Origin of the sequence: Bifidobacterium tibiigranuli (assembly GCF_009371885.1) — a bacterium.
Lineage (GTDB): Bacteria > Actinomycetota > Actinomycetes > Actinomycetales > Bifidobacteriaceae > Bifidobacterium > Bifidobacterium tibiigranuli.
In genome coordinates this window covers 228,338-279,282 of record NZ_QLZA01000003.1, presented here as the reverse complement: position 1 = coordinate 279,282, position 50,945 = coordinate 228,338, and the positions used below count along the sequence as shown (strand labels likewise).

Annotated in this window: 41 protein-coding genes, 2 tRNA genes and 6 pseudogenes (1 of these 49 cut by a window edge); 28 read left to right on the top strand and 21 right to left on the bottom strand. The window is 62.0% G+C overall.

From position 1 onward, the window contains the following. Window positions 1–181: pseudogene (locus DDF78_RS04050) on the top strand (inositol-3-phosphate synthase); the annotation flags it as partial. A gap of 137 nt (window positions 182–318) precedes the next feature. Here the strand turns inward: DDF78_RS04050 and DDF78_RS04045 are convergent. Genes DDF78_RS04045 through DDF78_RS04035 form a run of 3 tightly spaced genes read right to left on the bottom strand, consistent with a single transcriptional unit; the run spans window position 319 to window position 3,394 of the window. After that, complete coding sequence (locus tag DDF78_RS04045) at window positions 319–1,284, bottom strand: DMT family transporter (RefSeq protein ID WP_152580485.1); 966 nt, start codon at window positions 1,282–1,284, stop codon at window positions 319–321. A gap of 59 nt (window positions 1,285–1,343) precedes the next feature. Then, window positions 1,344–2,600: an MFS transporter gene (locus DDF78_RS04040; RefSeq protein WP_162000687.1), complete on the bottom strand. Its 1,257-nt coding sequence runs from the start codon at window positions 2,598–2,600 to the stop codon at window positions 1,344–1,346. A gap of 20 nt (window positions 2,601–2,620) precedes the next feature. Further along, window positions 2,621–3,394 (bottom strand): TetR-like C-terminal domain-containing protein, encoded by a 774-nt coding sequence (locus DDF78_RS04035; protein ID WP_152580483.1) that lies wholly within the window; start codon window positions 3,392–3,394, stop codon window positions 2,621–2,623. Between the two features lie 87 nt (window positions 3,395–3,481). Here DDF78_RS04035 and DDF78_RS04030 point away from each other — a divergent pair, with 87 nt between their 5' ends. Next, a complete protein-coding gene (locus DDF78_RS04030) occupies window positions 3,482–4,333 on the top strand; it encodes an aldo/keto reductase (RefSeq protein ID WP_152580482.1) in 852 nt (283 codons plus the stop codon). 170 nt (window positions 4,334–4,503) lie between these two features. On the opposite strand, the gene DDF78_RS04025 is transcribed toward DDF78_RS04030, so the two are convergent. Beyond that, entirely contained in the window at window positions 4,504–5,763 is a 1,260-nt protein-coding gene (locus tag DDF78_RS04025) for a glycoside hydrolase family 26 protein (protein ID WP_152580481.1), read from the bottom strand. A 113-nt stretch (window positions 5,764–5,876) separates the two neighbouring features. On the opposite strand from DDF78_RS04025, the gene DDF78_RS04020 reads away from it, so the two are divergent. Beyond that, window positions 5,877–6,956: a glycoside hydrolase family 26 protein gene (locus tag DDF78_RS04020; protein WP_162000686.1), complete on the top strand. Its 1,080-nt coding sequence runs from the start codon at window positions 5,877–5,879 to the stop codon at window positions 6,954–6,956. Here the strand turns inward: DDF78_RS04020 and DDF78_RS04015 are convergent. Beyond that, window positions 6,866–9,307, bottom strand: a complete 2,442-nt coding sequence (locus tag DDF78_RS04015; RefSeq protein WP_152580479.1) for a glycosyltransferase — start codon at window positions 9,305–9,307, stop codon at window positions 6,866–6,868. The two genes, DDF78_RS04020 and DDF78_RS04015, sit on opposite strands and share 91 nt — an antisense overlap. Window positions 9,308–10,089: 782 nt before the next feature. Between DDF78_RS04015 and DDF78_RS04010 the strand changes: the two genes are divergently transcribed. Continuing rightward, complete coding sequence (locus DDF78_RS04010; RefSeq protein WP_152580512.1) at window positions 10,090–10,818, top strand: NADPH-dependent F420 reductase; 729 nt, start codon at window positions 10,090–10,092, stop codon at window positions 10,816–10,818. Window positions 10,819–11,009: 191 nt separating this feature from the next. Here DDF78_RS04010 and DDF78_RS04005 read toward each other — a convergent pair whose 3' ends face one another. After that, entirely contained in the window at window positions 11,010–11,603 is a 594-nt protein-coding gene (locus tag DDF78_RS04005) for an MFS transporter (RefSeq protein ID WP_152580478.1), read from the bottom strand. A gap of 557 nt (window positions 11,604–12,160) precedes the next feature. Here DDF78_RS04005 and DDF78_RS04000 point away from each other — a divergent pair. Beyond that, the gene (locus DDF78_RS04000) at window positions 12,161–12,481 is read left to right on the top strand and encodes a helix-turn-helix domain-containing protein (RefSeq protein ID WP_162000685.1); all 321 of its coding nucleotides are present in this window, start codon (window positions 12,161–12,163) and stop codon (window positions 12,479–12,481) included. A 280-nt stretch (window positions 12,482–12,761) separates the two neighbouring features. Here the strand turns inward: DDF78_RS04000 and DDF78_RS03995 are convergent, their stop codons facing one another. Beyond that, the gene (locus tag DDF78_RS03995; protein WP_202613198.1) at window positions 12,762–13,730 is read right to left on the bottom strand and encodes a hypothetical protein; all 969 of its coding nucleotides are present in this window, start codon (window positions 13,728–13,730) and stop codon (window positions 12,762–12,764) included. Between the two features lie 142 nt (window positions 13,731–13,872). On the opposite strand from DDF78_RS03995, the gene DDF78_RS03990 reads away from it, so the two are divergent. After that, window positions 13,873–14,418 carry a TetR/AcrR family transcriptional regulator gene (locus DDF78_RS03990; RefSeq protein ID WP_152580476.1) on the top strand — a complete coding sequence of 182 codons (546 nt, stop codon included), beginning with the start codon at window positions 13,873–13,875 and terminating at the stop codon, window positions 14,416–14,418. Between the two features lie 131 nt (window positions 14,419–14,549). After that, entirely contained in the window at window positions 14,550–15,374 is an 825-nt protein-coding gene (locus DDF78_RS12410) for a hypothetical protein (protein WP_237564535.1), read from the top strand. A 2-nt stretch (window positions 15,375–15,376) separates the two neighbouring features. Here the strand turns inward: DDF78_RS12410 and DDF78_RS03980 are convergent, their stop codons facing one another. From DDF78_RS03980 to DDF78_RS03975, 3 genes and pseudogenes are all read right to left on the bottom strand, one after another. Then, entirely contained in the window at window positions 15,377–15,781 is a 405-nt protein-coding gene (locus tag DDF78_RS03980) for a nucleotide-binding domain-containing protein (RefSeq protein WP_152580475.1), read from the bottom strand. Continuing rightward, a pseudogene (locus DDF78_RS12265) lies at window positions 15,768–16,130 on the bottom strand (hypothetical protein); the annotation flags it as partial. The pseudogene DDF78_RS12265 and the gene DDF78_RS03980, both read right to left, overlap by 14 nt. Window positions 16,131–16,388: 258 nt before the next feature. Further along, a complete protein-coding gene (locus DDF78_RS03975; RefSeq protein WP_202613197.1) occupies window positions 16,389–17,201 on the bottom strand; it encodes a ThiF family adenylyltransferase in 813 nt (270 codons plus the stop codon). A gap of 431 nt (window positions 17,202–17,632) precedes the next feature. Here DDF78_RS03975 and DDF78_RS03970 point away from each other — a divergent pair, with 431 nt between their 5' ends. The 3 genes from DDF78_RS03970 (at window position 17,633) to DDF78_RS03960 (ending at window position 19,745) form a co-directional block, all read left to right on the top strand. Next, a complete protein-coding gene (locus DDF78_RS03970; RefSeq protein ID WP_202613196.1) occupies window positions 17,633–18,274 on the top strand; it encodes a TetR/AcrR family transcriptional regulator in 642 nt (213 codons plus the stop codon). A 3-nt stretch (window positions 18,275–18,277) separates the two neighbouring features. Then, window positions 18,278–19,114: an SDR family NAD(P)-dependent oxidoreductase gene (locus DDF78_RS03965; RefSeq protein WP_152580474.1), complete on the top strand. Its 837-nt coding sequence runs from the start codon at window positions 18,278–18,280 to the stop codon at window positions 19,112–19,114. 67 nt (window positions 19,115–19,181) lie between these two features. Next, on the top strand, window positions 19,182–19,745 hold the full coding sequence (locus DDF78_RS03960) for an SRPBCC family protein (protein ID WP_152580473.1): 564 nt from the start codon (window positions 19,182–19,184) through the stop codon (window positions 19,743–19,745). 251 nt (window positions 19,746–19,996) lie between these two features. Here DDF78_RS03960 and DDF78_RS03955 read toward each other — a convergent pair whose 3' ends face one another. After that, entirely contained in the window at window positions 19,997–20,203 is a 207-nt protein-coding gene (locus tag DDF78_RS03955) for a hypothetical protein (RefSeq protein ID WP_152580472.1), read from the bottom strand. A 321-nt stretch (window positions 20,204–20,524) separates the two neighbouring features. Between DDF78_RS03955 and DDF78_RS11685 the strand changes: the two genes are divergently transcribed. The 8 genes and pseudogenes from DDF78_RS11685 to DDF78_RS12255 all read left to right on the top strand — a co-directional run. Then, window positions 20,525–20,665 (top strand): DUF6112 family protein, encoded by a 141-nt coding sequence (locus tag DDF78_RS11685; RefSeq protein WP_154677505.1) that lies wholly within the window; start codon window positions 20,525–20,527, stop codon window positions 20,663–20,665. A gap of 63 nt (window positions 20,666–20,728) precedes the next feature. Beyond that, window positions 20,729–21,304, top strand: coding sequence for a TetR/AcrR family transcriptional regulator (locus DDF78_RS03950; protein ID WP_152580471.1), 576 nt, complete (start codon window positions 20,729–20,731; stop codon window positions 21,302–21,304). Beyond that, a complete protein-coding gene (locus tag DDF78_RS03945; RefSeq protein ID WP_202613195.1) occupies window positions 21,301–22,524 on the top strand; it encodes an ATP-grasp domain-containing protein in 1,224 nt (407 codons plus the stop codon). Before DDF78_RS03950 ends, DDF78_RS03945 begins: the two co-directional genes overlap by 4 nt. Before the next feature lie 224 nt (window positions 22,525–22,748). Then, a complete protein-coding gene (locus tag DDF78_RS12405) occupies window positions 22,749–23,372 on the top strand; it encodes a DUF6112 family protein (protein ID WP_152580470.1) in 624 nt (207 codons plus the stop codon). 80 nt (window positions 23,373–23,452) lie between these two features. Beyond that, window positions 23,453–23,713: pseudogene (locus DDF78_RS12260) on the top strand (single-stranded DNA-binding protein); the annotation flags it as partial. A gap of 55 nt (window positions 23,714–23,768) precedes the next feature. Further along, window positions 23,769–24,179, top strand: coding sequence for a DUF4913 domain-containing protein (locus tag DDF78_RS11940; RefSeq protein ID WP_237564534.1), 411 nt, complete (start codon window positions 23,769–23,771; stop codon window positions 24,177–24,179). Beyond that, window positions 24,176–24,379 (top strand): hypothetical protein, encoded by a 204-nt coding sequence (locus DDF78_RS11935; RefSeq protein WP_202613200.1) that lies wholly within the window; start codon window positions 24,176–24,178, stop codon window positions 24,377–24,379. The genes DDF78_RS11940 and DDF78_RS11935 overlap by 4 nt, the downstream gene beginning before the upstream one ends. Before the next feature lie 136 nt (window positions 24,380–24,515). Next, window positions 24,516–25,661 (top strand): annotated as a pseudogene (locus DDF78_RS12255) (recombinase family protein); the annotation flags it as partial. Window positions 25,662–25,751: 90 nt separating this feature from the next. Here DDF78_RS12255 and DDF78_RS03920 read toward each other — a convergent pair. The 4 genes from DDF78_RS03920 to DDF78_RS03910 all read right to left on the bottom strand — a co-directional run bounded on the left by DDF78_RS03920 (window position 25,752) and on the right by DDF78_RS03910 (window position 26,408). Next, complete coding sequence (locus DDF78_RS03920; protein WP_152580468.1) at window positions 25,752–25,952, bottom strand: hypothetical protein; 201 nt, start codon at window positions 25,950–25,952, stop codon at window positions 25,752–25,754. Between the two features lie 63 nt (window positions 25,953–26,015). Continuing rightward, window positions 26,016–26,174 (bottom strand): hypothetical protein, encoded by a 159-nt coding sequence (locus DDF78_RS11680; protein ID WP_154677504.1) that lies wholly within the window; start codon window positions 26,172–26,174, stop codon window positions 26,016–26,018. Between the two features lie 34 nt (window positions 26,175–26,208). Further along, window positions 26,209–26,284: transfer RNA gene (locus tag DDF78_RS03915), tRNA-Ala, on the bottom strand. Between the two features lie 50 nt (window positions 26,285–26,334). Further along, window positions 26,335–26,408: transfer RNA gene (locus tag DDF78_RS03910), tRNA-Ile, on the bottom strand. A gap of 222 nt (window positions 26,409–26,630) precedes the next feature. Here DDF78_RS03910 and DDF78_RS03905 point away from each other — a divergent pair. Further along, on the top strand, window positions 26,631–27,257 hold the full coding sequence (locus tag DDF78_RS03905; protein WP_162000681.1) for a YgjP family zinc-dependent metalloprotease: 627 nt from the start codon (window positions 26,631–26,633) through the stop codon (window positions 27,255–27,257). Window positions 27,258–27,323: 66 nt separating this feature from the next. After that, complete coding sequence (locus tag DDF78_RS03900) at window positions 27,324–28,529, top strand: DmpA family aminopeptidase (RefSeq protein WP_152580466.1); 1,206 nt, start codon at window positions 27,324–27,326, stop codon at window positions 28,527–28,529. A gap of 221 nt (window positions 28,530–28,750) precedes the next feature. Here the strand turns inward: DDF78_RS03900 and DDF78_RS03895 are convergent, their stop codons facing one another. Next, complete coding sequence (locus DDF78_RS03895; RefSeq protein ID WP_152580465.1) at window positions 28,751–30,454, bottom strand: aminotransferase class I/II-fold pyridoxal phosphate-dependent enzyme; 1,704 nt, start codon at window positions 30,452–30,454, stop codon at window positions 28,751–28,753. 436 nt (window positions 30,455–30,890) lie between these two features. Between DDF78_RS03895 and DDF78_RS03890 the strand changes: the two genes are divergently transcribed. Together DDF78_RS03890 and DDF78_RS03885 are read left to right on the top strand one after the other, a co-directional pair. Further along, the gene (locus DDF78_RS03890; protein ID WP_237564533.1) at window positions 30,891–32,258 is read left to right on the top strand and encodes an aminotransferase class III-fold pyridoxal phosphate-dependent enzyme; all 1,368 of its coding nucleotides are present in this window, start codon (window positions 30,891–30,893) and stop codon (window positions 32,256–32,258) included. A gap of 103 nt (window positions 32,259–32,361) precedes the next feature. Further along, on the top strand, window positions 32,362–33,126 hold the full coding sequence (locus tag DDF78_RS03885) for an SDR family oxidoreductase (RefSeq protein WP_152580464.1): 765 nt from the start codon (window positions 32,362–32,364) through the stop codon (window positions 33,124–33,126). 494 nt (window positions 33,127–33,620) lie between these two features. Here the strand turns inward: DDF78_RS03885 and DDF78_RS03880 are convergent, their stop codons facing one another. The 3 genes from DDF78_RS03880 to DDF78_RS03870 form a co-directional block, all read right to left on the bottom strand. Then, the gene (locus DDF78_RS03880) at window positions 33,621–34,100 is read right to left on the bottom strand and encodes a Dps family protein (RefSeq protein WP_024463828.1); all 480 of its coding nucleotides are present in this window, start codon (window positions 34,098–34,100) and stop codon (window positions 33,621–33,623) included. Window positions 34,101–34,413: 313 nt separating this feature from the next. Beyond that, window positions 34,414–35,760: a hemolysin family protein gene (locus DDF78_RS03875; RefSeq protein WP_152580463.1), complete on the bottom strand. Its 1,347-nt coding sequence runs from the start codon at window positions 35,758–35,760 to the stop codon at window positions 34,414–34,416. Between the two features lie 121 nt (window positions 35,761–35,881). Further along, window positions 35,882–36,658: a COG4705 family protein gene (locus tag DDF78_RS03870; RefSeq protein ID WP_152580462.1), complete on the bottom strand. Its 777-nt coding sequence runs from the start codon at window positions 36,656–36,658 to the stop codon at window positions 35,882–35,884. A gap of 376 nt (window positions 36,659–37,034) precedes the next feature. Here DDF78_RS03870 and DDF78_RS03865 point away from each other — a divergent pair. Continuing rightward, window positions 37,035–38,176 (top strand): annotated as a pseudogene (locus DDF78_RS03865) (ATP-binding protein). Between the two features lie 847 nt (window positions 38,177–39,023). Here the strand turns inward: DDF78_RS03865 and DDF78_RS03860 are convergent. Both DDF78_RS03860 and DDF78_RS03855 read right to left on the bottom strand, forming a co-directional pair. Then, window positions 39,024–39,710, bottom strand: a complete 687-nt coding sequence (locus DDF78_RS03860; RefSeq protein WP_152580461.1) for a carbonic anhydrase — start codon at window positions 39,708–39,710, stop codon at window positions 39,024–39,026. A 317-nt stretch (window positions 39,711–40,027) separates the two neighbouring features. Further along, a pseudogene (locus DDF78_RS03855) lies at window positions 40,028–42,715 on the bottom strand (phosphoenolpyruvate carboxylase); the annotation flags it as partial. Between the two features lie 535 nt (window positions 42,716–43,250). Between DDF78_RS03855 and DDF78_RS03850 the strand changes: the two are divergent. The 5 genes from DDF78_RS03850 to DDF78_RS03830 all read left to right on the top strand — a co-directional run. Further along, window positions 43,251–44,894, top strand: a complete 1,644-nt coding sequence (locus tag DDF78_RS03850; protein WP_152580507.1) for a threonine/serine exporter family protein — start codon at window positions 43,251–43,253, stop codon at window positions 44,892–44,894. 322 nt (window positions 44,895–45,216) lie between these two features. Further along, window positions 45,217–46,023: a type I methionyl aminopeptidase gene (gene map, locus DDF78_RS03845; protein WP_152580459.1), complete on the top strand. Its 807-nt coding sequence runs from the start codon at window positions 45,217–45,219 to the stop codon at window positions 46,021–46,023. A gap of 690 nt (window positions 46,024–46,713) precedes the next feature. After that, window positions 46,714–47,877 carry a class II fructose-bisphosphate aldolase gene (fbaA, locus tag DDF78_RS03840; RefSeq protein WP_152580458.1) on the top strand — a complete coding sequence of 388 codons (1,164 nt, stop codon included), beginning with the start codon at window positions 46,714–46,716 and terminating at the stop codon, window positions 47,875–47,877. 745 nt (window positions 47,878–48,622) lie between these two features. Then, window positions 48,623–50,167, top strand: coding sequence for an ABC transporter substrate-binding protein (locus DDF78_RS03835; protein WP_152580457.1), 1,545 nt, complete (start codon window positions 48,623–48,625; stop codon window positions 50,165–50,167). Continuing rightward, window positions 50,167–50,945, top strand: the 5' portion of a protein-coding gene (locus DDF78_RS03830; protein WP_152580456.1) for an ABC transporter permease. It continues 166 nt past the right edge of the window; the window shows 779 of its 945 coding nt (coding positions 1–779); its start codon is at window positions 50,167–50,169; its stop codon lies off the right edge, out of view. The genes DDF78_RS03835 and DDF78_RS03830 overlap by 1 nt, the downstream gene beginning before the upstream one ends.

Sequence of the window (50,945 nt, the reverse complement as noted above, 5' to 3'; positions counted from 1 at the left end):
CGGCCCGGTGCTGGCGCCGAGCTCCTACTTCATGAAGTCCCCGGCCGTGCAGCATGAGGACAACGAGGCGCGTCAGCTCGTCGAGAAGTTCATCGCCGGCGAGGTCGAGTCGACCGAAGCCCAGCTCGACGCCGACGTGGCCGAGGCGAAAGCCAATGGCAAGGACGTCTGGCACGCCTGAGCAGGCGCGTCTGGCGGCATGCAAGGTTGGCGGCTTGCGCTGATTGAACGGAAGAGAATCGCTTCGGAGGGAGATGCGGCATATCCGTGCGCGGAGCCAGATTCTCAAGGCCCCCATCTGGCTGGCTAAATTTAGGCTCACAAGGCAAAACGCGTCAGCCCGATGCCGATGAGCACTAGGGCGGCACCTATGACCCGCTGGGTGGTGACGGGCCTGCGGGCGAGGCCGAGCAGGCCGAAATGGTCGATGGTCAGTCCGCCGACGATTTGACCGAACAGTACGACGCTGACGGTCAGGGAAGTTCCAAGCAGCGGCGCATCGATGGCGTTGGCGAGCACGTAGAGCGCCCCGAGCACGCCGCCTCCGGCCCATGCCCACCACGGGAGCGCAGCAGCGGTTGCGAGAATATGCGTATGCGACCGGATGGTCACGAGGATGAACAGCGCGATGCATGTGACGCCCACGGAAAAAGAGGCGAACGAAGCTGCCTCCGGCGAACCGAGCACCGTGCCGAGCCGGCCGTTGACGGTGGTCTGCGCGGCGCTCAGGCACCCGCCGAGCACTCCGGCCACAGGCAGCAGGATGCGTCGCACGATCCTCGGGCGGGCGGTGTCGTTGGCATCGGAGTGCGCATCGGTGTGCAGATGGGTCGTCATATTGACCAGGATCGCGCCGATCACCACTAGCACCGTGCTTGCGAGCCGGCCGAATGAGAGAGACTGTCGGGTGACATCGAATATGCCGAAGACGTCGATGATCAGCCCGCCGATCACCTGGCCGCAAATGGCGAGCACCACGGTGATGGAGGCGCCGAAATACCGCATGAGCACGATGTTCACGGTGAAGAACGAGACGCCGAACAGCCCGCCGAGCCAGATCCAAGCAGGCTGCCGGGCGAAGGTCTCGTCCCACGGCAGATGCTGCCTGAGCGCAAGCAGCACGAGCCCCAAGAACATCGTGCCGACGGCGAATGAGACGCCGGTCGCCAGCACGATCGAGCGCAAGCCCTTGGCCAATCGGGTGTTGACCGTGTTCTGCAGCGGCAGGAGCGTGCCTGCGGCGACGCCCATGAGCATCCACAGTATCGTCAGAGCATTATTCATGTGGGGTGCCTTCTCCTGGGCATGTCGGTGCGGTATCGTGTGCGGGACTCATCGTATAGCTACCGGCATCCCCGTCGCTTCGTTCCGGTGAAGGATCGTCGTCCGGTTTTCACGGTTCCGATGGCCAGAAGGACAGCCAAAGCCAGCACGAAAAGCGCGAACACAGCCACCGAGATACGCAGTGTCACTCCGGCAAGGGAAGCGAACCCGATGCCGAGCACGGGCACGGACATGCCGAGGTATGCGCCGACGAATACGCCGGCTGCGGCCTCGCCTTGCGCGTCTGCCGGCGCGAGCTGCTGGGCGCGGGCAAGCGCGCCGCGGAATGCGCCTCCTCCGCCTGCTCCGCCGATGATGCCGCCGAGCGCAAAGAGCACGTCGTTGACCGAGATCACACCGCACAGCATCAGCACGACTCCCAGCCCGATGGCGGGCAGACCGGTCAGAATGAGCCGCGAGGCGGACAGCGAGCGCATCATGATCTGGGTCGCGGCAGAGGCGAACAGTACACAGGCCACCAGAAGACCTTGCCAGAAGCGCGAATGGATGCCGAGCTGGCCGAGCAGCTGCGGGAACAGCGAAGTGGACAGGCCCTGCACGCAGAACGTGGCGGCTCCCACGCCTATGGCAACCAGATAGCCTGACCGGCCGGCCCGCTGCACCCGGATGCGCTGCGGATGATACCGCCGCGAGCGGATGGTCACGGTTTCCGGCCCGAGCCACAGCACGCCGAGGCAGACGATCAGCAGCGCAAGGTAGATGCCGTACGGCACAACCAAGGGGCCTGGAACCCATTGCGCCAGTGCGCCTCCGACGAGCGGTCCGGCACCGAGGCCGCCAAGGTTGGCGGCGGTGGCGATCACCAGCGCGATGGAAGGGGAGACGCGGCCGCCTGCGATGGCGAGTTCGGCGAGATATGCAGTGGCGGTGGCGGTGAGCATGCCGACGCCGACGCCGCTCACGAAACGCGCGATGACCACCGGCATGAAGGCATGCGTGGCTATGAGCGCTACGGCGGCAGCGATCTGGCATAGCAGACTGATGGCGATAAGCGGGCGGCGGCCTCTCCAGTCGGAGAGGTGGCCCAGAAAGACGAGGCTGAGCAGCACGCCGAACGAGTAGGAGGTGAAGGCCACGGTGACCATTATGGTGCTGTAGTGCGCGGCGCTTTCATAGAGCGACCAGAGCGTTGTGGGCACGGTCGTGAACGACATGGCGGTGCCGAAGATAATGGCGATAAGCCACAGGAATGTCGTATTGCGTTGCGGGTCGAGCTGTGCTGCGGATCGTGCTGTGGACTGTTGCGTATCTTGCATATTGGTCGGCTTGGAACCTGTCATGGGCGTCGGCTTCCGTTGCTGTCATTGCTGTGTTCGGCACGCGCGGCTGCGCCGGCAAGGAACTGTTTGACGGCTTTGGCGGCATAACGGGCCATTGCGCTGCTGCTGCCGCCGTCATTGCCGCTGAGGCTCTCTTCGCAGTCTTCGCTGCGGTCCTCGCCAGAATAATAGAGTGCGCGATGATACAACGGTGCGAAGAGCTGGTCGATGGCGATTTCGAGATCGATGTCGGCGCGGATTTCGCCGCGCGCAATCCCTCGTTGCAGGACACGGGCGGCGGAATCGCGGCGCGGGGCGAGCCAGAGCCGGCGCAGGGCGCGTGCGGTATCGGGGTTCTCCTGAGCTTCGATGGTCAGCGCGATGATCAGTCGGCCGAGATAGGGCTCGGCGAACAGTTGCTGCAAGGCCTCAAGCTGAGTGGCGAGAGCTGTGGCCGTGTCGGCATCGTCCGGGAATTCGAGCGTGGGCACGGTGATTCTGGCGAGCGCCTCGAAGAGCAGCTCGGCACGCGATGTCCACCAGCGATAGATAGTGGATTTGCTGGTGCCGGCGCGTGCGGCAATCGCGGCGATGGTGATTTGCGCAGGGGTGACGGTGGTCACGAGGTCGGCGACGGCGTCGAGGATGGCGCGGCGAGAAGCTTCGCTGCGGGGGCGTCCACCGTGGCCGTGATGCCTTTTAGCTATCAGTGGAACTGCCGGTGAAGCCGTTGGCAGTGCTGGCGATGGCGTTGTCAAAGGCTCCGAAGAGAGCGGGGAAAGTAGTCTCATAGTTTCGATACTACCAGTATCGTAGTAGAGTGAAAGAACGTAATAACGTAATACAGTGCAACTCTAGACACGAGGAGGGCAGTCTTTATGACTACTGAAACCACCAACATTCCTACGCTGTCGCTGAACGACGGCCATGCGCTGCCCGCTGTCGGATTCGGCACCTATAAGCTCAACGGCATAGCGGGTGCGAATGCCATTGAAAGCGCGCTCGGCAATGGCTATCGCCTGCTCGATACCGCCTTCAATTATGAGAACGAGGGGACGGTCGGCGCGGCTATACGTCGGTCGGATGTGCCCCGCGAGCAGATCATCGTCAGCTCGAAGCTGCCTGGCCGTCATCACGCGTACGACGAGGCGCTGGCCACCATCGAGGAGTCGGTGTACCGCACCGGTCTCGACCATTTGGATTTGTATCTCATCCATTGGCCGAATCCGAAGCAGGGCAAGTACGTCGAGGCGTGGAAAGCGCTGATCGAGGCGAGGGAACGCGGACTGGTCACTTCGATCGGCGTGAGCAACTTCCTGCCCGAGCATCTGCAGCGGCTTATCGACGAGACCGGTGTGACGCCGGCCGTGAACCAGATCGAAATGCATCCCTACTTCCCACAGGCCGAGCAGCGCGCGTGGGATGCGGCGCACGGCATCATCGACGAGGCGTGGTCTCCACTCGGCCGTGCCAACTCGCTGCTGCAGGACCCGGCCATCCAGCGCATCGCCGACGCTCATCAGCGCAGCCTGGTGCAGGTGGTGTTGCGCTGGCATGTGCAGCAGGGCGTCATCCCGCTGCCGAAAGCCACCCACGCTGAGCGCCAAGTGCAGAACCTGTCGGTGTTCGACTTCGAGCTGAGTTCTGCCGAAATGGCCGAGATCACTGCCCTGGGCCGCCCCGACGGCCGCACCGCGAATCAGGACCCGAACGAGTACGAGGAGTTCTGAGGCCGGTATAGTTCCTCGTGCCCGTGTGCCGGGCGGTCGCGGCCAATTATGTTGACTGGCTTTTCTTGCGGCCGCAGGGGTCCGACCGCAACAATGCATAACTAATGTAATTTCAGCAATAAACTAATGTAATTATGTCGTAACTAATGTAATTGCTGAGGGGCTCCTGCCTACCCCGCCTTGCAGGCGCGCACGTCCTGGGCGTAGTGCAGCCATGCGGGCAGATCGGCAACGAAGGCATCGCGCACATGCGGGCTGCCTGCCGCCCGCCAGTCGACGGTATCGTCGATTTCGATCTCATATTTCTGCCATTCGAACCAGTTGATCATCTTGACTTTGGGGAATGTGCTGGCGAACGAGTCGGCGAACACCTGCCGCCACCAGGCCTGTTTGATGTCCAGTTCGTCAGTGCCGCCGCGCGACGGCGTGTAGATCGCGGCGGTCTCGGGAATGGCGATCGGCTTGTTATGCAGATCCCCATAGACATGGTAGAAATCAGGAACCTGAATGTCATCACCGGCAGTGCCAGAGTAGTTGCCGGTGAGCATGTCGACGAACTTATGGCTTTCGACAAGCGGGTCGTTGCTGCCCCAGGGGCGCTGATTGCCCCAGTGATACAGCGATACGCCGGCCCAATCCACCACGTCGTCGCCGGGAAAGTAGGGCGCGTACGAGTCGTCCGCCATTGTCAGCGCGCCATCGTTGTTCGTATCGAGCAGCTTGAAATTGTCGCTTTCAGATGCTGCGGCGAACTTGCCGCCGACGAACGGGTACCCGCCGCCGTAGTTGGGTGCCCACATCATCGAGGAGCCGGGCGCCTTGGCGTGCACCGCGTCCGCGACGCGCCTGAACGAGGCGATGTATTCCGCAGGCTGCTGGCCCCACGCATACCACGATCCGTTCATTTCATGGGCGTATCTGAGCACGACCGGAACGCCATCGTCGTTAAGCTTGCGAAGATCCTCGGCCAGCTGCGCGATGACCTCGGTGCTAACGGCGGAAAGCCCAGCGTGCGGCTCGAGCGTGAGCAGCAGCGCGCCGCCGTTCTGCTTCACTTGGTCGACCGCATCCAGCGTATGCTGCCAGGTCTCGCGGTCGTAGGGAATGTCTGTGAATTGCACGGCCATCGCCGGGGCATGGCCGAGATTCGTCTTGTACTGCGCGATGGACTCATTGTCCCAATCGAGATTGACTCCGAACAGCACTCCCTTTTCGGGAATGATCAGGCTAGCATCGTCCGCCACGCAGAATTCGCTCTCGGCTGTCGCCGATGGCGCGGGCACGACCCGGTTCATCGTCCATGCGACGCCGATCGTGGCCACGGCCATAAGCAGCACCGGAATGAGCGCGCTGGCTCGGCGCAGGCGTTTGGACTTGGATTTGTGAGGGAACTGGTCAGGGCCTTGGTATTGATTATTGGACGATGTCATAATGGATTCTCCCAAACGTATCGGTGCTGAGGCGCAATGAATTGAACTAGCGCAATGAATTGAACTAGCACGGTGAATTGAACTAGCACAGAGAGCTGGTGTGGCTTATGCGAATGCTCCCGACTATCATGCGCACGTTGCGCGCCGCCTTTGCCATGGGTCTGGCGGCTGCGCTGATGGCTGCGTGCGTCGGGTGCGCCGCGAAAACCAACGATGCCGTCGACAAAGACGTCATCGCCACGCCAACCGCCCATGCGTTGCAATGGGGCGTCTATCTGCCTCCGACGGATTCTCTTTCGAACAGCTACGCCCAAGTGGCCGGCATCGCTGGCGCGCGCCCGAATTACGTGCTGAGCTTCTCCGCGCTCATGCAGCCGGTGCCCGTTGCCCAATTGCAGGAAATCGCGAGTCTCGGCGCGATGCCGATACTGTCCTTGGAACCATGGGATCCCAGTGCAGGCGCTGCTGAAAATAGCATTGGCGATGCGAGAACCAGGCAACCGGAATTCGCCTTGGCTCGGATTGCAGCCGGCGACCACGACGCGGATTTCACCCGTTGGGCAACGGGGCTGAGAGATCTGGGTTCCACCGTGATGCTGCGCTTCGCCCATGAGATGAACGGCGACTGGTATCCGTGGGCGGTCGGGGTGAACGGCAACACGAGTGATGACTATGTTGCCGCCTGGCGGCACGTTCATGACCTCTTCCGCAGCGTCGGCGCTTCGAACGTGCGGTTCCTGTGGTCGCCGAACGTCCCCGTCTCCGGGCAGACGAGCGACCTTGCCGCCGCGTATCCAGGCGCGAACATGGTCGATATCCTCGGGCTGGACGGCTACAACTGGGGAGCAGGCGATGGGCACGAGTGGACTGAACCCGACATGCTGTTCGATGAGGGTCTGAACCAGCTGCGGGCGCTTGACGGCAGGCAGCCGATTCTCATATCCGAGACCTCGTCCGCCGAGGGCTCCGGTCTGGGACAATCGAAGGCGCAGTGGATCGCCAAGCTGATGAGTCATGGTTCCTCCCAGAAGCGGGTGACGGGTTTCATCTGGTTCGATGTGAACAAGGAGAGGGACTGGCGGATCAACTCGAGCCAAGCGGCTCAGGAAGCGTTCAAGGCCTCTCTTGCCAAAGTCATATCAATCGCATCGGCTCCGCCTGACTTGTCTGGTGTAGCTGGCGCGGCTGGTTGACCGAGCTGCAGCCGGCCGGTCTGCGGCTGGCTGGGCTGTGCTTGATGCAGAGCGGGCTTACGGGACGAGCCGCTGGGATGAGCAGCCTGAGCCTCGGCCAGGCCCTTGTATACATGGGTCAGGCCATCGATGCGATAAGCGAGGTTGGCGGTCTCGAGCGCTTGCGAGACTCCGAAGATGCGCATATCCGCGCTCTCGGCCCGCACCAGATGCAGAGTCTGCATCAGGCAGGCGATGCCGGCCGGGCTTACGCTGGTCACCTCCGAAACATCGACGAGAATGATCTTTTCACGGCCATCCAGGCGTCTGTCGAGTTCGGCGGCCACCATATTGCGCAACTCCAGAGCCGCATGCGCATCAAGAACAGGGCCGATCGCATGCACATTCGGACCGATTGCGACATCATCTTTCATCGGCACGCTGGGAGAGACGCGCAGATCCGCAAGCTGCTCGCCCAGCGTATTGGGTTCTGACGAGATCGAGCCTGTCAGCAATGCCGCCAGCAGCTCGTGTTGAGGCAACGATGGCGCGGTGATCTCGCTGTCTTTCGGCCCTTGGTAGCGCGCCGCGGAAATTGCGGCCCACAGCAACGCCATATCGATCGCCACCCAGCCGAGCGAGACCAAGGTGGATGACAGCCCGGCTGCGCCGAACGCCGCACGCGCCATGCCGATGCCGGAAGCCGCAATCAGCAAGCCCATCGCGATAAGCTGCGGGACGATCCACTTGAAGCCCGAATTCGATTCGGATTTCGTTTTGGACGTCACCGAAAATGCCATATGACGTCCGGTAACGGCCGCCACCAGCCCTTTGGTGGTCGCTATGATCCATGTGGGGAAAAGCGCGATCGACATCTGCTGACCCTTCCAGATGCCACGGCAGCCATGGCCGGTGACTTGGAAAAACGCTTGGCACAGCAGGAAGAACGGCAGGAAATGCGCGAAGAACACCACCGGGTCGGCGTCCAGCGGGAATATCCCCGTGGTGAGGAACACGATAGGGGCGGCGAGGAATGTGACTGCCGCGAAACCGTTGAGATAGCTGGTCATGGTGGAGAGATACATAAGCCGTTGTCCCAAGGAAAGGCCGGGCATGAGCAGCGGGTTCTGCGTGAAGAACACCTGCATGGTACCCAAAGCCCAGCGATTGCGCTGGGAAAGCATGGTTTTGAGATCCTCCGGCGCCAAACCTTGCACCAGCACCTCGTGATGGTAGATGCTCGACCAGCCCATGGCGTGCAGATGCAGGGCCGTCACCATGTCTTCCGTAATGGAATTCGTCCGCATGGGATTGATGACTAGGGCCTGCTCGCCGGCGATATGCGTAATTTCGGATTCGATCTGCGCAAGCGTGGCAAGCATATCGTCAGGCAAAGTGACCTCGATTCGCTGGGATTCGAGGATGTCGTCGGCGAGCTGATCGAGGATGTCGGCAAGCGGTTTTCCCCGGCGCAGCCCTGATTCGCAACGGGATATCGAGGCGAGGATATCGACGGCGACATGCTCTGCGGCCGGATTGACGCGATGCCACCGAGCACGCAGTTCCTGCACCTGCGTTTTGGCGCGACGCAGCGCACGGCGCACTGCGGCAAGCGAGCTCCTCGTATACGCCGACAGCCCGAGTGCCATCAGCGCCTCACGCCTCAGCACCGCGTTGGACCCGCAGAAGAATGCGGCATCCCAGCCATCCTTGCCCCGCTGGATTGGCCCGTAGAACAGCTCGGCCCTGCTACCGAGCGGATCGGCCTTCCCCACATTCCAGAACTCCTGCGGCGTCTGGACGAACGCCACCGTCTCATCCTCGAAATAGCCGAGCACATGATCGAGGAACCCGGGGCTGGGTATCTGATCGGCGTCGAGTATGGCAATGAATTCGCCATCGGTCTGGAACAATGCGTTATTGATGTTTCCGGCTTTGGCGAATCGCGGCTTGCCCTCCCACTCGGTGCCTCGGGTGATGTAGCCGACGCCGATGCGCTGCGCGGCCAACGCGAACTCCGGGCGCTGGCCGTCATCGAGAATCCAGGTCTTATGCGGATAGGTCACGTATTTGGCGGAGAGCGCGGTTTTGAGCACCAGCTCGAGCGGCTCGTTGTACGTGGTGATGAAGATATCCACGCTCAGCCCCTTGCGGGCTGATGGTGGAGACGGCCTGCTGCGGGCGTGCCACATGGTGAACGCATAGAGGACCGCTTCCCCGAGCGAATATGTTTCGGCGAGGGCGAGGGGAATGGCCAGCCATAAGGCGTTCATGTTGAGCGTGAATGCCCATCGCCATGAGATGTAGACGGCGCCCGTGGCCACGACGAAGATTCCGATAGTGCGGGCGATGATGAGTTGTGCCGGTTTCATGCTGTTCTCCTGTTGGCGTCATACGCAGTTGTGATGGTTCTGGTTGTTCTATGGGGCTAAAAATCCTTGGAGAGGCTCGATGCGCGAATGCAAGGCTGCTTGGCTTGCGATATCGTGATGACGTCTGAAGTTGCGGTGCCGTCTGAAAATGGTGCTTTCTGAAAAACGGTAACGACTGAAGTCGTGGTTTTTCGGCCGGGGCGCATGTCCCCAAGGCGAGTGTTCTAAAAGCGAGGTACGGGTATGCGGGTAGCTCGTTGAGCCGTAAGTGCGGAGCGCTTGGCGTCTAGCGTGACTGTACGACACTGTTTGGGTAGCACGCAAGAGCGCCTGTTACAGCTGTGTTTCGATACAATATCCTTGCCATATCGTCGCGGCTGGGGCATTGCCTGCGGCTGCGTGCTCAAATCGAAACAAAATCTAAGGAGGTGCTCCGTCGCCTCAGGGATTGTTTCGCCGATATTGTTTCGATTCGGTGTGAAGAAGGTCACAGTGCATATGAGACGCAGGGGGGATGCGTTTATGGCGGGCTTGTGCCGACATCGCGCTTAACGGTTTTCACTCACTCTCGGTTCTTTGGTCCATTCTCGGCCGCTTGGGGCTGGTTCAGCGTTGAGCCAAGTGGTGGGCTTTGCGACGGGAATGCCTGACTATAGTGCTGAAGTACAGGAGTCGCACTGGATGACAGCCGCTGATTCACGGTATGCTATCGGGCTTATTTGACGTATGTATTTGGGCGGTTGGGAATCTGGCTAGGTTTGTTCCTGCCAGTCCACGTAGTGATGGGCCACCGCTTCCCTTCGTCAGTCCGGTCGGCGTCGCAGGTCGAGGGCTGTAGTACGGCCAAAACAAGGCGAAAGCACAGGAAGGAACGTCTCATGCAAATCGGATTCATAGGGGTGGGGCAGATCGGTACCGCAGTAGCTGGGCAATTGGCCAAGGCCGGGCACGAGCTTGCCATCGCGAACTCGCGCGGGCCGCAGACGCTGGCCGCAAAGGTCGCCGAAATCGGCGGGAACACTCAGGCAATGACGGCCGAAGAGGCGGTTGCCGGCAGCGAGGTCGTCTTCGTCGCAATTCCCTTTGCAAATCGCGCTGTGCTGCGAGAGTTGCCGTTCGCAGGCAAGACCGTAGTGGATCTCATGAACTACTACCCTGCCCGCGATGGACGGATTCCGGAGCTCGACAGCCACACAGCCACCACGAGCGAGATCACCAGCTCGATCATCCCCGAAGCGCACATCGTCAAGGCATTCAACTCGATCTACGCAGGCGACGTATCCGCCAAGGCGCGGCCCGCTGGGGCCCCAGACCGCAGCGCGCTGCCGTACGCCGGAGATGATGCGCAAGCCAAGCAGACCGTGGCCGAGCTGATCAGCGACACCGGCTACGATCCCTATGACGTCGGCGCATTGCATGAGGGCATCCGATTCGAAAATGGAACACCCGCCTACTGCTTCCGCGGCAGCGCCAAGGAGCTAGCGGCTAAGCTCGCCCAGTTCGGTGAGTAGTCGGGTGGTATATGTATGTAGAGGACAGAGGACACTGAGTAGAGAGCACTGAGTAGAGGGCACCGAGTAGAGGACTCTGAGGAATAGATTGTGATATTAGTGTAATTGCCGTGTGGACAGGGGCGAGACCAATTACGTTTTACGTTGCAGGCCCAGCTCGGCCCCACCAGCGTGCTCAAAACCTGAAACACCTATTCATCAGCCTTGTGACCGGAGCGCCTTGGAGAGGTGGGCGTAGGCAGCGCGGTGAATAGCAGCGTCAGGCCGGCTCCTGCGATCAGCAGGGGACGCGGGCCGAGCGGTGTGAGCAGGAGGCTGCCGATGAGCATTCCGGCGGGGGCCAGCACGCTGCCCACGCCTTGGATCGCGGCGTAGATGCGGCCGCGCTCATGGTCGTCGAACTGTTCGGCGGCATAGGCGTTCATGCGCGGCGAGGAAAGGGACTGGGCCACATACGAGGTGGCCCGCAGGCCTACTGGCAGGCCGATATGCGGGCCAAGCGCGAGCGCCAGGTATGACAGGGCGTTGCCGATGCCGTTCCATGCGTCGAACACTCCGGCCAGCGGGATATGCGGGATCAGCCAGCCGAGGAACGATCCGGCGAGCAGGGCGACGACCGAAGTGGACTGGAACAGGCCTGCCTGGCCGGGCGTGTAGATGAGCACGAGCTGGATGGGCGCGGCGGCGCCGCCCACAGCCAGACCGAAACGATTGAGGAACGAGTTGCCGGCCAGTACCTTGGCCAGCCTGTCCTTGGACACCAGCGCCGCCCATAGGGATCCCATAAGCCTCTTATGCTTGCCAGCCTGATTCCAGGCAATCGCGCTCTATTCTCGCTCTTGCCAAGGCGTCCACGTGTGTCCGGCCTGGTGGCCTCGGACGAGCACTTCTTCGGAGTCGAGCCGAGTTGATGCGTCGGCCTTGTATTTGAATATGCGTTCCACGCGAGGGATGCCTCCCGGTTTGAGGGGATTGGGATATTGAACCCTCCATCGTCCGGTCTTGAGTTTTCAGGTCGGCCCGAAGGCTCCTGCTGTGCGTACTATACTTTTTAATGCACTGCGGAGAGTACCCCTATTTTAAACCCGTATAGCCGCATGAAACTGCTGTATTATGCATGTTATAGGCATGAGGTCGAAGCGTCTGGGAACGGCACTGTTCCGCGGTTTCCGGCATAAAAAAGGGTTTCCGAAAAACCTCGGAAACCCTGTCCGTGGTTCTCCGTAGGAGCTTCTCAAACCATTCCAAGGCTCTGAGCGCCTTGATTTCCCGGGCTTTGTGCGGGAACAGGCTACGTGCTGCTCGTCGCCGGCCTACTGCCCGGACGGATGTTCATGATCCGGTGGCCGAAAATTCGTCTCAGGCTCAGGCCCGTTTGAGCTTCCCGAATCGAGCCAAGGTTGTTGCCGACTATCGGAGGGGCGACTCGATGAAGGATATCGCCGCGCGCTATGGCATCCATCGGGCCACTGTGACGGAAATACTGCGTAGAACGGAGGTTCCCACGAGACGGTATGGCCTGCCCGAAACGGTGCGCGAGGAATTTGCCCGGCTCTACACGCAGGGCTTGGGCATCCGTGCTGTCGCGAATCGCCTCGGGATCAGAGGGAGCACGCGCGGGCGTCGTCGCCTACGGCGCGGTGCTGCGTCCGCCGGGCCGTAGGCCGCAACACTTGTAGCAGCGTCGCCCGTGAGGCTCGATGCCGAGGAAGCGGTTGGGGTGGTTCGGCTCCACTAGCAGGGGTTGTCGCTTCGAGCCATCACCCGCACGATGGACGTTGGCAGGAGGACTGTCACGCAGGCAGTCCCCGCTGGGACGCGCCTACACGCTGTAAAAGGACTCTCGGATGCCCCCGGGCTACCGGGCATGCGGTGGGCGTGATCGGCCTTATCGCGGCATTGCTGGAGGCGATCATCTGTTGGGTTTGAACGCGGCGGATCTCTCATTCCGCCGTATCGATAGGGCGACTGTGACGATCGCGAACGGCGTCGACGACGATGAGGGCCGCAACGCTTGCGGCGCTCCAGATTGCGGGGACGAGATAGCCGAGGAGCTGTCCGTTGCCTTGGAAGTAGGATTCGCCCATGACGGCGCGCACGACATTGCCGGTCGGCAGCAATCTGCTGATGGCCTGGCAGGGCGGGGTGAGGAAGGGCATGGGGAGGATTCCGGTCGCAGTGGCGTTGCCGAGGGTGACGAAGAGTACCGCGGTGATGACCTGTCCGAAGGGGCCGACCAGGTCGAGCAGCGCGGTGCCTGTGGTGACGGCCGACAAGCAGAGCAGCGACACCATTGGCCAAGTCTGCCAGAACGCGCCCGGTGCGATCTGATACCACGGGTCGAGCATGATGGACACGATTAGGCCGGCGACAATCGAAACACCCGCCATGATTCCCAACCGTATCCGCAGTGGCAGCCGCAGTTGCTTGCCCACCGAGAGCAGCGCTTGCGAGAGCACGAAACCGGTCAGCGCAGTGCCGAACACGGCGAAGAACACGCTGCGTCCCGGGGACGCGTTCGCCGCGACTTGCGGCGTGGCATTCGTGACCAGTAGCGACATGTCTGCCTTTTCGGCGATTTTCTGGGCGATGGGCTGCATATAGGCGAGAACGGCGGAGCCGTCAACGCTCGTGTAGGACAGTTCGACCTGTCGCCGTGCGGCGTCGATGGCGATCATGCCGTACACGTCGTGCCGGGCCAACCAGTCCAGCCCTGCTTGCTGGTCTCGCGCGGAGACGATGTCATACCCGTCGCCGGCCGCGGCTTGGATCTTCGCCGCATCGATTCCGGTCACGGCCATCGGGAGGTCATGGGGCTCGGGGGCGTTGAAGACCGCGATGTAGAACAGGCTGAACAATCCGCCGGTCAGTAGCGCCGAGACGGCGATGGTCAGGATCGCGCGGATCAACACGTGACGTGGTATTCCCCGTGCTGGATGGCGTTGGTTCGAAACGGCTGAAATGGTCGAATTCACTGCAACTCCTAGGTAGTCATTGAATGATAACAGGATTAGCTTATCACTCAATGACTACCTGTCAAGGTAGGCTGGCCACATGACGTCAGCAGGAGACAGAACCACAGACGCCCCTTCGGGCCGGGATCGCGTGCTCGCCGCCGCGCTGAGACTGTTCAGCCGAAAGGGTTTCGACCGGGTCACGACAGATCAGATCGCCCGCGAGTCCGGCGTGAGCCAGGCCTATGCCGTGCGCGCCTTCGGCGGTAAGACCGGACTGATCCGGTTCCTGTGTCAGAATGCCGCCGCACATGTCGAGGCACTGTTCCGAGTCATGGCACCGGCACCCTCAAGCCCCGCCAGTCGGCAGGAGTTCCGCGAACAGTTCCAGACCTTCGCCTTCGAATCGGATGAAATGCGCCTGCTTGCGCAGCTATTCGCGTGTGGCGCGGACCCTGAACTCGGGCCTCTGGCCCGCGACGGCTTCCTCCGCGTGAGCCGTCTCCTCCACGACGACCTCGGGATGTCTCTCTCAGAGACTCGCCGCATCCTCGCCACAGGCATGCTCGCAGCGACCCTGGCAGCACTCGACTACCCGCAGCCTGCCGATTCTGTCATCCAATACCTCATTGATGGCAGCGAGTGATCATATTGACAGTCGCATGGCACCACGCTCAGTACACAGTACTGGGACTTGCCTGACACGGTCGCGAACCTTCTCGATACCGTTCTGTTCGCTGCCTTTCGCACTTGAACTAAAGGGTGTATTGCGGTCAGTTGGAAGCTGAGCATTTCAAGCTGTTGCAGGCTCGTTCTGCGGATGCGGTGCCCCTCGATATGCTCAAGCGTGAGCAGTCTTGGATCGGTCTGGCGCTGAAGACGATCGATAACCACATCGCCGCGCACGACAACGAGTATCTGGAAGCGCGGCAGAACCTGGAAGACTCGCTCGGGCTGCTGGTGAGCGTCTCGGACATCTACCAGCGGTGCGAAGACCTGAACCGGCGGCTGTGCAACGAGGAATTCTTCACCGGCATCACCATCGACGAGGACGGTGAGCGGCGAGTCGGGGTCAAGTTCCAGAAGCCCTTCGACATGCTTTGCGACCCGGAGGTGCGCGGCAACGCCCTGAACTGGGTGGCCGAGGCCAGGAAGAAGGGCCAAGTGCAAACCGGACCGAGGATGGTTCCTTTGGTCGAAGGTTTGCACTTGGCCCAAGCGCGGTTCTGTTTGATTCTATTCTTGAACCTTGCCCCAAGGTTGAAATCCCTTGTCGCACGGCGGAAGCGCGGCGTGTATGGCACGTCGCAACGTGCCGATGTGCCCCGGATTCGGGACAATCAGGGCCAGGTAGTTCGTAGGGTCGGCACTCCTCAAACCTTTCTCACGCCCTCGGAGGTATCGAGGCTGGTCGAGGACTGCCAGAATGGGGCTGGCGTCGCGCGTTTTTGCCGAGGCTCGATGCCGAGGAAGCAGCTGAGGCGGTTCGGCTCCATAAGCAGGGTGTGTCACTCCAGACCGTCGCACGGGCGATGCGAGTCAGCAGACGACATGTCACGCAAGCGGTTCGAGCCGCGCACATTCGTGTGCATTAGTGTGTGAGCCTAGCGAGACATGATGATGACGTCTTGGGCAGCGGTGGCTATCGTTATTCCGTCCTTCGCGATCCATGCCTGTACCCAGTATGGTCCAGGAAAGTCGCTTGTTTCCTGGATCCGGTGGCCGCGATTCAGGATCTCTCCCCGGAATGCTTTCCTGCGCGCGGCTTCAGATCCGGCGTTCCGGACCTTCCAATAGACGTCGTACGGCTCTTGCACGGTGCAGGCGTCGATTTCGAATCGAAGATCGCGTCCGATGGGGACTGGGCTGTCGTTTGCGCTGAGCGGGCGGTAACGCCCGCGGCCCTTCTTCGTCGGTGACATCCGGGCGACGATGCGGAAGGTGTCCGCAGCAGTGCGACGCTCGGGGTAACCGAATTGTTCTGTGATGGTGAGTTCACCGGGAACCATCTGGTGCTCGTAGGTTGGCGTCGCCGGCGCGGCGGAGGCAGACGACGTCAGTGTGGAGCGTGCGGACGTCAGGGAGGTCGTTCTCGATCAGTGCGAGAGCCCTGCGCCACGCTCGTGCGAACTCTTCCACCGCAGTCCGGGTGCCGATGAGTTCAGGGTGGGGCATTTGCCCGGTGGGCGAGATCATGATTCGTGGGAGGGATGTAAGGCTAAGGCCTGGGAGAAGGCGGGATTCCTTTATGGGTGAACTCAGTTCGACGATGAATGTTGCTTGGTTGACGGAGGCGGGTGATGAGGCGAGGGCAGCATCGAAGGTCGGCGTCGGGATTGCGTCATCCCATGCCCATGCATTCGCATCGTCGGTACATGCTTGCGCTGGATCTCTGTTTCGCGCGTATCGACTTCACTTAGCGTTTCTGACGCCATGATGTGTACCCCCAGTGTGTAGCGGCGGATCGTAATAGGTCTCTCGACATGCGTGTCTCTTCGTCGAGGGAGCGGTATGTGTAGGAAAGCCCAAACTGGGTCGTCGTGAAGGACACGAGATCGAGAAGACCTGTGGAAGCACCCACGGCACGCCGGAGGTTCAACAGATGCAACTCTTGTGTCATCTTGTGCCACCTTGTCCGCGAACGTCCCGTGCTGCGGGAATGAAGTGATGCCGTGGACCGTCTGGTGCGTGCGGTAGTGCGATGAGGTGAGTTCCGGAAACAGGTGCCTCTGCTTGTTGTAGGTGCAGGCCGATCATGTTGACGAGTGTTGCGGCGACTGCGGCGAGGTCTGCGGCTGAGCCGTGGAACGTGGGTACGGAGCATCCCCTCGTGGGGACCAGTTCGTCGCCTTCGGCCGTTTCCTTCCAAAACTGGTGGTACAGCTCCAGTCCGCTGTCAGCCATCGCCGAGCGTCCTGCTTGGTCGTCAAGTTCGGACGGCGTGCAGGCGGCACCGGGTGCGCAGATGTTGACGATGCCGAGCGTTCCAGTTTTTGCGTCGGTGGCGACTTGGGCGATGAATGCCGTGCTGTTTTTGCTGGCGAGGGTATCGAGGTAGGTGGTGATGCTGTGGCTGACGGTTGCGTCGATGATGACGTCTGCGCAGAGAGCGACGGTCGGGTCGGGGATGTTGCCTTCTGCGATGGTGATGGTCAGATCGTCACGAATTGCGCGGAGGCGCGTGGCAAGGGCGTCGGCCTTTGTCTGACCGATGTCGGCTTCGGTGTAGTTCTGTCGGACGAGGAGTCCTCCGGTGATGGTGCCTGGGTCGCAGACGGTGATGGTGCTGGCTCCGGCGCGGGCGATGAACTCGGCAATCCATGATCCCAGTCCGCCGCAACCCCAGATGTGGACGGTTTTTTCTTGGAAGCCGTTGACGGGGCGGTTGCCCTCGCGCCGGGTTGTGATCTCTTGCCGTTCGTCGGACATGTTGCACCATTCGATGGGGATATTGGCGTTGATGATTGCGGGATCGAGGTTGATCGCACTGCCGTATTTCTTAGCGAGATGTCTCAGGGCGTCGGCGGCACCTGTGGCGATCGCCCTTGGGCACGATCAAGGTGTGGGTCGTCCAGAAGCGTCAGGAGCTGGGCGAAGGTGGATGCCGCGCCGAAGGGGAGGTCGCTCGTTAGCACGAAGACGGGCGTGTAGTGTCCGTCGCGGTCAGTGGAGTAGGTGAGGTCATAGCGGTATGGAGAACGAGGGATGAGTCGAGCGATCTGATGCCGCTTCGATGGGCCGGTCTCTCGCGCGACGATGGTAGGCGTGCCGTCGGTGTGATGGAGGACTCCTCGGCATGACTTGCGTGGACTGCGAAGATCACGTATATTATAAAACGAAGTGATTTCGTATTATAACGAATGGACGGTGACGTAATGGGCGATGGCTCGAATGACGGGGCACGGGGGCGGCCGGTAAATGCTGCGCTGACTCCGGCGATCATGGAGGCGGTGCAGTCGTTGCTCGCGGACGGCGGCTATGCACGGTTGACTACCGCTGCGGTCGCGAAGCGAGCAGGGGTATCGACCGCGACCCTGTATCGACGCTGGCCGTCGAAGCGCGATTTGCTGCTCGCCGCGGCGCGACAGGTCGCTGCATCGGAGACGGCAGATATCGATACTGGCTCGACCGAGAACGATCTACGAGAGATGTTCGATCATAAGCAGCGCCTGCTCGCGGGCGGCATCGGCGCGACGCTCGTAGCTGTCGTCGGTGAGTCTGTGCATGATCACGAGCTTGCGACCATCGTGCGCACGGGCGTGCTGGAGCCGACTCAGGAGCATCTGAAATTGATTCTGCGCCGAGCCGAGGCGCGCGGCGAATGCCTCAGCGCCGACGCCGACGCCGCTGCCAATCTGGTTCTGGGCGTGCTTCTCGCCCGAATCGCGTTCCCGGATGACCGCGACAGCGGGAGTCCTCTACTCGAAGATGATGTGGAGATGCTCATCCGCGCCATCACAACACCTGTGCAACAGCAGACCGGCACCAACGGGAAGGACTGAAAAATGAACACCAATAGAACGATCATCATCACGGGGGCCAGCGATGGCATCGGTGCGGAAGCCGCCCGCCAGCTCGCAGCCACTGGCGCGCAGCTGATCATCGTGGGGCGTTCCGCCGAGAAGACGCAGGCCGTCGCCAAAGCGACCGGCGCAGAGTACCACCTGGCCGACTTCACCCGGTTGGACGAGGTACGAAAGCTCGCCGCCACACTGAATGACAGCTGCGAACGCATTGACGTGCTGGCCAACAACGCCGGCGGCATATTTTCCGGGCCGACGACGACAACCGATGGTTTCGAGAAGACCTTCCAGGTCAACTACCTCGCGCCGTACCTGCTGACGTACCTGTTGATCGACAAGCTGATCGACAGCCGGGCGGCAGTCGTGAACACCTCCAGCATCGCGGCGCGGTCGTTCGGGAAGATCAACCTCGACGACCTGAACAACTGGCAAGACTTCTCCCCCAACAAGGCCTACGGCGACGCCAAACTCGGCAATATCCTGTTCACCAAAGGCCTGCACGAGCGGTTCGGCCAGCAAGGACTCTCCTCAGTGGCCTTTCATCCAGGCAACGTCGCGACCAATTTCGCATCGGACACCGACAGCTACTTCCGGCGCATCTACCATGGCATGCTCAAGCGGGTTCTGCTCATTTCCCCTGAAGAAGGGGGAAAACGACTCAGGCATTTCATCGACGGAACGCCTGGCATCACCTGGCAGTCCGGGGAGTATTACAAGGTGCCGAAGCGAATCGGGCGCACCAATCCGCAGGCCTCCGATCCAAACATGGTGCGCGAGCACTGGGAACGCAGTGCCGACATGCTTGGCATCCAGTGGTGACATGTCATGCACGCCCCACCGGCCGGTAACGGCCAACAAACTTTCATAACGGCAAGGAGCAACGATTATGAATAACGCAGAACTCACACTGCCCACCGCAGACCAGGTTCGGGCGATGTCCGTGCCGCTGCCGCAGGACGAGACATACGTGGTGACCAACACGACAGTCATCGACGCACCACTCGACTTCGTGTGGGAGCATTTCCCGCGAGACGCCGACATCAGCAGGGTAATGACACCCTTCCGCGGATTCCCCGGGGCGAAGTCATGGATCACGACACCGGACTTCAACAACAAAGGGTCGTCTATCGCGTACACGATGAGCAACGGCCTGACCATCACCGAGACGATCGTCAAGCGCGAAAACCACCACTACGTCTACGGCTACCAGATGCCATTTCGGAACTTCATCTTCAAATTCTGGCAGGGCAACCTGCTCTACAAAGACGCGGGGAACGGGCAAACGGAGCTGACCTGGAAGTACTGGTTGGCGCCCAAAGACAACCTCTTCGGCAGATTCCTCGCCCGGCGTATCATCCAATTCATCTGGCGCGGGTACACGCGCACGGGCGTCGCGAACATCAAAGCTGAAGCCGAGCGCCTGTATGTGCAGGCAGACGACGACCAATGACCTCCCCCAACGACTTCACACGCAAGAACTGCGAGCTCCCCGGCCAGTTGAGCCCCTATCCAGAATGAGCGCCGTCCTTTCGTGTCGGAAGCAGCACATCTGGGGCACCGCGACGTTGGCCAGTGCAACCGCGCTGCCCGCTGAGACCGCACCGGACTTAGGGACTCTGCCCCCGGGGACGATTCGGCAGAAGTCCAATAACCGGGTCTAGGCCGGCGCGACGAAAGACTCCCAACTCACCCCTTGCGAACCTAGTGGCGCGGATCTGTGGTTGTTGGACGGTTGGCTTTCTTGAGAATTTCGCCGGCGGTTCTGGCACGGATGAAGGAGTGGGCGCGTTTGATCCAGTCGTCAATGCAGGTGCGGAGTTTGCTGTTGAAGCCCTTAACGGACTTGAACACGCCGCAGCGCACAGCCTGGCGTTCGACCAGGCCGTACCAGACCTCCACGAGGTTCATCCAGAAGGCGAGTGTCGGGGGTTCTAGGGGTGGTTGTAACACCTTGAGATGGAGTGGGGTGTTGCATGGCGCACGTGCGGCACCGGCCGTAACGAGAAGGCCAGCGTGGACTGCTGCCGTAAGACAATGCGACGGCCCAAGGCGTGGACGCCGGATACCTGTGCCAGGGGGAGCGCCTGCGCATCGCTGATCTGCTCCGGCTGGGCCACGGCGTGCGCGCGACGGCCCGGGCGATTCGCAGGCCGGCTCAGGCGCCCCAAACCCCGCAGGATACTGGCCGGCGCGAGTCCGGACGCAGCGGTTCCGCGACCCGATGGCCCCATGATCGCCGAGCGGCCGCCCGAGACCGACGGGCGCGCCACGCGCGGCCGCACCGGCGTGCTCGTCGCCCTGGGCGTCGCGGTCATGGCCGGTGGCGTCGCGTTGCTGATCTGGCTGGTCGGCGTCGGAGAGCGGCTGTAGCGCCAGGGTATGGGCATCGGCGTACGATATTAGTATATTTCATATACTTACTGGAGGCTGGCGATGGGGAGACCTGCGCTCATCAGTCGTGGGGCGGTTCTGGCGGCGGCGTTGGCCGTGGCCGATCAGGAGGGGCTTGAGGGAGTGACGATGCTTGCGGTCGCGCGGCTGCTGGGTGTCACGCCAATGGCGCTGTACCGGCATGTGGGCGGCAAGGACGATCTGCTCGACGGCCTGGTCGAGGTCCTGGTCGATGATCTGGCCGCTGCCGCGCCCGGGTCGGGCGCGCCCGGTCTGCGCGGGGGCGTCGAGGCGTTCGCGGCCGCCGCCGCAAGCCTCGCCAAGCGCCATCCCGCAGTTTGCACGCTGCTGCTGACCCGTCCGGTGAATACGCCTTCGGCGCGCGCCCGGCGCGAGGAGGTCCACGGGCTCCTGCGCGGCTTCGGGGTCGCCGGGGAGCAGGTGGTCATGGCCGAGCGCCTGCTCACGAGCACGGTGCTGGCCTTGGCGGCGGGACAAGCGGCCGGCAGGTTCTCCGTCCCGCTGACGGACGCTGACCTGCGGGCGGCCGTCGATTTCATCGTGGCCGGGATCGGCGCGTTCCTGCCTGACCGGGCTCGCACGGGGGCGGCCCAGTGACCGGCAGGCGGGAGCTGGTCGTCCTGCTGTCGGAGGGCTCCAGCCTCACGGCCCGCGAGACCATGAATGTGCTCGGCTGCGCCGGGATCAGGGTCGAGGTTGTTTCCCCGGACGCCTGGCCGCTGGCCGGATTCAGCCGGTGGTGCCGCGCCGTGCATCGCGCGCCGGCCCCTGCGGTTGATCCCATCGGCTACCTGGGCGCGGTGGACGCGCTCATGGCGACCGGGCGTTTCTCGGCATTGCTCCCGACGCACGAGCAGGCGTGGCTGTTCGCGGCCGGACGCCATCTGCTGCCCCACGCCAACCCGCCCGTGGCTGGGATCGCAGCGTTCGACCGCGTGCAGTCCAAGACCGCGTTCGCCCGCACGCTCGACAAGCTCGGACTGCCGCAGCCGGCCTGGCGCACACTCTCCACGCTCGCGGACGTACTGGCATTCGGCCTGCCCGCATGGCTCAAGTCCGCCTACTCCACCGCAGGACGCGGCGTCTTGCACGTGCGCGACGCCAGCGAAGCCGAGGCCGCCTGGAACCTGCTGCAAGGCCACGGCGAGCTCATGATCCAGGCCGAAGCGCCCGGCCGGTACGCCCAGGTCCAGGGCGTGTTCGAGCACGGCCGGCTCATCGGCGCGGCAGCTAGCGAGCTGCTGGCCGCCGGGGCTGGAGGCAGCGCCGCCGCCCGGCTCAGCGTCAGTCACCCCGAGGCGCTCGATGCCTTGCGCGCCCTCGGCGAGACGCTGCAATGGCACGGCGGCCTGGCCCTGGACTACCTGCACGTCGGCGGCCGTCCGCTGCTCATCGAATGCAATCCCCGGATGATCGAGCCGGGCAACGCGGCCGCTGCCGGCGTCGACCTTCCCCGGCTGCTCATGGACCTGGCGGACGGCGCCCGCCTGCCGCGCACGCCGATAATCGCACGCCCCGGCGTGCGCACCCGCTCCACGATGGCCATCGCCTTGGGCGCCGCCGAACGCGCGGGAACCCGCCGGGCCGTGCTCCGCGCCGTCACAGACGCCATCGCGCGCCGCCCGCCGTTGCGTCGGAGCCGCGAAGTCCTCACGCCCATCCTGCGCGACCCAGCAGGCATCATCCCCTCGGGAGTCGTCCTCGCCAACCTGCTGGCCGACCCGCGCCGCGTCGCCCGACTCGCCGGACGCAGTGTCACCGCCTACTTCCTGACCCCCGACGCAATCAGGATCGTCCGCAATCCCCACACGCGTTGAACCACTAGCGTTGACACCGCACCGATGAGCCTGCCGGTTGACCGAGCGCAGCACCTCGCCAGCGACCAGTTTTGACCGAATCCTCTGCCTCTCAGTGCCCGTCCTCCCTCATGGGAGAGCGGGCACTTTCCATGTCTGGGACTCGGGACCTGGGCGTGCACCTGTCTGGGGACATATCGCCGTCCGCATTCCCGTAGGCGGCCCCCTTTGGATTGGAGCCCGTCATGAACGACCTCATCACCACTGCTTTCGCCCGGAGTGTGGGCATCGTGGCGTTGGACATCAACATCACGCCGAACACGGCCTGCCTGCCCGGCATCGCCCAATTGCGCACGATCGTGGGCGCCGTCATGACCGTCGGCCTCATCCTCTCCGTCCTCGCCCTGATCATCAGCGCCATCGTGTGGGGCTTCGGCGCCAACAGCTCCAACCCGCACCTCGCGTCGCGGGGCAAGGTCGGCGTGCTCGTCTCGTGCGGCGCGGCAGTGATCTGCGGGGCCGCGGTCACGCTCATCAACGTGCTCGGCAGCTTTCTGGTCATCACCTTGGTGGGGCTGACGTTGCAGATCACCGACCAGCTGTCCACCGACATCATCCAGGCCGCCGGAGAAACCACCGATTCCGTGGCCCTGGGCGACCACGGCTCCAGGTCGAACCAGCGCTCGATACGCCGGGTGCCGGTCCTGCCGCCCGACCGCATCCGCCGACTCCCGTTTGGCACCGGCATCGTCCTGCTGCGCTCCGCGCCACCCATCATCACCGACCTGCGCGCCTGGCCCAGCCGGCCCGACGCGAAGCAACTCACGGCCGACCGGACCGGGATCGAGAGCCTGCTTCGACAGGGCTGAGCATCCAGGCCCCATATACCTACCTGTCTGGCACAGCAGCCCGAACAACGGGCCGCATGACCAGATAGGGAGCAACGCTCATGGCAGAGATTCAGACCCAGCAGGCGGTGGCCGGTTTCGCGGCCTCCGACCCGCAGCTGTCTTACACGGAGAAGGGCGACGCCCGGCTCTACTTCAAGCTCGGCGTCGAGCACTACCGGCGCGAGGACGACCAGACGTTCACGAAGCTGGAGACCACGTTCCACGACCTCGTGGCGTTCAAGGCCACCGCCGAACAGGGCCACGACCGGCTGGCCAAGGGCGACAGCATCATCGCCAACGGTCGGGTGCGCGGCTACTCCTACGAACGCGACGGCCACCGACCTGGAGGCGGAGCTGCTGGAGCTGAACCGGTGGGTGGACTGGCTGCGCCACACCTACGGGCTTCCCGCCAGCGTGATCCCGCCGATGTGGCACCGGCACCCCGAACTGCTCTGGGAGCTCTCCGCCCTGCATTTGAGCTGGCTGGCCGCATACGACCCCGAACAGAATGCCGCCGCCCCTTTGGGGTGGCACCGCGACTTCGCCGACACGCGCACCCGCCTGCGCGAGTGGGTCGCCACCAGCGGCACCCGCCTGGAGCGCGACCGCCCCACCCGCCAGACCAGCTGGCCCGGCGAGAAGCCTGCCCCAACGGTCGAGGAGACACCCGTCACCAACCGGGACGAGGACTTCGTGCGCTTCGTCATCGACGAGGTCAACAAGCGCCAGAAGGCCGAAGACGCCTTCTACGCCGGAGCGGACCCCGAGACGGGAGAACCCCGATGAGCACAGCGCGAGAGGACGGGCAGGCCCCGCCCGAGGGGATGCGCGACTACCGGGTCGAAGCCAAGCTGCGCCCGAGCCCGGACTTGCATCGGCTCGCCCGACTGTTCACCGGCATGGCGCTGGCCCGCACCCAAGCCGAACAGCACGGCAACTCTGGCTCTGGGCAGAATCCGGGCGGCCCGGTAGAATCGGAGACGTAACAAGCCAACGGCCATGCCTCCGGGTGGGGCCGTGGTGCGCAGTCATGTTGAGCCTTCGGGCAGTACGAAGGAACCCCTCCTTACGGGGCGGGTTCCGGGTCATGTTTCCTAACGAGTCGCACCGCGCAGGCGGTTGATGTCGCCTGCGTTGGCCCCATCGTCGGGGAAGGAAACACGACCCATGACCACCACTACCAGCGAACCGCCAGCCCGCCAGGACCTCGACTACATCGGCGAGACCACCTGCCTGGCCGTGTCCTACCTGCGGGTATCCACCAAGGAGCAGGCCGAACGCGGCGGCAGGGACGAGGGCTTCTCGATCCCCGCCCAGCGCGAGGCCACCATGCGCAAGGCCCGCGACCTGGACGCCGTCATCGTCGAGGAGTTCATCGACGCCGGAGAGTCCGCGCGCAAGGCCGACCGGCCCGAGCTGCTGCGCATGATCGAATACGTCAAGAAGAACCGGGTCGCCTACTGCATCGTGCACAAGATCGACCGTCTGGCCCGCAACCGGGCCGACGACGTGACCATCCACCTCGCCCTCAAACAGGCCGGGGTCATCCTCGTGTCCTCCACCGAGAACACCGACGAGACGCCCTCCGGGATGCTGGTGCACGGCATCATGTCCACCATCGCCGAGTTCTACAGCCGCAACCTCGCCAACGAGGTGTCCAAAGGCATGACCCAGAAGGCCAAGGCGGGCGGCACCAACGGCAAAGCGCCCCTCGGCTACCTCAACGTCACCAAACGCGACGAACTCGGCCGGGAGATGCGCATCGTGGAACCCGACCCCCACCGGGCCAAGCTGGTCAAGTGGGCGTTCGAGGCGTACGCCACCGGCAACTACTCGACCATCACCCTGCGCGAGGAGCTGATCGACCGGGGCCTGACCACCACCCCCACCCCGAAACGACCCGCCAAACAGCCCGCGCTCTCCACCATCCACCGGATGCTCACCAACCCCTACTACACGGGGCAGGTCTCCTTCCGGGGAGCCAGCTACGACGGGATGCACGAACCCCTGGTCGCCACCGAAGTGTGGTACCGGGTCCAGGCCGTGCTGGGCGCCCACCAGGTGTCCGGGGAGAAGACCCAGGCCCACGACCACTACCTGAAAGGCACCGTATACTGCGGGGAGTGCGGCTCCCGGCTGATCCTGACCAACGCGCGCAGCCGCCAGGGCGTCATCTACCCCTACTTCATCTGCGCGGGACGCCACTCCAAGCGCACCAACTGCCAGCGCAAAGCCATGTTCGTGCCCGACGTGGAAGCCGCCGTCGAGGACTACTACCGGCACATCCAGATACCCGAACACGTCATTGAGGCCCTGCGCCAGCTGATCGGCGCCGAGTTCGACCGGCTCCACGAGACCTCACGGCGCGAACGCGGCACCTACCTGGCCGAACGCCAGGACCTCAACGACCGGCGCACCAAGCTCCTGCACGCCCACCTCGAAGGCGCAGTGCCCCTTGATCTCATGAAAGAGGAGCAGGACAAGATCGCCCGGCGCATGGCCTTCCTCGACGCCCAGATACAAGCCGGCGACATCGAATACGACCAAGCCAAGGCCCACTTGGACGACTGCCTGAAACTCGCCGGCGACTGCCACCAGCTGTACATGAGCATCGACGACTCCCTACGCCGGATCGCCAACCAAGCCTTCTTCGACAAGCTCTACATCCAGGACGACGACCACATCGACGGCGAACCGGGCGAGCCCTTCAACATCCTTTTCGACCCGGACGTGCAACAACTCGCCATCACACGGCAGCGAGCTGGAGAAACGGGAAATCAAACCGGTAAGGTCGAGGGTTTGAACAACGACCTTCTGGTGGAGCTAGCCGGGTTCGAACCGGCGACCCTCTGCTTGCAAAGCAGATGCGCTACCAGCTGCGCCATAGCCCCATTCGAGAGAAAAAATAAGCGGCTGAAAGGCCGCTGTCATATTCTCCGCGTGGGCCCGGGAGGACTTGAACCTCCGACCTCATCCTTATCAGGGATGCGCTCTAACCACCTGAGCTACGGGCCCGAAAAACCAGCACGCTCGAAAGCGCACAAGAAGATAGAATACCCCTTCCTGTGGATTAGTCAAACTGCAGATGTGCGTGTCGCTCGAATTTTGCGGTTATCGGGTGACCGTAGAAGAGTGAGAATTGATGTGAACCTCAGCTCGTGCTACCAGAATAGTAAGTCGCCGTTTGGGTTTTTTGATCATTTCCGCCCGTCGAGCAATCGAGCGACAATAGCCCGTATGCCCAATCGTCACCGCTCCCGGCCGCGCGCATTCGCTGAAACGACGCTCGTTGTGGACGGGCTCGACGTGCATGTGACGCGCAAGACGATCAGGAATCTGTACCTGCGCGTCAGGCCTGCGGACGGGTCGATTGAGGTGTCCTCACCCGCTCGAATGAGCGACGAACGCATCGCTGACTTCGTGCGTGAGCGGCGTGGCTGGATTGAACGACAGCAGCAACGGCTCGCTGCGGCGCGGCGTAACAGTCCTACGGGCGAGAGCGGCGCGGGCGAAGAGACGTTCGTGTGGTCCGACGAGCGCAGGCGTGCGGCGGCTGCGGCGATTAATCGCCAGCTTCCCGCGCTGCTTGCGCACTGGGAGCCGATTGTCGGGCGCTCGCCGTCACATATCACTTTGCGTGTGATGAGTTCGCGCTGGGGTTCCTGCACGCCGAGAACCGGCCGCATTCGGCTGAATCTGCAGCTCGGGCTGATGGATGAGCGTTTTCTGGACTACGTGCTCATTCATGAAATGACGCATCTGTGGGCCAATGGACATGGTGCCGAGTTCCAGCGGCGAATGGACGTATATTTGCCAAATTGGCGGCAGCTGCGACGAGAGCTGAATCGTCAAGTGGTGCTGTAGATGCTTCGCCAACCATGTCCGCCGTACTGCAGCTATCGTACTCAAATTACGCAAAAGACAGGAATCATGATGCATCAGGAGAATTCCGCCAGTAACGCCGCCGCCAGCGGTTTTGACAGTGGCCCCACTCACATCGCCTCACCCACCCACACCCGCGCCCGCGACCTGGGCGTTGCTTTCGACGGTACGACGGGGCCATATAACGCCATCACCGACGTGCCGGGGGTGCGTGTGGGGTATTCGACGATTATTTCGGATGCCGCACAGATGCATGGCGCGCAGGCCGCTTGCACTGGGGTGACTGCGATTCTGCCGCGCGGCGATGATGTGGAATCGCCATGCGCCGCCGGGACGTTTGCGCTGAACGGCAATGGCGAGATGACCGGGCGGACATGGATTGAGGAGTCCGGCTCGCTGACCACGCCTGTGGCGATCACGAACACGCATTCGGTCGGCATTGTGCATTCCGCGATTGACCAGTGGCTTTTCAAGCGCTGCCCGCGCAAGGCTGCGGCATGGATGCTGCCGGTCGTGGCCGAGACGTGGGATGGATATCTCAACGCCATTAACAGCCAGCACGTCACACCGCAGCATGTGCTCGACGCCTTGGATTCCGCAGCTTCGGGACCGATTGCCGAAGGCAACGTCGGCGGCGGCACGGGCATGTGCTGCTACGGGTTCAAAGGCGGGTCCGGTACGGCCTCGCGCACTGTGACATTGCTGGACAAAACATATACAGTAGGTGTATTTCTGCAATGCAATTTCGGCAAACGATACGAGCTGAACGTGCATGGCGTGCTGCTGGGCCGCGACTCGAAGGCACCGAATCCGATGCAAGAGACGCGCTGGTTCGAGGAGGAATCGGTCGTGCCGAATCCGCCTGAAGGCTCAGGGTCGGTCATCGCCGTCGTTGCCACGGATGCGCCGCTGCTGCCCGTGCAATGCAAGGCGTTGGCTCGGCGCATGCCTATGGGCCTGGCTCGCACTGGCACCACGGGCGGTCATTTCTCAGGTGATATCTTCCTGGCGTTCTCCACCGGCAACCCCGGCTCGCTGCGCTCCTCGATGGCTGCAGAAGAGGAAGGCCGTGCGCTTGACAGCATGGAATTCGTCGCATGGGGACTGATGGACGCGCTGTACGAGGCGGTTGCCCAATGCGTCGAGGAGTCGGTGGTCAATACACTCGTAGCTGCACGCGATATTGTAGGACGCGATGGGCATGCCAGCTACGCCCTGCCTCACGACGAGGTGCGGCGGGCATTTGGGCGCTGATGGTGTGCGCCGTGAATCGCGACGCGATTCATTAGGCACATTTCGGTGCAATATCGCTTCGATGGGGTATCTTCGCGCATTATTGCGCGTAGCAGATTGGCGGAATTCCAAAGATCGCGTGGCGAGCATAACGGGCTTATACTTTCGCAGCTACCTAACGAACGAAAAAAGTACCTAATGAACGCGGCAACACTCGTTTTGTAGCATGCCGATGCATTGATTTATGCAGACAGTTCGTTACTCGCTACTTTCGGTGCTGTCTCCGTTTCCGCATCATTTTTTGCTTTCCCATCTCTCGCCCTCGCAGCCTGGGCAAGCAGTGCGGCGACGCGCTCGCTGGTGGCGGCGGACTGCGCGATGGTGATGCGGATGCCGGGCGATGTGCACTCGGCAAGGGTTTCGGGACTCAGAGTTTTGGGATTAGGCTTCTCGGAACTAGGCCCCTCGGAGCTGGAGCTGGAGCTGGAGCTGGAGCCGGAGCTGAAACCAGGACTAGGAGCGACGCAGAAGCGCGGGCGGAAGGGCTGGCCTGCGGCGACGCGAATATTGCTTTCGGCGAGCAGTTGCGCGGCGGCGGCATCATCGCGCACGGGCACCCACATGTTCAGGCCGTCGCCGGTGTGCACGTCCAATCCCTGGCGGCGCAGCAGCGCGTTCATGGTGCGTTGGCGGGTGGCGTAGGTGTGCCGGGCGCTGATGACCGTGCTGAAAGTGCGCTTGTCGGTGAGCATTTCGCTCAAGATTTCCTGCAGGAATCTGCTGACCCAGCCCGGCCCCAGGCGTCGCCGGGCATTGAGCAGTCCCACGATTTCGTCCGTGCCGGAGAGCGCCGCGAGCCGCAGATCGGGACCGTGCGACTTGGAGAAGCTGCGGATATGGACCACGTGATCTGGCAAGCGCTGCGCGAAGGATACGGCGTAGGCGTTGGCGACATCGCCGCTGTGATCGTCCTCCACGATCAGCGGCATATTTCGTTCGTCGTCATAATGGCGCAGCAGCACATCCGCGAGTTCGTCGATGCGCTGCTCGGTCATGCTTGCGCCGGTGGGATTCTGCGCGCGCGGCTGCACGACGATCATCGCGACGTTTGGCCGGTGCGCGGCGGCGAAAACGGCTGCGCCTGCGCTCGGGCGCTCGCACAGACGCAGCGCGCGGTCAAGGGCTTCGGGAAGCATGCCGCAGTCGTCCATCGGGACGCCGAGAGCGGTTGCGCCGCACCGGTCGATCATGCCGAGCACCGGGGGATAGGTGGGGGTTTCGGTGATGACGAAATCGCCGGGTCGCAGCGTTGATTCGATGATGCGCGACAGGCCGTCGCCCGCGCCGGAAACCATCGTCATGGCCTGCGGCTCGTACGGCCAGTTGCGTCGGAGCACACCTTCGAGCATCGGCAGAATCGTCGGACCGTCATAGGAATTCACGAAGGCCTTGCGATTCCCGAGTTTGCTCAGGAACGGTCGGATATCCGGCAGCAGCGCCGGATCCGGGGTGCCTTTCGACAGGTCGATCAGCGGCATGTCCTGGCGGCTGACGGGCAGCGGAAGAGCGCGGCCCTGCTCCTGTGTGTGCGCCTGGGGCAGCACGTACGTGCCGGCGCGCCCGCGCGAGGCCAGCACTCCGGCACGTGACAGTGCATGATACGCCGTCGATACCGTGGCCGGGCTCACGCGCAGACTTGCCGCCATCGCGCGGACGGTGGGCAGCCGTTGCCCCTCCCGTAGCACTTCCGAAGTCGCCAGCGAGGTAATGGATTCCGTGATGCGCTGCGGCGTAGGCGTATCGGCGGTGGCGAGGATGAGTTCGGAGAGCTGCTGCGCGTCCAGCGTCGCGATGGTGATGACACGTGCGGCGTCGTTAGGGACGGCGTCAGTGGCGTCGCTAGAGGTATTACCGTCGTCTGCGCTGGTCTCAGAAGATGAGTGCATGAATAAGGAACCTCCTCGTGAACAGTAAGTCGTGGGCAATGAATCCCGCGTGATGCGGTTTGCCGAAATCCGTTAAAACCTTGTGATTACGCGAGACATCATCTCGAGTGAGGCGTCTGACGGTTTGAACGATTTGACCAATAACATAACATTTATTGTGCAGCGCCTGTGTTTCGACGTGGTTCGTCATGTTACGAGCATGCTAGTGGGGCGTAAACATTCAGGCATGGCAGGAAATGTTCAAGTGACACAATGACATTTGTTGCTGATGGTTGTGTGTGGGCTGCATATGTGCGAACTGCACATGCGGATTGTGCGCACGGTCAGAACGAAATTGCGTAATTGCATACGACTTGGCGATTCTGGCGCGGTTTGCACTGTGCCGCGCAGTCGCCGGGGCGTAACGCAACCACGAACACACTGCGATATCTGGAATATGAACGCACTGGAATATGAGCCACTAGGAAAGGGCACGATCATGGGGCACGATGTATCTGCGGACGAGGCGATCTGGGACGACGCCTGCGCATTGGATCTGAAGCATGTTTTCCATTCATGGCAGGCGCAGGCCGACCGCCACCCGGTCGAGGTGACCGGTGGCCACGGCGCATGGCTGCAGTACGCCGACGGGCGCGAGATGCTGGACTTCACCAGCCAGCAGGTCAACGTCAACATCGGCTACCAGCATCCGAAGGTCATTGAGGGCATCGCCAAGCAGGCGGCGCTGCTGTGCACGATTGGACCGGATTATGCGAACCTGGCCCGTGGCCGGGCCGCATCGCTGGTGGTGCGCCGCGCCCCGGAAGGCTTCAACAAGGTGTTCTTCACGAACGCCGGCGCGGATGCCAATGAGAACGCCATCCGTGCGGTAAGGCTGTTCACCGGCCGCGACAAGATCCTGTCCTCGTACCGCTCATACCACGGCAACACGGGCGCGGCCATCAGCGCGACCGGCGACTGGCGCCGCAAGCCCAACGACTACGCGCGCGGGCATGTGCACTTCTTCACGCCCTACCTGTACCGCTCCGAATTCTCCGCGACCACGCAGGAAGAGGAGTGCGAACGCGCGCTCGCTCACTTGGAGCACGTCATCCAGTTCGAAGGCCCGGACACCATCGCGGCCATCCTGCTCGAATCCGTGCCCGGCACCGCCGGCATCCTCACGCCGCCGAAGGACTACTTCAAAGGCGTGCGCGAAATCACCAAGAAGTACGGCATCCTCATGATCACCGACGAAGTGATGACCGGCTTCGGCCGCACTGGCTTCTGGCTCGCGCTTGACGACTACGGCTACACGCCGGATATCATCTCTTTCGCCAAGGGCTGCAACTCCGGCTATGTGCCGGCGGGCGGCGTGATGCTGAGCGATCCGATCGCGCACTACTTTGACGACGTCGTCTTCCCCGGAGGGCTGACCTATTCGGGCCATCCGCTTGCGATGGGCGCGATTGTGGCCACCCAGGAGGCGATGGAGGAGGAGCATATCGTCGACAACGCCTACAACGTCGGCCACGATATCCTCGGCCCGAAGCTCTCGGCGCTGAGCGAAACCCACCCGAAGATCGGCGAAGTGCGCGGCAAAGGCGTGTTCTGGGCCGTGGAGATGGTGGCTGACCGTACGAGCCGCGAGCCGCTGGACGGCGCGACGATGAAGCAGATTGTGGCCGAAGGCGCCAAGCTCGGGCTGGTGCTCGGCGTGCACGACAACCGCATCCATGTGACGCCTCCCTGCGTCATCACCCTCGACGAGGCGTCCGACGGCGTCGAGCGTCTAGACAAGGCGTTGACTGCGGCCGGGTGCTGAGCGGCTGTTGAGCTGCCGGGTGCTGAAAGCGCGGCTACAATAGCGTTATTTACCCAATAGAACGTATCAAGAGAACATACCAAGATTGAAGGAGGTCCGGCATATGACGGAAACGACGAAACGCGCGGTGGTGACCGGCGCATCCAGCGGCATCGGCGCGGCGACTGTGCACGCGCTGGTGGCGGCCGGATGGAGTGTGGTGGCGCTGGCCCGCCGCGAGGACAAGCTCAAGGCGCTGGCCGAGGAGATTGGCTCGGCAGTAAGCTATGTCGTCTGCGATATCACCGACGAAGATTCGACTCAGCAGGCCGTGGATGAAATCATTCAGGGCGGCGGGGTCAAGGCCTTGGTCAATTGCGCCGGCGGCGCGATAGGCAAGGATGCAGTGGCCGAAGCCAGCCTTGACGATTGGCGCAACATGTATGAGCTCAACGTGATTGGCACGCTGCGCATCACGCAGAAGCTGCTGCCGACGCTGAAGGCTGCGCCCGGCGGCGGCACGGTGCTCATCGTCTCCTCGACCGCAGGCATCGAGCCGTACGAGGGCGGTGCCGGGTACTGCGCTTCGAAGTCGGCCGAGCGTATCATGGCGCGTGTGCTGCGGCTTGAGCAGATCGGCCAGCCGCTGCGCGTGATCGACATTTCCCCGGGTTTGGTCAAAACCGACGAGTTCTCCGTCAAGCGCTTCGGCGGGGATGCGGCCAAGGCTGCCGCCGTGTACCAAGGCGTGCCGAATCCGCTCACGGCCGATGATGTCGCCGAGTCGATCCGCTGGGCGCTTGACCAGCCCGACACTGTCGACATCGACTCGATCGTGGTGCGTCCCCGCGCCGAAGGCTCCTACACCAAGCTCTACCGCGAGAGCTGAGAAGGTTTTGGCTCTGCGAGTTTTCTGGTCCTCGTATTGTCGTCACGCAAACCAACCCGTTTGCGTGACGACAATACGAGGACCAGCGCGTTCTGGTAGCTAGCGTAAGTGCCGCGCGAGCAGTCTTCATTCGTCCTAGCTCAGTCGAAGCATCCCATTCTTCGCGATGCTGATATAGCAGCAATACGCCACAATAATCCGATAAATTATTAAGTATGAGTCCGATAAATTGTAAAGTATAATCCGATAAATTATTAAGTATAAGCCCGATAAATTATTAAGTATAGGGTTGATAAATTGTTAAGTAGCGGGTTGACAGCTTGTATCTTCGGTGGCAGTAACTGTGTAATCGCGACATAGCAACGAGGTGGGGCCAGCGAATCGAATCGCTGGCCCCACCTCGCTGGGAAACTGCGGCGGTGCGGGTTTCACTTTTCAATGTGAAACCCGCACCACGCCCGTATGCTCGCACGTTCACACGTGCAGCGAACGGCTCACACCAAGTGGCTGCGCATGAACCACTGGAACTTTTCGAGATCCTGCACGTGGTCCTGCACGATATTCGAGCTGATCACGTCGAGTTCGTCGAGCTCCTTGATGGCCTCGCGGTCGTCGGCGATGAGCTGGTCGTAGAAGTCGCACAGCGCCTTCAGATAATCCGTCGTGGAATGGCGGCCGGTCAAATCCACGCCCTTCCAGGTGCGATTGCGCAGAATGGCGTCGGGGCGGCCGTCCGGGCTGCCGCCGAGGGTCGCGATGCGCTCGGCCGTCTCATCAGCCTGATTGCGCACGATGTCGATCTGCGGATCGAGCATCTCGTGCACGCCGATGAAGCTCGGGCCGGTCACATTCCAATGCGCGTGCTTGAGCACCAAGGAGGCCTCCTGCTCCTGGCTCAAGCGATTCTGCAAAATGGAGACGATTTTCTCGGAGGCAGCCTCGTCCAGTCCGGGAACCACAAATTCAAGTGCCATAATTCATTCCTTCCTGTCAATTAACCACAGTACTTCCATCCTAGCTGCCCTGCTTGCGGCCACACGCTGCCACGCCCGGTATCGGTCGAACTTCACATTTGGCGAAATCGTGCGCGCGCTGGTTTGCGGTCGTGTAAGCGTGGTCGCGTGCGCTGATCAGGGACGTATATGCGTGGTTCGGTTCACATTTTTTGAGGCAAGTGGGAAAAGTGTGAGCCAAATGAACATGCAATATGGTAACTATTCAACGCATAAATGGCGGAAATTCAACATTTAAGACATTCAAAAATCGCACATGAAATGTGCGTTTCGCTCACACTTTTTCGGCTGGGGCTAAAAAGTGTGAGCCGTCCTCTGCGTCGCCCACATGCTTGCGCACTTCCAGTGTCTCGATGCGGCGATGATCGACCTCGGTGACGACCATATCGTAGCCGTCGTCGGAATGCAGCACCTCGCCTATGGCCCCCATACGGCCGGTGTGGGCGAGGAAGTAGCCGGCGACGGTCTCGTACGGGCCGTCGTCCAGCTCGATGCCGGTCAGGTCCGCGAAGTCCTCGATGGTCATGCCGCCGTCGATGGTGGCCACGCCGTTGACGAACGCGCCCGGAGCGCTGCCGTTGCCGCTGTGGCGCGGCTCCTCAGGCAGGTCGTATTCGTCGCGGATGTCGCCGACGAGCTCTTCGGTCATGTCTTCCAAAGTGACGATGCCATCGGTGCCGCCGTATTCGTCGATGACGACGGCCAGATGGATGCCGCGCTTGCGCAGCAGGCTTAGGCTCGGCAGGATCTTCGAGGTGCCGGGCAGAGCGATGCCCTCGCGGGTCACGTCGGTGACGGTGCGGGCGTTGGGGTCGCGCACGTCGAGTAGATCGCGCACATGCACGAAGCCGAGCACGTCGTCGAAGTCCTTGCCGGTGACCGGATAGCGCGAATACGGCATCTCGCGCACGTAGGCCGCGGCCTCGGCCAGCGGCTGCGCGCCGTCGAGGAAGACCACGTCGGCGCGCGGGCGCATGACCTCGGCGACAATGGTCTCCGAGGCGTCGAACACGTCGTCCAATATCGTGCGCTCGTCCATGCTCAGGCGTGAATTCGAGTTGACCAGCACGCGCAGCTCCTCGTCGGAGACCTCGCTTTCGGTCTCGTTGGGGTCGAAGCCGAGCAGTCGCACGATGCCGTTCGTGTTCTTGCCGATGAGCCAGATGATAGGTTTCGTAATTTTGGCGAAGGCGTCGATGGCGGGCACCACGGCGCGCGCGATCTGCTCGGTGCGCTGCATGGCGATGCGCTTGGGCACCATTTCCGAGATGACGATCGAGCAGTACGAGATGATAAGCGTCAGCACGATGGTGGTCAGCGGCGCCGCCGCGTTCTGCGGCACGCCCCAGCCCACGACGACTGGCACGAGGAATGGCGAGATCGAGGATTCGCCGAATGACGCCGACAGGAAGCCGGATAGGGTCACGCCAATCTGCACGGTCGAGAGGAAAGTGTTCGGATCGCGGGCGATTTTGGCCACGCGTGCTCCGCGCGCATCCTCCAGCTCCATCTGATCGAGCTGCGAGCTGCGCAGGCTGACCAGTGCCAGCTCGGTGCCGGAGAACACGGAGCCGAGCACGAGGAAGACGAAAATCAGAAGGATGTTCAAACCAAGGGGCATGAACTCCACTCTAGGGGAGCGCCCGGTCTTTGGGGTGTGGCTTTGGTTCGGTTTGGCATAAGGCTTAGCCTGCAGTCGAAGGGCTTATGTAGGTCAGTGCTCGTACAGAAGCGAGGCGTACCTAGTTCGCCTCTTGTCTGTCGACGCGCGAAACAGCCAGGTATCCAACGGCAATCGCCATGACGATGCCGAGAATCAGCGCCACTGGCCCATCGCCGAATCCCATGCCGCCCGCTGTTTTCGGCTTGCCGAGGAAATCTGCCGCTGACGCCCCCACCGGCCGCGTCAGCACGTAGGCGTACCAGAACAGCAGCACCGTATTGGCCTTGCACAGCGCAAGAACGGCTGTCGGCACTGTGATCAGCACCGCGAAGAGCACCAGCGACCCGATGTAGCCCAGGTGGAAGGTCGTTGCTACCATGTCGCTTGCGGCCGTGCCGAGCGCGAAGGCGGCCATCACCGCCAGCCAGTAGAAGATCTCCCGCCGCGGGGTCGTAATGCTGTGAATATTCAAGGTTCCCTCGACCTTGTGCCACACGATGAATACGATCGCCAGCGCAATGGCGAAGCCGCCTGTGGAAGCCTCGTAGGGCACGCCGAACTGCACATGCAGCACGTCGGCCGCCATCGTGCCGAACACGGCGACCATCGTCACAGCGAACCAATACGCCAGCGCGTTGTAACATGGCATGCGCAGCTGGATGACCAGGGCGACGATCAGCACGATTCCTGCGCCAATCACCGCGATATGCGGATCCACCGCGACCACGGAATAGTCGGAGAAGGCCTCGCCGAATGCCGTGGTAAGCAGCTTGACGATCCAGAATGCGGCGATAAGCCTGGGTACTTTGGCAGAAGCGTAATGGTTCGGCTGGTGTGCTGCATGTTCGATGTTCATATGAGCGTTCATTGGTGACTCGTGGTTTCCCTTGACAATTGGTTCCCTTGGCAATGCAAACACGGTCAACCTACCATGCGAAGCTCCAAAAAGAGGCGCGGCTCCACAGTACTCACATGCTACGAGCCTCGTATGCGGTTTCGCGGCTTGTGACTTATGATTTTTGGCTTATGACCTCCGGATTTTCTGCGTACCACTTGGCACGATGATTGCCGGCGATATGAGCGTCATGTACAAGAGTACGTAATCGTATATTATGGTGTGTAATCGTGTAATATGGTGTGTGTTCGTGGTAGATAGTGCATAACGCGTCATATAAGCAGGGCATGGGGCATACAGCCGCATAAGCTATACAAGTCATACAAGGAGGCGCGATATGGTAGCGGAGACCAATCCATTCAAGCCGACGGCTGGCAAATGCCGCCCATACTCATCGGGCGGCAGGCGATTATCGATGACTTCTCCGAATCGCTGAAAAACGGCGTCGGTGCGCCGGGGCGCATCATGCTCGTCACTGGGCGGCGCGGCTTCGGCAAGACAGTTATGCTTACCGAATTCCGGCGCATCGCCAAGGCGCAGCACTGGGAGACCATCGCGGAAACCGCTTCTCAAGGATTGGTTGCGAGGCTGGTGGCGGCGCTGACGCCCGAAAAGTTGCAGCTTGACGAGGCGGAAATCAGCCCGACGGTGGCTGTCCCAGGCGTTATCTCCGCCAGCCTCGGACAGGCGCATTTTTCCGCGCAGACCAGTCCGCTGACCTTGCGCAACGCGCTGAACAGGCGACTCGCCAGCCGAAAGATCGGCAGGGGCAAAGGTATCCTCATCACCATCGATGAGACGCAGGCCGCCTCGCGTGAGGATCTCGTGGCGATCGCTACGGCTGTGCAGCACGTCATCACGGATGCCGATGAAAGCGACACGCCTGACGCTGAGAAGAAAGGCATCGCCATCGTCTTCGCCGGTCTGCCGTACATGGTCAACGACCTGCTGGATAACGAGGTGACGACGTTCCTGCGCCGCGCGTTGCGGCGCGAGCTCGACAATATCGCGCTGCCGGATGTCAGAGGCGCGTTCGTCCAGAGCGTTGCCGAGTCGGGTAAGACCATCAGCGATTCGGATGCGCTCGATGCCGCCCGCCGCTCCGAGGGCTACCCGTACATGGTACAGCTCGTGGGGTATTACATGTGGCAGTCCGCGCAGCGTCGCGGCTCCGCCGTCATCACCGCTGACGATGTGAACACGGGGGCTGGCGATGCGATGCTGGCTTTCGAGGACGCCGTATGCGCTCCGGCATTGAATGGCACGACGGGCGCGGAACGGCTGTTTCTCACCGCGATGGCCCAGGATTCGCCGAATCCCACGAGAGTGGCCGACATCGCCGAGCGCGCGCGGCGAAGCCGCAGCTGGGCGGACAAATACCGCGCAGTTCTTATTGAGGACAAGCTCATCCGGCCAGCCGATCACGGCTATGTGGAATTCGCCGTGCCGCATCTGGGCGAGTATCTGCGCGCGCTTTAGGTTGTGTACGGTTTATGGCTCGCGGTTCGCGTGCGGCTGTCATCCGTGATGTATCGCCGACGATCAGCGTTCAGCGTCGCCTTTTGTACGCTAACGTGAGGCTGGCGTACAAAACGTCACATAATAGGTCCGCAGAACGTTACAATTCTTACGGCAGGGTCCAATTACCGTAAGAAAAGCGACGCAAGTGAACGGTCGACGGCAACGGTTCGCCGCCAACGACTCGCAACCGGGACCTTACGGTCGAATGTCCTGCGGCTGGGCGGCTCGCAGAGCAAAGGAGCGACAAAGACTGTCTCCTCTTCATCTATTAAGCAGATTTCTGCGTATGGCCGTGTCAACAGGGTCTTCCCAGACATTGTCATGCACTCATAATCGGCGGAATGCCGCGAATCTGTGTCTGAGTATGATGTGCTTGTACTTTCGCAAGTGCTTAATACGCGAAAAAAGTGCTGAATAGATGAAAGTAGTGTCGGATTGTAGTGCCGATGCTGCGATTTTCGTGGTTGCCGCCGACGCAGCCGCTGTGGGCGTCTATTCAGCACTTTTTTCGCGTATTAAGCACTTCGCCAAGTAGACGACGAATTCGCCATAGCGCGTTTTGGCGGAATACCGCCATTCCCAAGAATCAGCAAAGGGCCGTCTGAACATGCAAATCTGCGTAATCGTCCCAGATGTGCTTAATAGATGTGCGCATCAGCCGCACGCCACCCTTAACTACCTTCAAAACTGATAAATCGCGACGGCATAGCCGTGGCAGCGGCATGAACAGGCAAACCGAACATGGTGAAACGCTAAGCGGCATAATGCTCTTACTCGCATATGGCCGTTCCGCCGTCCGAACCGCTCAGAACGACAGGACTTCGACCTTGCCGTTGGTGACCTGGTAGCGGGCGCCGACGATGGTCACCCGCTGCTCGGCGATGGCCTGACGGATGGTTGTGGAGCCGTTGACGAGGGCTTCGATGGTGCGGGCGACGTGCACGCGCTCGAAGTCGTCGGTGCTGGTGAGGTCGGATTCGCGCGCGGCCTGAATCGATGCGCCGACGGAGCGCGTGATGATGGAGTCCGATTCGGCGATGGTCTTGGCGAGATCGCTCTGGCCGTCGAGCGTCGAATCGTCAATCAGCGTTTTAAGCTGGGCGACTGTCGAGGCGACCGCGCCGCAATGCTCGTGCCCGAGCACGACGAGCAGGCTGACCTTAAGCGCTTCCACGGCGAATTCGAGCGAGGCGACAACCGCATCGTCAAGCACTTCGCCGGCCGTGCGAATCGTGAACATATCACCTAGGCCTTGATCGAAGACGATTTCCGGCGGCACGCGCGAATCCGAGCAGGAGAGCACGGCTGCATCCGGGTGCTGCGCATCGATAAGCGATTCGCGCGTCTCCTTGTCCTGCCACGGATGCTCGGCGCTTCCTTGCGAGAATCGACGGTTGCCGGCCAGCATGCGGCTCCACGCGGCCGTGGCCTTCGCCTCGGTCGTTTCAGGTTGCTCGGAGTGCTCGGGTTGCGCATTGGATTCGTCGGTCATGGCTTTCCTCTCATATCGCGTCATATCGGCTATTGCCATATTGGCTTGCTGTTGTATCGCCGGTTGCGGCCGCTGCTGCATAGCCTTTCGCCATGATAGTCGCGCACGAATATAAATGGTGTAAACAATCAAAATTGGGTTCGGCAAGCCGCTGCATACGCAAATACGCACATACGCAAAAACCGCGCGAGGCGGGCCGGAACCCGAAGATTCCCAACTCGCCCCGCGCGGTTTATACCGGATGAAGCCGGACGGGGCGCGGCGTGCAAAATCATGCACAACCGCTTTCATCCGTCCGAATCCGGGTCACAACCGAATCAGCCCGTGTTCTGCAGGCCGGCGGCGACTCCCGAAACGGTGCACAGAATCAGGTAGATGAACCCGGCCTGCTGGCTTTCGCTCAGCTCTTCCTTGTCCACCTTCTTGCGCAGCGTCCGCAGCGCGAGCACCTGCGTGACCGACAGCGCGTCGACGTACGGCGAGCGGATGCGTACGGCGCGGCCGAGCACATGACGGTGCTGCAGCGGCCATTCGTCGTCGACGATGAGCAGCACCCACTTGCGGGTCAGCTCCATCTCCTCAAGCACCTTGTCGCGCAGATCGTCGCGGTCGCCCAGCGCCAGATACATCTTGGCGATGCGCTCGTCCGTCTTCGCGATCGACATCTCGATGTTATCGATGAAGGTGGTGAACAGCGGCCATTCCTTGTACGCCTCGCGCAACGCAGCAAGGTCGCCGAACTGCTCGCAGGCCGTTCCCAGGCCGTACCATGCGGCGAGGTTGATGCGCGCCTGCGCCCAAGAGAACACCCAGGGAATCGTGCGCAGATCGTCAAGCGACTTGGCACCAAGGCCTCGCTTGGCGGGGCGCGAGCCGATCGGCAGCAGGCCGACCTCGGTCAGCGGCGTCACAGTGGAGAACCACGGGGCGAAATCGTCGGCCTTGATCAGATCGAGGAAGCGCTTGTGCGAGATATCGCTCAGCGTGTTCGCCATATCCTGGTATTTCTCGGTCGTCTCGGTGTTGGTCTTCTCCACGCTCGGCGCGGACTGCAGCATGGTGGCAGCCGCGACCGACTCGACATGGCGCACGGCGAGCACGGGGTTGCCGTACCGGGCGAAGATGATCTCGCCCTGCTCGGTGAGCTTGAAGCGGCAATTGACCGAGCCGACCGGCTGGGCCAGCACCGCGCGATTCGCGGGGCCGCCGCCACGACCGACAGCGCCGCCGCGACCGTGGAACAGGGTCAAATCGATGTCATGGCTCTTCGCCCACTTGGCGATGCGGTCCTGCGCGGAATGCAGTGCGAGCGTAGCGGTGGTCGGGCCGGCGTCCTTGGAGGAATCCGAGTAGCCAAGCATGACTTCCATCTTGCCGCCAGTGGCCTTGAGACGAGCCTGCACCTCGGGGATCTTGATCATTTCCTCGAGCACATCGACGGAATTCTCGAGGTCCTGAAGCTGCTCGAACAGCGGGATCACGTCGATGGTCGGCACGTCCTCGGGGTGCGCGAACGCCATGCGGTTGAGCTCGTACACGTCGCGGATGTTCTGCGCCGACTTGGTGAAGGAGATGATGTAGCGGCGCGCGGCCTTCATGCCGTTGCGCTTCTGAATCGAGCCGAGCGCGCGGAAGGTATCGAGCACCTCGTGCGTCATGGGCTGCAAATCGCCGCGCTCGCCGTGCAGGCCGTGCTCGCGGATATCCTCCAGCGCGCGCGAATGCACCACCGAATGCTGGCGGAACTCCATCTCGACCATGTGGAAGCCGAAGGTCTCAGCCTTCCAGATCAGGTCCTGGACCGGGCCGTAGGCGGCGCGCGGGTCGCCGGCCTCGGCGAGCGAACGCTGCACGATCCGCAGATCGTCAAGGAACTCGTCGCAACTGTGATACATGAGATCGGCGTCGCGCTCGATCGTGTAGTGCAGCTTGTCGGCCATCACGAGCATGGTCGCGCGATGCGGCTCCTGCGTGGAAATCAGGGTGGCCTTGTCGGTCAGGCGCTCGCTCATCTCCTTGAGATGGCTCCACAGCTGAAGCAGCTCGGGGCTGGGCGGCGTCGTGCCCGATTCCATCGTCAGATTGCGCCCGACAGTGCGGGTCGCGCCCTCAAGCGCAGTGATGACATGGTCGGTGAACTTGCGGGCGACCTTGCGGCTGACCTTGGCGGTGACGTTCGGGTTGCCGTCGCGGTCGGAGCCGATCCAGCTGCCCGGGTGGAAGAAGGCGGGGCATACCGGCGGCACGAGCCCGGCCTTGTCGCCCAGCACCCAGTCGTCGAAGCGGCGGTAGACCTTGGGAATCGTATCGAAGAGCGTGTCATCGAAGATATCGAGGATGGTGTTCGACTCTTCGACCGGAGTCGGCTTCTTCAGCGCGATCGGCGAAGTGCGCAGCAGGGCGTCGATCTCGTTGTAGAGCCTGCGGCGGTTCTCCTTCTTGTTGGAGCCGCCCAGCGTCGAATCGTTGCTGAGCAGAACCGCAATGCGGCGAATTTTGCCGGCCACTGCCTTGCGGCGGGCCTCGGTCGGGTGCGCGGTGAACACCGGGTGGAACTCGAGCTTGTCGAGCAGCGCCTTGGCCTTCGCCGGGCCCATCTCGGTGATGATCTGATGGTAAGTGCTGGTCAGCTCGTTCACCGGATCAACGGCCTGATCATCGCTGACTTTGGCTTCGCGCTGATGCAGCGAGCTGACGCGGTAGTTCTCCTCGCACAGATTCGCCAGATGGAAATAGGTGGTGAATGCGCGGGCCAGCAGCTGGGCGTCGTGCAGATTCATCGCATCGATGATCTCGCGTGCCTTGTCCAGGCCGCTTTCCCCGGCTTCAGCCGGTGCCTGCCCGCTGTACTGCGCGTCGCTGTCGGCCACCACATAATTGCGGACGGTGTCGAACTTGCTGAGCAGTTCGGGGTTGAATTCCCCAACCACATCGCGCAGAATCTCCAGACATAGATCCATGTCGTGCTGCAGCGACGCGGGGAGCTCGTGCTCCTCCGGCAGCTTGGCGGGAGCGGTGACGGGCGTTTGCCCACCACCGGCAGCCGTGGCTTGTGTTTTCTGTTGTGTCATGAGACCTCCTTTGCCGAACTTCGGTTGCTCGATCTGTCGGTCGTTCGCGGCTCCTCCGCGATTGTGGTGACCGGCTGTTGCGAACCCAAAGCCATCGTTCGGTGGTTTGTGCGGCTTCATTGTAAAACTACCAAATCGACATTCGTGTTACCGAAGGGCGTATTGCGCATAATATTGCGCGTATTAGTGGTTATGTTTGCGGTCGTATTTGCTCTTGGTTGATATGCGGTTGATGCGTGAATCGATGCGTGAATTAATGCGCTGAACGTGGCGGCGGGGCACGGCGTTGGGAATGGCTCCGGGCTCATACGTGGCGTGCGCTAGAACTTGTATTGTGACTTCCGAACAACAACGCGAACAGAGCGAACAGACGGCTGCGGCTGCCCACGTGGCCGACCATGCGTCAGGAACTCCTGAGGACACGGCCACGGCGGTGCAGCATTTCCACACCCATTCCATTCCGCTGGACATGGAGGATATCGAGCGCGACTGGGACACGCCGGTGTCTGAAGCCGGCATCGCCGCCAAATCGAGCGTCATCGTGCGCGTCGGCATGCTGGATCTGGGCGCGGGAACCGGAAGCTTCCGGGTGCGCGAGATGATGCATCGCATCGCCTACCCGCTCGGTGTGCATGTGCGGGCCGATGTGAACCTTACCGACATCGAGGCGTCCTGCACCGATGGCAAGAACCGCATCACCGAAGTCGTGGACCTGCCCACGACCGGCGTGAACACCGAGCGCATCTGGCTGCTCGAGCATTTCACTGACTGGTTCAACGTGAATCTCGGCGAGAAATCGATGTATCACGCCAAGCCCACTGTCTCCGAGGAACTCGTGGAGCAGCTCGACAACCCCGCATCGCGCAAGTCCGCTATGCGCGCGGTCAAGCAGGCGCGGTGCGAGCGCGAGGATGCTGAGGACGCTGAGGATGCGGAGAATGTGATTGCGGGCGAAGGCGAAGGTGAGAATGCAGTCGGGGACGCGGCCGAAGGCAAGGCTTCGGCCGAGGGCGGGCAGCTGCCGTCTGCCGCCATGCCTCGCAGCCGCGCCCATAAGCCGCCAAAAGGCCAGTACGCCGAGCACTTCGACCATGTCGGTGCGGCGCCGTTGCCAGCAGGCGGCTCTGGCATCACCGTGGGTCAGGTGCACAATCGGCTCGATCTGATCGAACGCCGCCCGCCGCTCTACTCGCCGCTGTTCTCCGGGCTCGGGTCGGCTTTGGCCTGCGCCGCGTTCGTGTTCCTGCTCGGCGGCGGGCCCTACGACATGATCGGCGCGTTCATCGGTGCCGGAATCGGCCAATACCTGCGGCGACTGCTGTTCGCGCGGCGGCTGAACCAGTTCTTCGTCACCTTCGTGTGCGTGGCCATCGCCGCGCTCGCCTGCGTGGGCACCCTGCGCCTGATCGGCATGTTCGACCCGGTCGCGCTGCAGCACGACACGGCATATATCGGCGCGATGCTGTTTGTGATACCTGGATTCCCGCTGATCACTGGTGGCCTGGATATCGCGAAAATCGATTTCCCCTCCGGCATCCAGCGCACCGCCTACACGCTGTCGATCATCCTGATGGCCACGCTGGCAGGGTGGATGGTGGCCACCATCGTGCACCTCAACCCGCAGGGCTTCGCGCCGCTGGGACTCGACCCCTGGGTGAACGGGCTGCTGCGCTTCATCGCGGCTTTCGTGGGCGTGTGGGGCTTCTCGGTGCTGTTCAACTCGCCGCAGCGCATGTGCTTCACCGCCGCGTCCATCGGCGCGATAACAGACACCCTGCGCCTGACGATCGTCGATTTCGGTGTGCCCCCCGAGGCCGCCGCGTTCATCGGCGCGCTGCTCTCCGGCCTGCTCGCCTCGGCCTGGCGCTCCTCAGTGCGCCGTGGCATTCTGCCGCCGCATCTGGACTACCCGCGCATCTGCCTGACCGTGCCCTCGATCGTGATCATGGTGCCGGGCCTCTATATGTATCAGGCCATGTTCCACCTCGGCCAGTTCGACACCCAATCTGCGCTCAACTGGGCCTTCCGCGCCTTCATGGTCATCCTGTGCCTGCCCGTCGGCCTGGCTATGGCCCGCGTCATCACCGACAAAAGCTGGCGTTACGACATTTGACGCTGCGAACGGCTGGGCAGCCATCCGGTCGCTGGCTGTTCGTCCGCATCCTCGTCGCTCAGCGTACGTTATTGCGCACGTTGAATAGGGCCGTATCGGGAAACGTACGCTGAGTCGCTGTCAGTGTACGTTTTCCAACATGGCCTTCCTGTATAGAGCTGCCCAATAAGCCTGTAGGTTCGGAGCGCGAGCAGATGCGTTGAGCGCGCCGTGAAATGTCCTATCAGGGGTGCAGTATTCGAAGGTAGCGAATTAGCGAGAACGGTTATCAATTGGTAGACGTGGTGAATAGAATAGGTGTGTCAAGGAAGGACATGACGGCATGATCGAGCTGAAAACGCCTAAGGAAGTCAATGAGATGCGGCCTGCGGGCAAATTCGTGGGAGACATCCTCGCGAAGCTGCGCGAGATGACGCATCCTGGGACGAATCTGCTCGAAATCGACGACTACGTGCGACAGCGGATCGAGGCGCGCCCAGGCGCGGTCTCCTGCTACGTCGATTACGCGCCGGACTTCGGCACCGGCCCCTTCAAGCATTACATCTGCACATCGGTCAACGACGCGGTGCTGCACGGCATGCCCTACGATTATGCGCTGCGCGACGGCGATCTGCTGTCAATCGATCTCGCGATCACGGTCGACGGGTGGGTCGGCGATTCTGCAATCAGCTTCGTCGTCGGCAAGAAGGCCGACCCTGAAGACCTGCGGCTCATCCAGACCACGCGCGACGCGCTCGTTGCTGGCATCCGCATGGCGCGCTCGGGCAACCGGTTGGGCGATATTTCGGCTGCTATAGGCGACGTGGCCCGCGAGCAGGGATACATGGTCAACCTCGAATTCGGCGGGCACGGCCTCGGCCGCATCATGCACGGCGATCCCTTCATTCCCAACGACGGCAGGGCGCATCACGGCTTCCGCCTGCGTCCGGGCCTGGTCATCGCCATCGAGCCTTGGCTGCTGCGCACGACTGACGAAATCGTGCAGGATGAGAAGGACGGGTGGACCATCCGCTCCGCCGACGGCTCGCGCGGCGCCCACACCGAGCACACCCTGGCCATCACCGACGGCGACCCCATCATCCTCACCGCGCGCGAGCACGATGAAACCGTGGATGCACTGGGGTTCTGAGGCTTCGATTCTGAGGATTCTGAGATTCTGAAGGATTGAGGGGTAGCGTGCCATGTGAAGGCCGCTACCCTGCGTTTTTGATGCCTAAGTCCTTGCCGGCCTCGTCCGGATTGGGCGGCACCGGAACGTTCAGCGCCTGGTCGATGACGACAATGGCGGTCGACTATCCGGCAATATCGCGTAGTAAGCACTTTTTTCGTCTATTCAGCACCTCATGAAAGTATGCGCCCGATTGGTTCCTCACGAATCGTTGATATCCCGCTGATTCTGCGAATATGGCATACTCCGGAAAACCTCGATTGATCTGTCGCGCATAGCAATGTGCTTAGTAAAATAGGGATTGGGGCCAGTGAGGCGAAATCAGCGGGGCATGGGCAACGTCAAGGTTATGGGGCTGTCTAAGTCACACTTTTGGGTTTTCCTAAGTCAATGGTATGGGGAAATGTGCGGTGGTTGCGGCAGCCGCAATGCTTGGATGAGGCGGTGATGCTGGTCTGGGCCGTTGCCGGTGCCGTTGCGTGTGCTCGCATGTGTGCGGCTATGTATTTAAGCCGCGCAGCCAAGTCATGCAGTCGAGCTATGGCACTGTGTTATGACACCGCGCTACAACACTGCAACGATGTGCGGAATTTCACGCGGAATTCCGGCCTGTTGTGTGCATTTTCGGGCTAGTGCAGCGATAATGGGATTATGACTATTGCAACCCATGAACGTTATGCGCAGATGCTGGATGCCGCCCGCCGCGGCGGCTATGCCTACCCCGCGATCAATGTCACCAGCACGCAGACGCTCAACGCCGCGTTGCAGGGATTTGCCGAGGCCGAGTCTGATGGCATCATCCAGGTTTCGGTTGGGGGAGCGGCCTACCTTTCGGGGCAGTCGGTGAAGAATCGGGTTGTCGGTTCGCTGGCGCTGGCCTCGTTCGCGCACGAGGTCGCGGCGCACTATCCGAACATCACCGTGGCGCTGCACACCGACCATTGCGCCAAGCAATATCTGGACGAATGGGTGCGGCCGCTGCTGCGCCATGAGATCGATGAAGTGGCGCATGGCCAGGAGCCGACCTTCCAATCGCATATGTGGGACGGCTCGACGGTGCCGTTGGATGAGAATCTCGATATCGCCGAGGAATTGCTGGAACAGTCGGTGAAGGCGCATACGATCCTTGAAATTGAAATCGGCGCGGTCGGGGGCGAGGAGGACGGTCATTCCGCCGAGATCGACGAAAAGCTCTACTCGACGCCCGCTGACGGCGTGAAAGTCGCTCAGCGCCTGGGGCTTGGCGAGCGTGGCCTATACATGGCGGCGTTCACCTTCGGCAATGTGCATGGCGCGTACAAGCCCGGCATCGTGCAGCTGCGGCCCGAACTGCTGGGCGATATCCAGCACGAGGTGGCTGCGGCGGTGCGCGACGGGCGGGTGTCTTCCGTGCCGACGGCTTTCGTGGACAGCGCTACCGCGCGTGCCGGTTCAGGCGCTGGCGTTGGTGCGAGCCTTGGCACAGATGCGAACGCCGGCGCTGACACAGACGCGGCGGACGCAGTGGCCACCGAGAAGCCGTTCGCGCTCGTGTTCCACGGCGGCTCGGGGTCACGCCCTGAGGAGATCGCCCAGGCGGTGAGCCACGGCGTCGTCAAGATGAACGTCGACACCGACACGCAGTACGCTTTCACCCGAGCGGTCGCCGGCCACATGTTCGAGCATTACGCCGGCGTGCTCAAAATCGACGGCGAAGTAGGCGAGAAACGCTTCTACGACCCGCGCTCCTGGGGCCGCGAAGCCGAATCCTCCATGGCCGCCCGCATAGTCGAGGCCTGCCAGCAGCTCGGCTCCGCCGGCAAGGCGCTGAAGTAGGGCGGTTTTGGGTGCCCGCTTTGTTGTGAGTGCTCATGCAATTGCCCGAGGTCGGACATATCGCTGGCCACCCGTCACGATTCCTGCACTATCGCGGGGCTTGTGCGGGCGTTGTGTCGTTTGGGCGCGGTCATATGGCACAAGTCCCGCATCATAGTCGACATAGTGCGGGAATCGTGACGGTTCTTTGCCGTTATACGTCACAAGCCCCGCACAAGGGTTGTGTTAGTGCGAGCTTTGTAACGTTCATGACTAAGGGTGGACTCCGTTGCTACCTCGGCCCCTTGGCGAGCCCTCGGCGTCGGCTACGCAGAACCCACAGGGTTCTGCGCTTAACGCCTCCGCAGGAGTTGTGACGACTGCGTGTGCGAGCGTCGCCTTTTGCACGCTAACTTGACGCTGGCGTATGAAATGTCACGGAATCGGACCTCACAACGTTGCCTTTTGCACGGCAGGGTCGCGTTAGCGTACAAAAGGTGACGCTGAGTTGGGTCACGATCGCTTGAGATTGCTATGAGACCCAAGCGTTCGGGCGAGGCTGCGGCTCACGGTGACGATTTCTTTCTATGCGTACGGAGATTGAGCGCGAACTATTAATGCAAAGCAAGCCAGCTTTCGTGCAGTAACGGCGCAAACCGGTTCACCGAAAGTTCAATGTCATTATGCCGACGCTTAACCTGAGTCACCACTAAGGTTAAGAATCCGGTGCCATGCTGATGTCGTGTTCAAGAAAACATCACATATCATGGCATCCGTCATTACCATTGGATGCGCTCTCTCCTTCCTGGCAGGCTGCGGCAATGCCAACGGTTCCTCCGGAACATCCAGTGATAGCACCAACTCCTCCACCTCATCCGTTGCGCCTCGGCAGGGCGGGAATCTGACCATCGGCTTGGACCGCGAGGTCCAGACTCTCGACATCGCCAGCTCCATCACCACGCAGCAGCCGCTGCTCATCCTGTCCACGGCGGTCTACGAGCCGCTGATGAAGGCGGGCAAGGATGGCTCCGTCGAGCCGGATATGGCCAAATCATTGACCTCCGACGCCACGGCGACGCAGTGGAAGCTGACCTTGCGTGACGGCCTGAAGTTCTCCGATGGCACGCCGCTGACTTCCAAGGAGGTCGTCGCCCATATCAAGCGCCTCGGCGACCCCGCCACCAAGTCCTCCGCCATGGCCCAAGTGGCGCAGATCAAGCAGATGGACACCCCCGACGCCGCAACGGTCACCTTCGCCCTGGCGAGACCGAACGCGGATTTCGCCGCGCAGTTCACGCGCGCCTTGGGCATGATCGAGTCCACCACCGCCAAGGACCCATTCGGGTTCCCGCTAGGCGCAGGCCCTTACCAAGTCTCCGACTTCACCCCCGGCAGCTCGGTGAAGCTCACCAAGAACGCCAATTACTGGGGAGACAAGCCCTACCTTGACACGGTGACCTACAAGATGATCCCTGACGCGGACTCACGTTTCCAGAGCCTGAAATCCGGCGACATCGACCTGATGTGGTCCGAATCGGCCTCGCAGTTCCAGGAGGCCGCCAAGGATTCCTCGCTTAAGGTCATGAAGGCTCCGGCATCCATGAGCATGGTCCTGTTGAACTTGAAGGATGCTCAGCTTGCCGATGCTTCCGTGCGTAAGGCTTTGGCGCAGGCGATCGACCGCAAGGCGCTGAACGCCGTAGTGAATCTCGGTGAGGGCAAGCCCATCGACAATCCGTACGCGCTGCTCGGCGGTGTCGCCCCCAAGGACGCCAACTACCCGCAGTACGACCTGAATGCGGCCAAGTCGGTGCTGGAAAGCAAGCATATCAAGCTCACGCTCAACTGCGAGAACCGCCCGGACACCGTGCAACGCGCCACCGCGCTCAAGGATATGCTGGGCAAGGCTGGCGTCGACATCACAGTCACGCCCGTCGAAAGCGCGAACTACACCTCGCAGCTCATGTCCGGCGAGTTCCAGATGGCCGACTTCGTGACTTCGGTGCTTTCGGATCCTTCCGGAGCGCAGTATCTGTTCACATCGAAGGGGCCATACAACTTCACCGGATACGCCAACACGACGGTTGACTCCGCCATCGCCGCTGCCTCGGCTACCACCGACGAATCCAAGCGTGCCGCTGCTTTCGCCACCGCATCCAAGGCGCTTGGCAAGGATGTGCCGGTGCTCTGGACCACCGCGACGAACGCCGGTTTCATCATGAGCAATAAGATCGCGGCCTTCCCCGACATCTCGCACAACACCTTGATTGAGGCGCAGGCGGGCAAGATCGCTCTGGGCGAAGGCCACTGATGCGCAAGACCATCGGCACTCGCATCGTTCGCTCGATTCTGGTGCTGCTCGTCGTCATCGTGGCAGTCAATCATCTTGTGGCGCTGCTGCCGGGCGATGCGACCATGCTGCTGCTCGGTCAGGATGCGACCGCGCAGCAGCGCGCGCAGCTGCGACAGGACCTGGGGCTGGATAAAACCGAATTGCAACGCCTTGGCGGCTGGTTCGGCGGCATCCTGCGTGGCGACTGGGGCACCTCCTTCGCCAGCGGACGGCCGGTGCTGCACGAAATCGCGAGCAGGCTGCCGGTCACCCTCGAAGTCGTCCTGCTCGGCCAGGCCGTCGCAGTGATTCTCGCTCTGCTGATCGCTACGTTCAGCGTGCGGCATATCAATGGCGCGGCGGACCGCACCCTCTCCGGATTGTCGTTCCTCATGCTTTCCGTGCCGTCATTCGTGATTGGTCTGCTGTTGATCTACATTTTCGCGGTGACGCTGAACGTGCTGCCGGCTTCAGGGTACGTGCCATTCGCGCAGAATCCGGGCAAGAATCTGGTGACGATGATTATGCCGGCGCTCACCATGGGGCTGGGCGAGGCTGCCGTGTATGCGCGCACGTTGCGCGGCTCGCTGATAGCCACCATGTCTCAGCCGTACATGGATGCGGCCCATGCGCGCGGCGCATCGCCGTGGAAGGCGCTGTGGACCCGCGCCTTGCGTCCGTCGAGCGTTTCGTTCGTCACCTTGGTCGGCATGAACATCGGCGTGAGCATGGGCGGTTCGCTGATCATCGAGAACAT

Excerpts from the sequence above, each read along its gene's own strand:
- DDF78_RS03900 (WP_152580466.1), top strand. The coding sequence starts at position 27,324 with ATGATGCATCAGGAGAATTCCGCCAGTAACGCCGCCGCCAGCGGTTTT.
- DDF78_RS04030 (WP_152580482.1), top strand. The coding sequence starts at position 3,482 with ATGACTACTGAAACCACCAACATTCCTACGCTGTCGCTGAACGACGGC.
- DDF78_RS04020 (WP_162000686.1), top strand. The coding sequence starts at position 5,877 with ATGCTCCCGACTATCATGCGCACGTTGCGCGCCGCCTTTGCCATGGGT.
- fbaA (WP_152580458.1), top strand. The coding sequence starts at position 46,714 with ATGACTATTGCAACCCATGAACGTTATGCGCAGATGCTGGATGCCGCC.
- DDF78_RS03885 (WP_152580464.1), top strand. The coding sequence starts at position 32,362 with ATGACGGAAACGACGAAACGCGCGGTGGTGACCGGCGCATCCAGCGGC.
- map (WP_152580459.1), top strand. The coding sequence starts at position 45,217 with ATGATCGAGCTGAAAACGCCTAAGGAAGTCAATGAGATGCGGCCTGCG.
- DDF78_RS03950 (WP_152580471.1), top strand. The coding sequence starts at position 20,729 with ATGGGGAGACCTGCGCTCATCAGTCGTGGGGCGGTTCTGGCGGCGGCG.
- DDF78_RS04015 (WP_152580479.1), bottom strand. The coding sequence starts at position 9,307 with ATGAAACCGGCACAACTCATCATCGCCCGCACTATCGGAATCTTCGTC.
- DDF78_RS03875 (WP_152580463.1), bottom strand. The coding sequence starts at position 35,760 with ATGCCCCTTGGTTTGAACATCCTTCTGATTTTCGTCTTCCTCGTGCTC.
- DDF78_RS03880 (WP_024463828.1), bottom strand. The coding sequence starts at position 34,100 with ATGGCACTTGAATTTGTGGTTCCCGGACTGGACGAGGCTGCCTCCGAG.
- DDF78_RS04010 (WP_152580512.1), top strand. The coding sequence starts at position 10,090 with ATGGGCCACCGCTTCCCTTCGTCAGTCCGGTCGGCGTCGCAGGTCGAG.
- DDF78_RS03970 (WP_202613196.1), top strand. The coding sequence starts at position 17,633 with ATGGACGGTGACGTAATGGGCGATGGCTCGAATGACGGGGCACGGGGG.
- DDF78_RS04025 (WP_152580481.1), bottom strand. The coding sequence starts at position 5,763 with ATGACATCGTCCAATAATCAATACCAAGGCCCTGACCAGTTCCCTCAC.
- DDF78_RS03835 (WP_152580457.1), top strand. The coding sequence starts at position 48,623 with ATGGCATCCGTCATTACCATTGGATGCGCTCTCTCCTTCCTGGCAGGC.
- DDF78_RS04040 (WP_162000687.1), bottom strand. The coding sequence starts at position 2,600 with ATGCAAGATACGCAACAGTCCACAGCACGATCCGCAGCACAGCTCGAC.
- DDF78_RS03860 (WP_152580461.1), bottom strand. The coding sequence starts at position 39,710 with ATGACCGACGAATCCAATGCGCAACCCGAGCACTCCGAGCAACCTGAA.
- DDF78_RS03960 (WP_152580473.1), top strand. The coding sequence starts at position 19,182 with ATGAATAACGCAGAACTCACACTGCCCACCGCAGACCAGGTTCGGGCG.
- DDF78_RS03905 (WP_162000681.1), top strand. The coding sequence starts at position 26,631 with ATGCCCAATCGTCACCGCTCCCGGCCGCGCGCATTCGCTGAAACGACG.
- DDF78_RS04005 (WP_152580478.1), bottom strand. The coding sequence starts at position 11,603 with ATGGGATCCCTATGGGCGGCGCTGGTGTCCAAGGACAGGCTGGCCAAG.
- DDF78_RS03990 (WP_152580476.1), top strand. The coding sequence starts at position 13,873 with ATGACGTCAGCAGGAGACAGAACCACAGACGCCCCTTCGGGCCGGGAT.
- DDF78_RS04045 (WP_152580485.1), bottom strand. The coding sequence starts at position 1,284 with ATGAATAATGCTCTGACGATACTGTGGATGCTCATGGGCGTCGCCGCA.
- DDF78_RS03870 (WP_152580462.1), bottom strand. The coding sequence starts at position 36,658 with ATGAACATCGAACATGCAGCACACCAGCCGAACCATTACGCTTCTGCC.
- DDF78_RS03955 (WP_152580472.1), bottom strand. The coding sequence starts at position 20,203 with ATGAACCTCGTGGAGGTCTGGTACGGCCTGGTCGAACGCCAGGCTGTG.
- DDF78_RS03965 (WP_152580474.1), top strand. The coding sequence starts at position 18,278 with ATGAACACCAATAGAACGATCATCATCACGGGGGCCAGCGATGGCATC.
- DDF78_RS03975 (WP_202613197.1), bottom strand. The coding sequence starts at position 17,201 with ATGTCCGACGAACGGCAAGAGATCACAACCCGGCGCGAGGGCAACCGC.
- DDF78_RS03850 (WP_152580507.1), top strand. The coding sequence starts at position 43,251 with ATGGAGGATATCGAGCGCGACTGGGACACGCCGGTGTCTGAAGCCGGC.
- DDF78_RS03980 (WP_152580475.1), bottom strand. The coding sequence starts at position 15,781 with ATGGTTCCCGGTGAACTCACCATCACAGAACAATTCGGTTACCCCGAG.
- DDF78_RS11685 (WP_154677505.1), top strand. The coding sequence starts at position 20,525 with ATGATCGCCGAGCGGCCGCCCGAGACCGACGGGCGCGCCACGCGCGGC.
- DDF78_RS12405 (WP_152580470.1), top strand. The coding sequence starts at position 22,749 with ATGAACGACCTCATCACCACTGCTTTCGCCCGGAGTGTGGGCATCGTG.
- DDF78_RS03890 (WP_237564533.1), top strand. The coding sequence starts at position 30,891 with ATGAACGCACTGGAATATGAGCCACTAGGAAAGGGCACGATCATGGGG.
- DDF78_RS11935 (WP_202613200.1), top strand. The coding sequence starts at position 24,176 with ATGAGCACAGCGCGAGAGGACGGGCAGGCCCCGCCCGAGGGGATGCGC.
- DDF78_RS03895 (WP_152580465.1), bottom strand. The coding sequence starts at position 30,454 with ATGCACTCATCTTCTGAGACCAGCGCAGACGACGGTAATACCTCTAGC.
- DDF78_RS04035 (WP_152580483.1), bottom strand. The coding sequence starts at position 3,394 with ATGAGACTACTTTCCCCGCTCTCTTCGGAGCCTTTGACAACGCCATCG.